Annotated in this window: 56 protein-coding genes and 1 tRNA gene (2 of these 57 cut by a window edge); 43 read left to right on the forward strand and 14 right to left on the reverse strand. The window is 70.2% G+C overall.

Annotated features, from left to right (window positions below):
* From metG to ABRP24_RS09000, 6 genes are all read left to right on the forward strand, one after another.
* On the forward strand, nt 1-774 hold the end of the coding sequence (gene metG, locus ABRP24_RS08975) for a methionine--tRNA ligase (protein ID WP_349849897.1). The gene continues 795 nt to the left of window position 1, outside the view; the window shows 774 of its 1,569 coding nt (coding positions 796-1,569); the start codon falls outside the window, past its left edge; its stop codon occupies nt 772-774.
* Entirely contained in the window at nt 771-1,703 is a 933-nt protein-coding gene (locus ABRP24_RS08980) for a TatD family hydrolase (protein ID WP_214563889.1), read from the forward strand. Before metG ends, ABRP24_RS08980 begins: the two co-directional genes overlap by 4 nt.
* Before the next feature lie 2 nt (nt 1,704-1,705).
* On the forward strand, nt 1,706-2,557 hold the full coding sequence (gene rsmA / locus ABRP24_RS08985; RefSeq protein ID WP_214525503.1) for a 16S rRNA (adenine(1518)-N(6)/adenine(1519)-N(6))-dimethyltransferase RsmA: 852 nt from the start codon (nt 1,706-1,708) through the stop codon (nt 2,555-2,557).
* 367 nt (nt 2,558-2,924) lie between these two features.
* Nucleotides 2,925-3,119 (forward strand): hypothetical protein, encoded by a 195-nt coding sequence (locus ABRP24_RS08990; protein WP_349849894.1) that lies wholly within the window; start codon nt 2,925-2,927, stop codon nt 3,117-3,119.
* Between the two features lie 186 nt (nt 3,120-3,305).
* A complete protein-coding gene (locus tag ABRP24_RS08995) occupies nt 3,306-3,458 on the forward strand; it encodes a hypothetical protein (RefSeq protein ID WP_349849892.1) in 153 nt (50 codons plus the stop codon).
* Between the two features lie 37 nt (nt 3,459-3,495).
* Entirely contained in the window at nt 3,496-4,035 is a 540-nt protein-coding gene (locus tag ABRP24_RS09000; protein WP_214522706.1) for a DUF4287 domain-containing protein, read from the forward strand.
* A 139-nt stretch (nt 4,036-4,174) separates the two neighbouring features.
* On the opposite strand, the gene ABRP24_RS09005 is transcribed toward ABRP24_RS09000, so the two are convergent.
* Nucleotides 4,175-4,915 (reverse strand): SDR family NAD(P)-dependent oxidoreductase, encoded by a 741-nt coding sequence (locus ABRP24_RS09005; protein ID WP_349849890.1) that lies wholly within the window; start codon nt 4,913-4,915, stop codon nt 4,175-4,177.
* A gap of 101 nt (nt 4,916-5,016) precedes the next feature.
* On the opposite strand from ABRP24_RS09005, the gene ABRP24_RS09010 reads away from it, so the two are divergent.
* The 5 genes from ABRP24_RS09010 (at nt 5,017) to ABRP24_RS09030 (ending at nt 10,507) form a co-directional block, all read left to right on the forward strand.
* Nucleotides 5,017-5,859: a helix-turn-helix transcriptional regulator gene (locus ABRP24_RS09010; protein WP_071246969.1), complete on the forward strand. Its 843-nt coding sequence runs from the start codon at nt 5,017-5,019 to the stop codon at nt 5,857-5,859.
* 200 nt (nt 5,860-6,059) lie between these two features.
* Complete coding sequence (locus ABRP24_RS09015) at nt 6,060-7,058, forward strand: alpha-L-glutamate ligase (protein ID WP_349849888.1); 999 nt, start codon at nt 6,060-6,062, stop codon at nt 7,056-7,058.
* 147 nt (nt 7,059-7,205) lie between these two features.
* On the forward strand, nt 7,206-8,246 hold the full coding sequence (locus ABRP24_RS09020) for an LLM class flavin-dependent oxidoreductase (RefSeq protein WP_176709290.1): 1,041 nt from the start codon (nt 7,206-7,208) through the stop codon (nt 8,244-8,246).
* Complete coding sequence (locus tag ABRP24_RS09025) at nt 8,246-9,565, forward strand: O-acetylhomoserine aminocarboxypropyltransferase/cysteine synthase family protein (protein WP_071246963.1); 1,320 nt, start codon at nt 8,246-8,248, stop codon at nt 9,563-9,565. Before ABRP24_RS09020 ends, ABRP24_RS09025 begins: the two co-directional genes overlap by 1 nt.
* 9 nt (nt 9,566-9,574) lie before the next feature.
* The gene (locus tag ABRP24_RS09030; RefSeq protein ID WP_027466065.1) at nt 9,575-10,507 is read left to right on the forward strand and encodes a 4-(cytidine 5'-diphospho)-2-C-methyl-D-erythritol kinase; all 933 of its coding nucleotides are present in this window, start codon (nt 9,575-9,577) and stop codon (nt 10,505-10,507) included.
* A 42-nt stretch (nt 10,508-10,549) separates the two neighbouring features.
* Here ABRP24_RS09030 and ABRP24_RS09035 read toward each other — a convergent pair whose 3' ends face one another.
* Nucleotides 10,550-12,202 carry a glycosyltransferase family 39 protein gene (locus ABRP24_RS09035; RefSeq protein ID WP_349849885.1) on the reverse strand — a complete coding sequence of 551 codons (1,653 nt, stop codon included), beginning with the start codon at nt 12,200-12,202 and terminating at the stop codon, nt 10,550-10,552.
* Between the two features lie 95 nt (nt 12,203-12,297).
* Here ABRP24_RS09035 and ABRP24_RS09040 point away from each other — a divergent pair, with 95 nt between their 5' ends.
* From ABRP24_RS09040 to ABRP24_RS09065, 6 genes are read left to right on the forward strand one after another with little or no spacing between them, the layout of a single operon-like run.
* The gene (locus tag ABRP24_RS09040; protein WP_349849883.1) at nt 12,298-13,356 is read left to right on the forward strand and encodes a ThiF family adenylyltransferase; all 1,059 of its coding nucleotides are present in this window, start codon (nt 12,298-12,300) and stop codon (nt 13,354-13,356) included.
* A gap of 59 nt (nt 13,357-13,415) precedes the next feature.
* Nucleotides 13,416-13,832, forward strand: coding sequence for a TOBE domain-containing protein (locus ABRP24_RS09045; RefSeq protein WP_349849881.1), 417 nt, complete (start codon nt 13,416-13,418; stop codon nt 13,830-13,832).
* Nucleotides 13,829-14,632 (forward strand): molybdate ABC transporter substrate-binding protein, encoded by an 804-nt coding sequence (modA, locus tag ABRP24_RS09050; RefSeq protein WP_349849879.1) that lies wholly within the window; start codon nt 13,829-13,831, stop codon nt 14,630-14,632. Before ABRP24_RS09045 ends, modA begins: the two co-directional genes overlap by 4 nt.
* A gap of 3 nt (nt 14,633-14,635) precedes the next feature.
* Nucleotides 14,636-15,436 carry an ABC transporter permease gene (locus ABRP24_RS09055; protein ID WP_071246956.1) on the forward strand — a complete coding sequence of 267 codons (801 nt, stop codon included), beginning with the start codon at nt 14,636-14,638 and terminating at the stop codon, nt 15,434-15,436.
* Complete coding sequence (locus ABRP24_RS09060; protein ID WP_349849876.1) at nt 15,433-16,473, forward strand: ABC transporter ATP-binding protein; 1,041 nt, start codon at nt 15,433-15,435, stop codon at nt 16,471-16,473. Before ABRP24_RS09055 ends, ABRP24_RS09060 begins: the two co-directional genes overlap by 4 nt.
* A 12-nt stretch (nt 16,474-16,485) precedes the next feature.
* A complete protein-coding gene (locus ABRP24_RS09065; RefSeq protein WP_017888287.1) occupies nt 16,486-17,586 on the forward strand; it encodes a calcium:proton antiporter in 1,101 nt (366 codons plus the stop codon).
* A 443-nt stretch (nt 17,587-18,029) separates the two neighbouring features.
* On the opposite strand, the gene ABRP24_RS09070 is transcribed toward ABRP24_RS09065, so the two are convergent.
* The 3 genes from ABRP24_RS09070 to ABRP24_RS09080 are packed head-to-tail and all read right to left on the reverse strand — an operon-like array spanning nt 18,030 to nt 20,779.
* Nucleotides 18,030-18,278: a MoaD/ThiS family protein gene (locus ABRP24_RS09070; RefSeq protein ID WP_173035058.1), complete on the reverse strand. Its 249-nt coding sequence runs from the start codon at nt 18,276-18,278 to the stop codon at nt 18,030-18,032.
* Between the two features lie 3 nt (nt 18,279-18,281).
* Complete coding sequence (moaA, locus tag ABRP24_RS09075; protein ID WP_111101320.1) at nt 18,282-19,334, reverse strand: GTP 3',8-cyclase MoaA; 1,053 nt, start codon at nt 19,332-19,334, stop codon at nt 18,282-18,284.
* A gap of 5 nt (nt 19,335-19,339) precedes the next feature.
* On the reverse strand, nt 19,340-20,779 hold the full coding sequence (locus ABRP24_RS09080) for a glycosyltransferase family 87 protein (RefSeq protein WP_301628314.1): 1,440 nt from the start codon (nt 20,777-20,779) through the stop codon (nt 19,340-19,342).
* A gap of 87 nt (nt 20,780-20,866) precedes the next feature.
* Here ABRP24_RS09080 and ABRP24_RS09085 point away from each other — a divergent pair, with 87 nt between their 5' ends.
* Genes ABRP24_RS09085 through pheA form a run of 4 tightly spaced genes read left to right on the forward strand, consistent with a single transcriptional unit; the run spans nt 20,867 to nt 24,286 of the window.
* Entirely contained in the window at nt 20,867-22,249 is a 1,383-nt protein-coding gene (locus tag ABRP24_RS09085) for a molybdopterin-dependent oxidoreductase (protein WP_301628312.1), read from the forward strand.
* Nucleotides 22,246-22,716: a hypothetical protein gene (locus ABRP24_RS09090; RefSeq protein WP_301628309.1), complete on the forward strand. Its 471-nt coding sequence runs from the start codon at nt 22,246-22,248 to the stop codon at nt 22,714-22,716. Before ABRP24_RS09085 ends, ABRP24_RS09090 begins: the two co-directional genes overlap by 4 nt.
* A 28-nt stretch (nt 22,717-22,744) precedes the next feature.
* A complete protein-coding gene (locus tag ABRP24_RS09095; protein WP_027466075.1) occupies nt 22,745-23,290 on the forward strand; it encodes a MarR family winged helix-turn-helix transcriptional regulator in 546 nt (181 codons plus the stop codon).
* 39 nt (nt 23,291-23,329) lie between these two features.
* Nucleotides 23,330-24,286, forward strand: coding sequence for a prephenate dehydratase (gene pheA, locus ABRP24_RS09100; RefSeq protein WP_071406510.1), 957 nt, complete (start codon nt 23,330-23,332; stop codon nt 24,284-24,286).
* A 138-nt stretch (nt 24,287-24,424) separates the two neighbouring features.
* On the opposite strand, the gene ABRP24_RS09105 is transcribed toward pheA, so the two are convergent.
* Nucleotides 24,425-25,495 (reverse strand): diacylglycerol kinase family protein, encoded by a 1,071-nt coding sequence (locus ABRP24_RS09105; RefSeq protein WP_173035051.1) that lies wholly within the window; start codon nt 25,493-25,495, stop codon nt 24,425-24,427.
* A gap of 55 nt (nt 25,496-25,550) precedes the next feature.
* Here ABRP24_RS09105 and serS point away from each other — a divergent pair, with 55 nt between their 5' ends.
* From serS to ABRP24_RS09155, 10 genes are all read left to right on the forward strand, one after another.
* Complete coding sequence (serS, locus tag ABRP24_RS09110; protein WP_301628307.1) at nt 25,551-26,816, forward strand: serine--tRNA ligase; 1,266 nt, start codon at nt 25,551-25,553, stop codon at nt 26,814-26,816.
* Complete coding sequence (locus ABRP24_RS09115; RefSeq protein ID WP_176709279.1) at nt 26,813-27,676, forward strand: HAD family hydrolase; 864 nt, start codon at nt 26,813-26,815, stop codon at nt 27,674-27,676. The genes serS and ABRP24_RS09115 overlap by 4 nt, the downstream gene beginning before the upstream one ends.
* 83 nt (nt 27,677-27,759) lie before the next feature.
* Nucleotides 27,760-27,844, forward strand: a tRNA-Ser gene (locus ABRP24_RS09120).
* A 1,303-nt stretch (nt 27,845-29,147) separates the two neighbouring features.
* On the forward strand, nt 29,148-30,164 hold the full coding sequence (locus ABRP24_RS09125; RefSeq protein WP_301628304.1) for a Gfo/Idh/MocA family protein: 1,017 nt from the start codon (nt 29,148-29,150) through the stop codon (nt 30,162-30,164).
* Nucleotides 30,145-31,293, forward strand: a complete 1,149-nt coding sequence (locus tag ABRP24_RS09130; RefSeq protein ID WP_349849868.1) for a DegT/DnrJ/EryC1/StrS family aminotransferase — start codon at nt 30,145-30,147, stop codon at nt 31,291-31,293. Before ABRP24_RS09125 ends, ABRP24_RS09130 begins: the two co-directional genes overlap by 20 nt.
* The gene (locus tag ABRP24_RS09135) at nt 31,290-31,799 is read left to right on the forward strand and encodes an NUDIX hydrolase (protein WP_139179084.1); all 510 of its coding nucleotides are present in this window, start codon (nt 31,290-31,292) and stop codon (nt 31,797-31,799) included. The genes ABRP24_RS09130 and ABRP24_RS09135 overlap by 4 nt, the downstream gene beginning before the upstream one ends.
* The gene (locus ABRP24_RS09140) at nt 31,796-32,977 is read left to right on the forward strand and encodes a glycosyltransferase (protein ID WP_349849866.1); all 1,182 of its coding nucleotides are present in this window, start codon (nt 31,796-31,798) and stop codon (nt 32,975-32,977) included. The genes ABRP24_RS09135 and ABRP24_RS09140 overlap by 4 nt, the downstream gene beginning before the upstream one ends.
* 101 nt (nt 32,978-33,078) lie before the next feature.
* Nucleotides 33,079-34,200 (forward strand): hypothetical protein, encoded by a 1,122-nt coding sequence (locus tag ABRP24_RS09145; protein WP_027466093.1) that lies wholly within the window; start codon nt 33,079-33,081, stop codon nt 34,198-34,200.
* Between the two features lie 253 nt (nt 34,201-34,453).
* Nucleotides 34,454-34,972: a GNAT family N-acetyltransferase gene (locus tag ABRP24_RS09150; RefSeq protein ID WP_301628298.1), complete on the forward strand. Its 519-nt coding sequence runs from the start codon at nt 34,454-34,456 to the stop codon at nt 34,970-34,972.
* A complete protein-coding gene (locus ABRP24_RS09155) occupies nt 34,969-35,532 on the forward strand; it encodes a GrpB family protein (protein WP_301628296.1) in 564 nt (187 codons plus the stop codon). The genes ABRP24_RS09150 and ABRP24_RS09155 overlap by 4 nt, the downstream gene beginning before the upstream one ends.
* A gap of 17 nt (nt 35,533-35,549) precedes the next feature.
* On the opposite strand, the gene ABRP24_RS09160 is transcribed toward ABRP24_RS09155, so the two are convergent.
* A complete protein-coding gene (locus ABRP24_RS09160) occupies nt 35,550-36,245 on the reverse strand; it encodes an SDR family oxidoreductase (RefSeq protein WP_214559253.1) in 696 nt (231 codons plus the stop codon).
* Between the two features lie 84 nt (nt 36,246-36,329).
* On the opposite strand from ABRP24_RS09160, the gene ABRP24_RS09165 reads away from it, so the two are divergent.
* Nucleotides 36,330-36,785, forward strand: a complete 456-nt coding sequence (locus ABRP24_RS09165; RefSeq protein ID WP_301628293.1) for a helix-turn-helix domain-containing protein — start codon at nt 36,330-36,332, stop codon at nt 36,783-36,785.
* 130 nt (nt 36,786-36,915) lie between these two features.
* Here the strand turns inward: ABRP24_RS09165 and ABRP24_RS09170 are convergent, their stop codons facing one another.
* Both ABRP24_RS09170 and ABRP24_RS09175 read right to left on the reverse strand, forming a co-directional pair.
* Nucleotides 36,916-37,929 (reverse strand): LacI family DNA-binding transcriptional regulator, encoded by a 1,014-nt coding sequence (locus ABRP24_RS09170; RefSeq protein ID WP_301628291.1) that lies wholly within the window; start codon nt 37,927-37,929, stop codon nt 36,916-36,918.
* Between the two features lie 76 nt (nt 37,930-38,005).
* On the reverse strand, nt 38,006-39,256 hold the full coding sequence (locus tag ABRP24_RS09175; protein WP_371836743.1) for a Gfo/Idh/MocA family protein: 1,251 nt from the start codon (nt 39,254-39,256) through the stop codon (nt 38,006-38,008).
* 201 nt (nt 39,257-39,457) lie between these two features.
* On the opposite strand from ABRP24_RS09175, the gene ABRP24_RS09180 reads away from it, so the two are divergent.
* From ABRP24_RS09180 to ABRP24_RS09200, 5 genes are all read left to right on the forward strand, one after another.
* Nucleotides 39,458-40,432 (forward strand): carbohydrate ABC transporter permease, encoded by a 975-nt coding sequence (locus ABRP24_RS09180; protein ID WP_228516654.1) that lies wholly within the window; start codon nt 39,458-39,460, stop codon nt 40,430-40,432.
* A gap of 11 nt (nt 40,433-40,443) precedes the next feature.
* Complete coding sequence (locus ABRP24_RS09185) at nt 40,444-41,385, forward strand: carbohydrate ABC transporter permease (protein WP_175475023.1); 942 nt, start codon at nt 40,444-40,446, stop codon at nt 41,383-41,385.
* Between the two features lie 26 nt (nt 41,386-41,411).
* Entirely contained in the window at nt 41,412-42,785 is a 1,374-nt protein-coding gene (locus tag ABRP24_RS09190; protein ID WP_214526761.1) for a sugar ABC transporter substrate-binding protein, read from the forward strand.
* Nucleotides 42,786-42,895: 110 nt separating this feature from the next.
* On the forward strand, nt 42,896-43,366 hold the full coding sequence (locus ABRP24_RS09195) for a BLUF domain-containing protein (RefSeq protein WP_176709271.1): 471 nt from the start codon (nt 42,896-42,898) through the stop codon (nt 43,364-43,366).
* A 71-nt stretch (nt 43,367-43,437) separates the two neighbouring features.
* On the forward strand, nt 43,438-44,046 hold the full coding sequence (locus ABRP24_RS09200; protein WP_185974218.1) for a ScbR family autoregulator-binding transcription factor: 609 nt from the start codon (nt 43,438-43,440) through the stop codon (nt 44,044-44,046).
* Between the two features lie 25 nt (nt 44,047-44,071).
* On the opposite strand, the gene ABRP24_RS09205 is transcribed toward ABRP24_RS09200, so the two are convergent.
* The 3 genes from ABRP24_RS09205 to ABRP24_RS09215 form a co-directional block, all read right to left on the reverse strand.
* Nucleotides 44,072-44,500, reverse strand: coding sequence for a BLUF domain-containing protein (locus tag ABRP24_RS09205; protein ID WP_027466101.1), 429 nt, complete (start codon nt 44,498-44,500; stop codon nt 44,072-44,074).
* Nucleotides 44,501-44,589: 89 nt separating this feature from the next.
* Nucleotides 44,590-45,744 carry an AI-2E family transporter gene (locus ABRP24_RS09210; protein ID WP_349849860.1) on the reverse strand — a complete coding sequence of 385 codons (1,155 nt, stop codon included), beginning with the start codon at nt 45,742-45,744 and terminating at the stop codon, nt 44,590-44,592.
* 10 nt (nt 45,745-45,754) lie between these two features.
* Nucleotides 45,755-46,972: an MFS transporter gene (locus tag ABRP24_RS09215; protein ID WP_301625770.1), complete on the reverse strand. Its 1,218-nt coding sequence runs from the start codon at nt 46,970-46,972 to the stop codon at nt 45,755-45,757.
* A 68-nt stretch (nt 46,973-47,040) separates the two neighbouring features.
* Here ABRP24_RS09215 and ABRP24_RS09220 point away from each other — a divergent pair, with 68 nt between their 5' ends.
* The 3 genes from ABRP24_RS09220 to ABRP24_RS09230 are packed head-to-tail and all read left to right on the forward strand — an operon-like array spanning nt 47,041 to nt 49,103.
* The gene (locus tag ABRP24_RS09220) at nt 47,041-47,787 is read left to right on the forward strand and encodes an MSMEG_4193 family putative phosphomutase (protein WP_138804073.1); all 747 of its coding nucleotides are present in this window, start codon (nt 47,041-47,043) and stop codon (nt 47,785-47,787) included.
* Between the two features lie 33 nt (nt 47,788-47,820).
* Nucleotides 47,821-48,348: a DUF3090 domain-containing protein gene (locus tag ABRP24_RS09225; protein ID WP_027466105.1), complete on the forward strand. Its 528-nt coding sequence runs from the start codon at nt 47,821-47,823 to the stop codon at nt 48,346-48,348.
* Nucleotides 48,345-49,103, forward strand: coding sequence for an SCO1664 family protein (locus tag ABRP24_RS09230; protein WP_111057592.1), 759 nt, complete (start codon nt 48,345-48,347; stop codon nt 49,101-49,103). Before ABRP24_RS09225 ends, ABRP24_RS09230 begins: the two co-directional genes overlap by 4 nt.
* Nucleotides 49,104-49,174: 71 nt before the next feature.
* On the opposite strand, the gene ABRP24_RS09235 is transcribed toward ABRP24_RS09230, so the two are convergent.
* Both ABRP24_RS09235 and ABRP24_RS09240 read right to left on the reverse strand, forming a co-directional pair.
* Nucleotides 49,175-51,193, reverse strand: coding sequence for a VWA domain-containing protein (locus tag ABRP24_RS09235; protein WP_349849857.1), 2,019 nt, complete (start codon nt 51,191-51,193; stop codon nt 49,175-49,177).
* Complete coding sequence (locus ABRP24_RS09240) at nt 51,186-52,571, reverse strand: AAA family ATPase (protein WP_027466108.1); 1,386 nt, start codon at nt 52,569-52,571, stop codon at nt 51,186-51,188. Before ABRP24_RS09240 ends, ABRP24_RS09235 begins: the two co-directional genes overlap by 8 nt.
* Before the next feature lie 210 nt (nt 52,572-52,781).
* On the opposite strand from ABRP24_RS09240, the gene ABRP24_RS09245 reads away from it, so the two are divergent.
* The 3 genes from ABRP24_RS09245 to ABRP24_RS09255 form a co-directional block, all read left to right on the forward strand.
* The gene (locus ABRP24_RS09245; protein ID WP_371836744.1) at nt 52,782-54,236 is read left to right on the forward strand and encodes an MFS transporter; all 1,455 of its coding nucleotides are present in this window, start codon (nt 52,782-52,784) and stop codon (nt 54,234-54,236) included.
* Nucleotides 54,237-54,405: 169 nt separating this feature from the next.
* Nucleotides 54,406-55,086, forward strand: a complete 681-nt coding sequence (locus ABRP24_RS09250) for a GntR family transcriptional regulator (RefSeq protein ID WP_349849855.1) — start codon at nt 54,406-54,408, stop codon at nt 55,084-55,086.
* A 201-nt stretch (nt 55,087-55,287) separates the two neighbouring features.
* Nucleotides 55,288-56,009: the 5' portion of an LCP family protein gene (locus ABRP24_RS09255; RefSeq protein WP_349849853.1), read on the forward strand. The gene runs 565 nt beyond the window's last position; 722 of the gene's 1,287 nt are visible here — the first part of the coding sequence; the start codon lies at nt 55,288-55,290; its stop codon lies off the right edge, out of view.

Genomic DNA, 56,009 nt, shown 5'->3' on the forward strand with positions numbered 1-56,009 from the left:
ATCGTCGGCAAGGACATCGCCCGCTTCCACGCCGTCATCTGGCCGGCGATGCTCATGGCCGCCGGGCTGCCGGTGCCGGAGCGCGTCTTCGGCCACGGCTGGCTGCTCGTCGGCGGCGAGAAGATGTCCAAGTCGAAGCTGACCGGCATCGCTCCGTCGGAGATCACCGACACGTTCGGGTCCGATGCCTTCCGCTACTACTTCCTGCGTGCCATCACCTTCGGGCAGGACGGCAACTTCAGCTGGGAAGACATCTCGGCGCGCTACCAGGCCGAGCTCGCGAACGGCTACGGCAACCTGGCGTCACGCCTGGTCGCCATGCTGCAGAAGTACTGCGACGGCGAGGTCCCGGAGCGCGGCGCGCTGACCGAGTCCGACCAGGCGATCGACGCCCTGGCCGTCTCGGTCACCGAGCGTGCCGACGCCGCCATCGCGGCCTTCGCCCCGCACGAGGCGATCGCCATCGTGTGGGAGCTCGTCGACGCCCTGAACGGGTACATCACCGAGCAGGCGCCGTGGGCCCTGGCGAAGGACGACGCCAACCGCGAGCGCCTCGGCACGGTCCTGACCACCGCGCTCCGCGGCCTCGGCACCGTCACCGTCCTGCTGTCCCCGGTCATGCCGAAGGCGACCGAGAAGCTCTGGGCCTCGATCGGCGCCGGCGGGTCCGTCGCCGAGCAGCGGGTCGACCGCGCGTTCGAGTGGCAGGCAGCGTCGCACGTGGTGCCGCTCGAGGGCGGGCTCTTCCCCCGGATCGAGCAGGTCTCCGCGTGACCGACGCCGAGTCGCACGTCCGGTCCCGCGGGGACGGGGGGTCCGGTGGCTCGAAGCGCGACCTGACGTACCCGCCGCTGCCGCAGGCGCTCGTCGTGCCGGTGTACGACAACCACACCCACATGGAGATCGCCGACGGTGTCGGCGACGGGGGCGACGGTCCGCTCGAGTACCGCGAGCACCTCGACCGTGCTTCGAGCGTCGGCGTGCGCGGTGTCGTGCAGGTCGGCACGGACCTCGCCACCTCGGAGTGGTCCGCGTCGATCGCCGCTCGGGAGCCCCGGGTCCTGGCGGCCGTCGCGCTGCACCCGAACGAAGCGCCCGTGCTGCAGGAACAGGGGCTGCTCGACGAGCACCTCGCCGGCATCGAACGGCTCGCCGCGCTGCCGCGGGTCCGGGCGATCGGTGAGACCGGTCTCGACTTCTTCCGCACCGGCGAGGACGGCCGCGACGCCCAGGTCCGTTCGTTCGAGGAGCACATCCGCATCGCGAAGGAGCACGACCTCGCGCTGACGATCCACGACCGCGACGCGCACGACGCCGTGGTCGAGGTCCTCGACCGCGTCGGCGCGCCGGAGCGGACCGTCTTCCACTGCTTCTCCGGGGGCCCCGACCTCGCCCGGCTCTGCGCCGAGCGCGGCTGGTACATGTCGTTCGCCGGCACCGTGACGTTCAAGAACGCCGCACTGCTGCGTGAAGCCCTGGTCGTCGCCCCGCGGCACCTGATCATGATCGAGACGGACGCGCCGTTCCTGACGCCCACCCCGTTCCGTGGTCGCCCGAACGCGCCGTACCTCATCCCGCTCACCCTGCGGTCGATGGCGGAGACGCTCGGCACGGATGCCTCGATGCTCGCGGCCCAGATCGCCTCGAACACCGAGCTCGTCTACGGCGCGTGGGACGCCGAGCCCGTGACGGTGGACGAGTAGTCGTGGGCGCACTGCTCGGCCCGGCGGAGATCCGGGAACTCGCGGCCGAACTCGACGTCACCCCGACGAAGAAGCTCGGCCAGAACTTCGTGCACGACGCCAACACCGTGCGGCGGATCGTGTCGGTCGCCGGCGTGACCCCGTCGGCACGGGTGCTCGAGATCGGCCCGGGGCTCGGGTCGTTGACGCTCGGGCTCACCGAGACCGGCGCGCCCGTCACCGCGGTCGAGATCGACAAGCGCCTGGCCGCCAAGCTCCCGTCGACGGTGTCGTCGATGCAGCCGGACGCCACGCTGACGGTCGTGCAGCAGGACGCCATGACCGTCGCCGCCACGGACCTCGACGTCGAACCGACGCACCTCGTCGCGAACCTGCCCTACAACATCTCCGTGCCCGTGCTGCTGCACCTTCTCGCGACCTTCCCGTCGATCGAGCGGTCGCTCGTGATGGTGCAGGCCGAGGTCGGGTACCGGCTCGCCGCGGGCCCCGGCAGCAAGGTCTACGGGTCGCCGAGCGTCAAGGCCGCCTGGTACGGCTCGTGGAGCACCGCCGGGTTGGTCAGCCGTCAGGTCTTCTGGCCGGTGCCGAACGTCGACAGTGTCCTGGTGGCGTTCGACCGGCACGAGCCCCCGGGGGACGAGCTCCTGCGGTCGCGGGTGTTCACGCTGGTGGACGCGGCGTTCCAGCAGCGACGCAAGATGCTGCGGCAGAGCCTGTCCGGGGTGCTCGGCGGCAGTGCGCACGCGTCCGAGGTCCTGACCGCGGCGGGTATCGACCCGACCGCCCGGGGCGAGGCGATCGGTGTGGACGACTTCGTGCGGCTCGGGCGGACGGTCCTGGCGGCTGCGGAGTAGTCCTCCTCGCGCCTGGCTCCAGCGAAATACGGAATGTTTCGTGAAGTCCATTCGATGCTCCTACGGTTGATCGCATCGACCGAGGGGACACCATGCAGCCGACCGAACCACGCCGACCGATCCGCCGCGGCCCGACCGAGGAACAGCTCACAGCGGGTCGTCGGCGCGCCCTGCTCAGCGCGGATCCTGGTCGGCCGCGGGGGCCGAGGATCTTCACCGACGCCGAGCGGCAAGCGCTGTTCGCTCGGACGCCGCGACCTGAAGGCACGTTCGAAGAACGCCGCGAGCGCCGACGGCGTGCGATCGAGTCGATCGATCCGGACTGCCGAGCCGAACCCATCGCGCGCATCCGCCAGGCACGCTGATCGTGTTCGAGCGACTCAGATCCGGTGAGTTCGACGAGCATCGGGTACTGGAGTTCGACGGATGCACCAGCAGGCCGGATGTCGTGCTCGTCGAGACGAGTTTCATCGAATGCGTGCTGCACCGTGCGGAGCCGCAGCACGTCGGGGCGTCAGCGTTCTGGGATCACCTCGACCTGGCCGACACGCGGATCCTGTAGAGCGCGTTCACCGAGTTCGAGCTCTTCGAATCTGCCCGCCACAAGGGACTGCAGGCTGCACGTCGCCATGTGGCCGCATGGCGAGACCTGCTGCGGTCGACGCAACTGCACTGGGTCGGGATCGATGACGTCAGCGATGGAGTCCCAGGGCTGATCGAGGAGTTCGGCCTGACAGCCTTGGGTGCCGTGCACGTCGCCACCGCCATCTCGTCGAAGGTGGACGGTTTCGTGACGGTCGATCCTGCGTTCGGCGTCGTGGACAAGGAGCGTCTCCCGCTGATCATCGACACGAAGGGTGCGCAGCTGGCGCGTCGCCTGCGGGCCAGCTCCCGACAGTGAGCGGTGCTGGCGGGGTCCTGAAGCCTACGATGACGGCATGACCGACGGAACGGTTCGCTCGCATGCACAGGGGATGGCGCCGGACCGCGTCCTTGCAGCGACGGGCAAGAAGCCCGACGACTGGCATGCCCTGATCGACCGAGCGGACGGAGCCACCATCGGGCACGCGGCGATCGCGTCCTGGTTGATCGGTCAGGGCGTCGAGCCGTGGTGGGCACAGGGCATCACCATCGGGTACGAACAGGCCCGCGGGCTCCGCATCCCCGGTCAGCGTGCGGACGGCACCTTCGCGGTGTCGGCCTCACGGCAGGTCCCGGGTGAACGAGAGGCCGTGCTCGATCGGATCGTCCCGGTGTTCACGGCGGCACTCGGATCCACGCCGACGTCCGAGCGACGCGGCGGCAGGCGCCCCTCGGCCCGCTGGACCTTCGCCGACCGCGAATCCGTGCTGCTCAACACCGAGGACGGTCCGAAGCCGGACACCGTCCGCATCTCGGTGCAGCGGGAACGGCTCACCGGCCCCGAGCGGATGCCCGACGCGAAGGCCGAACTGCAGCAGCTCCTCGCCACCCTCTGACGCCGCGACAGGGCACCGTGCCCCTCGCACCGTGCGAGGCGCACCACGCCTGGTGCGAGGTTCCGTGTTCGGTGCGAGCCGAAGTGCCTCGCACCGAACACGGAACCCCGCACCGTGCGAACGTGGGCCGTCGCCCGACTCAGTGCTCGCGGGACGCCATGATCTCGAGGATCTGCTGGTGGTTGCCGTTCCGCTCGGCGAAGCGCAGCGGGTGCACGTTCTGCACCAGGATCTCCGGGGCAGCGCCGGACTCGATGAGCGCCATGACCTCGTCGGCGAACGCGTCGAGCGGCATCCCACCGAAGTCGGCGCCGCCCATCAGGTCGGTCATGACGGCCGGCGGGGCGAGCTCGAGCACCTCGAGCGAGGACCCGACGAGCTGCTGACGGAGGGCCTGCGTGTAGGCGTGCACACCGGCCTTCGTCGCGCTGTACGTCGGCGACGCGGTGAGCGGGACGAACGCGAGACCGGACGTGACGGTCATCAGGGTGGCCGAGGGCTGGGCGAGCAGGTGCGGCAGGAACGCGTCGATGAGCCGGATCGTGCCGACCAGGTTCGTCTGGACGAGCTCGACGGCGTCGTGGATGTGCCCGGGGTCGCGGAGGTCCTCGTCACGCATGATCCCCGACATGGTGATGAGGGCATCGAGCGACGGGTAGGCCTCGAGCACCGAGGTGGCAGCGGCCTCGATCGACGACGCGTCGGCGACGTCGATCTGCACGGTGCCGAAGCCGTGCTCGGCGGCGAGGGAGTCGAGGAGGGCCTGGCGACGGCCGCCGATGACGACGGTGCTGCCGGCGGCCTGCAGGCGCTGAGCGAGCGCGAGACCGATGCCCGAGGTCGCGCCGGGGATGAAGACGGTGGAGTTCGTGATGTCCATGACCACCACGATGCTCCGTGGGCAGGGTCGCAACCAGAGCGCGGTCATCGGGGGATCGGCGATCCCTGGCACCCGGGCCGGAAGCGGACGATGATCGACCCATGGACCGTGCCGCGCTCGCCGACTTCCTCCGCCGTCGCCGTGAGTTGCTGCGCCCCGAGGACGTCGGCCTCGGGCAGGGGCCACGACGCCGGACCCCGGGGCTCCGCCGCGAAGAGGTCGCTGCCCTCGCCGGCATGTCCGTCGACTACTACACGCGACTCGAGCAGCAACGCGGACCGCAGCCGTCCGAGCAGATGATCGCGGCGATCGCCCGGGCCCTGCGCTGCAGCCTCGACGAGCGCGACCACCTGTTCCACCTGGCCGGGCAGAACGCCCCGACCCGGATGCACCGCGCCGACCACGTCGACCCGGCGATCCTGCGGGTGCTCGACCGGCTCGAGGACACCCCGGCGATCGTCGTCAGCCACCTGGGCGAGACCCTGGTCGAGAACCGGCTCGCGGCCGCGCTCCTCAGCAGCTCGGTCGACCTGCCCGGCAACCGGCGCTACCAGGCGTGGCGGTGGTTCGTGACCGGTGAGGAGCTCGCGAAGTACGCGCCCGAGCAGCACGAGCGGCTGGGGCGGGTGGTGGTCGCGTCGCTCCGGGCGGCCGTCGGGCTCGCGGGCCCGGGCGACCGCCGGGCGACCGAACTCATCGCCGAGCTGCAGACGCGCAGCGCCGAGTTCCGCGACCTCTGGGCCAAGCACGAGGTGGCCACGCGCTGGTCGGACAACAAGACGATCGTGCAGCCGGAGCTCGGCCGCATCACCGTCGACTGCCAGGTGCTGCACACCGACGACCAGGCGCAGGCACTGCTGCTGTTCACGGCGCCTCCAGGGTCGGAGGACGCGCAGAAGCTCGAGCTCCTCGGCGTCGTCGGACAGCAGACCTTCGCCGGCTGAAGACCTCGCACGGTGCGAGGTCGACCACCGCCGGTACCGAATGGTGCGAGGTTCCGTACGCCGTGCGACGGCGAGCAGGTCGCACCGAGTACGGAACCTCGCACCGAGCGACAAGGACCCCGTGCGACCCGCCCCCACCGAGAAGCAACGCCACGTCACACACTTGGGCGCGTGCGGTATACCGTGCCTAGGGTGGGGGCGTGAGCACTCCGCGCGTGTACGTCATCCACGAGAACCCCGAGTGGTTCCCCCCGCTCGCCGCCGCCTTCGAGGCCGAGGGCGTCCCGGTCGAGGAGATCCTGCTGACCGAGGGGCAGATCGACCTCGCGGCCGAGCCGGCACCCGGCGTCTACTGGAGCCGCATGTCCGCGAGCTCCCACACCCGCGGCCACGAGCACAGCAAGGAGTACACCCGGGCGATCCTCGGCTGGCTCGAGCGTGCCGGCCGCCAGGTCGTCGGCGGCAGTCACGTGCTCGAGCTCGAGGTGTCGAAGGTCGCGCAGCACGGTCTCCTGCAGCAGGCCGGGTTCGACGTGCCGCGCACGACCGCCGTGTTCGGCACGACGACGCTCAAGGACGCCGCCCGCACCTTCACCGACGGGCAGGACATCCCCTTCATCGCGAAGCACAACCAGGGCGGCAAGGGCCTGGGCGTCCGGCGGTTCGACTCGCTCGCCGAGTTCGACGCCTACGTCGACAGCCCCGAGTTCGAGGCCCCGGTCGACGGCATCACCCTGCTGCAGGAGTACCTGACGGCCCGCGAGCCCTTCATCACCCGCGTCGAGTTCGTCGGCGGCGAGTTCGTGTACGCGGTCCGCGTCGACACCAGCGCCGGCAGCTTCGAGCTCTGCCCCGCCGACGCGTGCGAGGTGCCGCAGGTCATCGCGGGTGCCGTCTGCGACGTGCCCGGCACCGAGACCGCCGGTGCGCCCCCGGCGTTCGCCGTGCGGACCGAGATCACCGCCGAGCACCCGCTGGTCCAGCAGCTCCGCACGTTCCTCGCCGACCAGCGCATCACCATCGCGGGCGTCGAGTTCATGGAGACGACGGACGGCCGCACCGTCGTCTACGACATCAACACGAACACGAACTACAACCCCGCGGTCGAGGAGTCCGCGCCGGCCTCCGGCCCGCGCTCCATCGCGAAGTACCTCGGTGGTCTGCTGGAGACGCAGTACGCGGCGCAGCTCACGGCCTGAGAACGCAAGAACCACCGGACTGGAGGCCCGTGGCGGGCCCGCCACGACTGCCTCCGCTGGCTCCGGCAGCGCGACCCGCACAACGCTTCGCGTCGTCAACCAGCGGCTCCCGCCCGTCCGCCTTTCCCACACCCCCAAGGAACCAACGTGCGATTCGGATACTGGACCCCGCTCTTCGGCGGCTGGCTGCGCAACGTCGACAACGAGAACATGCCGGTCACCTTCGACTACGTGAAGCGCCTGGCGCAGCGCGCCGAGCGGATCGGCTTCGACCTGACGCTCGTGCCGGAGCTCAACCTCAACGACATCAAGGGCACGGCGGCGCCCTCGCTCGAGGCGTGGTCGCTCGCGGCGGCCATCGCGGCGACGACCGAGCGCCTGGAGATCATGGCGGCGATGCGTCCCGGGTACCACCTGCCCGCGGTGACGGCGAAGCAGGCGGCGACGATCGACGACATCTCGTGCGGACGGTTCACCTTCAACGTCGTGAGCGCCTGGTGGGCGGAAGAGGCGAAGCAGTACGGCGGGATCTTCTCGGAGCACGACGACCGGTACAAGCGCACCGCGGAGTTCGTCGAGGTCATGAAGGGCCTGTGGCGCGAGACCCCGTACTCGTTCTCGGGCGAGTACTACGACATCGAGAACGCGCACCTCGAGCCGAAGCCCCGCGTGACGCCGCGCATCTACGCCGGTGGGGAGAGCGAGGCCGGCAAAGCAGCGATCACCGGGTACGCCGACGCCTACGTCACGCACGGCGGCACGGTCCAGGAGCTCCGCGCGAAGATCGACGAGATGAAGCAGCGCCGCATCGACGCCGGCCTGCCGCCGTTCGAGGCGTTCGGCATGGCCGCGTACGTGATCGTGCGCGAGACCGAGGAAGAGGCGCAGGCTGAGCTCGCCCGGATCACCGACGTGCAGCACGGCAAGGCGTACGAGTCGTACCAGGACTTCATCTCGAAGTCACAGCTCGAGCACGTGCCCTCGCTCGAGGACTACTCGGTGTCGAACCGCGGTCTGCGCCCCGGTTTCGTGGGGACGCCGTCGCAGGTGGCGGACCGCATCCGGGAGTTCGAGGACGCCGGCGTCGACACGCTCCTGCTGCAGTTCTCGCCGCAGCTCGAGGAGATGGACCGGTTCGGCGAGCAGGTCATCCCGCTCGTCCGGCAGTCGGTCGGGGCGCAGTCCTGATGGGGGCCACGCCGACCAACGCGGAGGACGGCTGGGCGTTCGAGACCCGCCAGATCCGCGCCGGCTTCAAGGCCGACCCGGGCTGGGGCGCGAACGTGCCGCCGATCGCGCAGAGTGCCGCGTACGTCTACCCGTCGGGCGAGGACGCCGCCGCGCGCTTCATGCTCGACGCCCCCGGCCACACCTACACGCGGGTGAACAACCCGTCGGCGGCAGCCCTCGAGCGCCGGATCGCCGACCTCGAGGGCGGGATCGGTGCGCTGGCGCTGGCGTCCGGGCAGGCGGCGACGTCGCTGGCCGTGCTCGGTGTCGCACGCGCCGGTGACCACGTGGTGTCGAGCGCCTCGCTGTACGGCGCGACCTACACGCTGTTCGCCTCGACCCTGCGGGACCTCGGCATCACCTTCACGTTCGTGCAGGACCCGACCGACCTGTCCGAGTGGGCGGCGGCGGTGCGTCCGGAGACGAAGGCGTTCTTCGGTGAGTCCATCCCGAACCCCCGCGGGGACGTCCTGGACTTCGCCGGGGTGGCCGGGGTCGCGCACGAGGCCGGTGTGCCGCTCATCGTCGACAACACCATCGCGACGCCGTACCTGGTGCGCCCGATCGAGCACGGCGCCGACATCGTCGTGCACTCGGCGACGAAGTACCTGGCCGGACACGGCAGCGCCATCGCCGGGCTCATCGTCGACAGCGGGAACTTCGACTGGGCGGCCCACGCCGACGCCTACCCGCAGCTGGCCACGACCGAGCAGTCCGGGTTCGCGAACACGAACTTCGCCGACAAGTTCGGGCGACGGGCGTTCATCCAGCGCACCCGCTCGAAGCTGTCCGCCGACCTCGGGCCCGCGATCGCACCGTTCAACGCGTTCCTGGTGCTCCAGGGCATCCAGACGCTGTCGCTCCGCATGGACCGGCACGTGTCGAACGCCGCCACCGTGGCGAGCTGGCTCGACGCCCACGACCAGGTCGAGCACGTGCACTACGCCGGCCTGCCGGACTCGCCGTGGCACCACCTGCAGCAGCGCTACGTGCCGAAGGGACCGTCGGCCGTGCTGTCGTTCGACCTGGCCGGCGGGGTCGCCGCGGGGCGACGGTTCGTGGCTGCGCTCGAGCTGTTCGACCACGTCTCGAACCTCGGTGACGTCCGATCGCTCGTCGTGCACCCGGCATCGACCACCCACGTGCAGATGACCTCCGCCGAGCGGGCAGCCGCCGGGGTGGGGGACGGACTCATCCGCCTGTCGATCGGCCTCGAGCACATCGACGACATCACCGCGGACCTGGCGCGGGGGTTCACGGCAGCCGCAGCGGGATAGGTTGGGCGCATGACCACGTTGGCCGCACCGACCCGCGTGCGGACGCGCGCCCCCGGCAAGATCAACGTGTTCCTGTCCGTCGGGGCGCTGCAGGACGACGGCTACCACGACGTCGCCACGGCGTACCAGGCGGTGTCCCTGTACGAGGACGTCACCGCCGAGGCCGCCGACGACTTCTCGGTCACCTTCACGGGGCCGATCGACACGAGCACCGTGCCGGTCGACGAGTCGAACCTCGCCATCCGTGCGGCCCGGCTCGTGGCCGACGCGGCCGGACACCGCGGTGGGGTGCGGCTGACCATCGACAAGCAGGTGCCCGTCGCCGGCGGCATGGGCGGTGGGTCCGCGGACGCCGCGGCGACCCTGCTCGCCGTCGACACGCTCTGGGGCACCGCGCTCGGTCGCGAGGAGCTGCTCCGGCTCGCCGCGCAGCTCGGCGCCGACGTGCCGTTCGCCTTCGCCGGCGGCACCGCCGTGGGCACCGGCCGCGGTGACGAGCTGAGCCCCGCGCTGGCCAAGGGAGAGTTCCACTGGGTCCTCGCCCTGAGCGACGACGGGCTGAGCACCCCCGCCGTCTACCGTGCGCTCGACGAGCACCGCGAGCGCTACCGAGCCGACATCTCCCCGGCGCCGTCGCACCCCGTGGTCGAGGCCAACGTGCTGCAGGCGCTGCGCGCGGGTGACCCCGACCTGCTCGCCGACTGCGTCCACAACGACCTGCAGGCACCGGCCATGCGGCTGCAGCCCCGGCTCGCGGCGACGCTGGAGCTCGGTGAGAAGTCCGGTGCCCTGGCCGGCCTGGTGTCCGGCAGCGGACCGACGGTGGCGTTCCTGGTGGGCGACCGTGATGCCGCGCTCGAACTGCAGGTCGAACTCAGCGCCGCCGGCCTCGTCGCACTCCGGGCCACCGGTCCGGTGCACGGCGCACGCGTGGTGCACTGACCCGACGCCCCGGCAAGGCCGTCGGCGGCCGGACCGCCACCGTCAGCGGCTGTACTTCCAGAGGATGACCGTCCCGGTGTGCCAGTAGCGCACGACGTGGAAGCCCTCGGCCACCAGCGTCTCGGTGACCTGCGGGCGGATGTTCCGTGACTTGCCGCCGACGAACCACACGGTGTCGATGCCGGAGATCCGCTCGGGCACCGTCGTGGCCACGTCGCCGTTGACGTTCCAGAGCTGTCCGCGTTCGGCCCCGGTCTCGGCGACGGCGAGGTCGCGCATCCCGGTGAAGGCTTCGGGGTAGGAGTCGGCGATGACCTGCGCGGTGGTGCCGGGGTGCCGCCAGACGCTGCCGAACACGACGCCCTCGTTCCGGTCGGTGCGCCGGTCCCGCTCGCGCTCGATGATCGCTGCGGCGTTCGCCCAGTGCGAGTCCTGCTTGGCGTGGGGCAGCCGGACGATCGTGCTCGTCGGGGCCGACACGAGCAGCATCCCGACGACCGCGAGCGCCAGCCACCGTCGGGGTCGGATCGCCGTGATCGCCAGGCCGATGAGCAGTGCGACGAACGGCAGGCTCAGGCTGGCGTACTTCGGGGTGTACAGGTGCTCTCCGGCCGTGGTCGCGCCGACGAGCAGTGCGGTGGGCAGGACCATCAGGGGCACGGCGACGCGGACGGCCTGCATCCGGAGCAGGTCGCGGGCGGCCGGGGCAGGGCGTCGGGCGGCGCGCACGGCGAGCACGACCCCGACGATCATCAGGACCCACCCGAGCACCGCGTACGGCCAGACGGCACCGAACCACGCGGTCGCGACGACCTGGCGCACGGTGGCCCACCCGACGCCGGTGATCCAGCCGACCTGCTTGGCCTGCCCGGCGGCGAGCACGATGAACGGCGACACCACGAGTGCGGCGCCCACGGCGGCGACGCCCCAGCGCACGAACACGGCTCGGTCGACGATCGGCGCGGCCACCGGACCGCTGCGCTCGGAGAGCACGGCGTCGCGCCGCGCGGCGCGGTCGGCGACGGCGGTCCAGAGGAGCACGACCCCGTGCGCGACGACGGCCAGGGCCAGGTAGACGTTGAACAGCACGGCGACCCCGGCGAGCATGCCGTAGACGACCCACCACCGGGTCGCGTGATGCCGGATCCGGGTGCGGCGGACCGCGGTGAGCCCCACGAGGGTCAGCGCGACGGCGAAGGTCGTGACGGTGGCGTACGGGCGCCCCTCGGTGCCGGCCCAGGCGACGCGGGGCAGGACCAGGAACACGATCCCGGAGACGACGCCGAGCCGCACGCCGCCGAGACGACGGCCGAGGGCGACGACGAGCCCGGCGGAGACCCCGATGGCCAGGGCGCTCGGGAACCGCAGCGTGAACGGCGAGTACCCGACGAGAGTGAACCAGACGTGCATCACGGCGTAGTACAGCCCGTGGACGGCGTCGACGTTCTGCAGTTCGGCCCACAGCGCCGGCCAGCTCCGCTGGGCACTCGCGACGGTCGCGGCCTCGTCGTACCAGAGCGACGGTACCCAGCTGAAGGCCGCTGCGACGACGACGCCGAGCGCACCGACGGTGATCTCGGGGGTCCGGGCGAGGGCCCGGACGGCCGCCGCGGCGAGACCCAGCGAGCGCGCGCGCACCGACCCGTCCGACGTCGTGCGTCGGACCGGGACGGTACCGGTGCGGGGGGAACTCACGCCCGCGACCGTACCGATCTGCTCTGGGGATCCGCCGCGTCCAGGCACTGAACTCTCACATGCAGGAGTTCGGTGCGACGGGCCAGAATGACGGGATGGAACCCCTCGTCGCCCCCGCCGCCGCGCTCTCCCCGGGGCGGGTGCAGCTCGGTTCGCGGACCGCCGCGCTCGCCGAGGTCGGGGTCACCGGGCTGCGACGCCTGGCCACATCACGCGTCCTCGTCGTCGGGGCGGGCGGGCTCGGGGCGCCGGTGGTCGCATACCTCGCCGGGATCGGTCGGCTCACCGTGGTCGACCCCGACGTGGTCGACGCCTCGAACCTGGCCAGGCAGACGCTCTTCACCGCCGCGGACGTCGGCTCGCCGAAGGCACGGGTCGCGGTCGCCCGAGCTCTCGCCGTCGACCCCGAACTCGACGCGGTCGCCGTGGTCGCGTCGTTCACGCCGGACCTGGTCGCCGGACACGACGTCGTGGTGGACGCCGCCGACTCGGTCGTGGTCACCCGGGCCGTCTCGGACGCCTGCGCCGCGGCCGGCGTGCCGTTCGTGTGGGGCACCGTGCTCGGTCACGACGGGCAGGTCAGCGTCTTCCGCGACGCCGGGTCCGACGGCGTCGACTTCCACGACCTGCACCCCGACGCCCTGCCCGACGAGGGATCGTGCGCCCTCGACGGCGTCGTCCCCGCACTCTGCGGCGCGGTCGGTGCGGTGATGGCGGGACAGGTCTTCGCGATGGTCACCGGCACGGGCGACCCGCTGCTCGGACGTGTCCTGACCGTCGACGCCCGCCGGTGGCGCTGGACCGAGAGCCCCGTCCGTCGGGGGTCCGCCTCGCGTCGACCGGCACCTGCTGCCGGTGCCTCCGCGGCGCCGCGCATCGCGCCGTCCGCCCTGGCCGCCAGAGTGGCGGACCCGTCGGACCCGCTGGTCGTCGTCGACGTCCGGACCGCCGAGGAACGCGCGGACGGCGTGGTCGCCGGTGCCGTCACCGACGACACCGGCGCTGACGAGGTCGTCGTCTACTGCGCACGCGGACCCCGCGCGGACGCGTGGGCGGCTCGGCAGCCGGCCGGGAGGCGCGTGGTGGTCCTCGACGGCGGCTTCGAGGCCTGGCGTCGCGAGGGCCTGCCCGTGTCGATCGAGCACCGGTCCTGACCCAGCCTGCTCACCTCCACCGCCCCTGTCGCCGTATCCGCGGATAGGATCGGTTGATCATGACGCAACTGCGGGTACGGGACGCTGCGGCCTTCCTCGGGATCAGTGACGACACCGTTCGTCGGCTCGTCGACGGCGGCACCTTCACCCGTGCCACGGACGACGCGGGGCGAGCCGTGGTCGACGGTCGCGAGGTCGCCGCCTACGCACGGGAACGCAGCTCCGAGCTGACCGACCCGGCGTCCGCGGTGAAGAGCTCGGCGCGCAACCGCTTCGTCGGGATCGTCACCGACCTGGTCGTCGACACCGTGATGGCGCAGGTCGAACTGCAGTGCGGCCCGCACCGCGTGGTGTCCCTGATGAGTGCCGAGGCCGTCCGCGACCTGGGGCTCGAGGTCGGGTCCGTCGCGGTGGCGTCCGTCAAGGCCACGATGGTCGCCGTCGAGGCACCCGCCCACCGGGAGGACCCCCGATGACCCGTCGTTCCCGCTCGTTGCTCGTACCCCTCGCCGTCCTGGCGACGCTCGGCCTGTCGGCGTGTTCCACCGCCGACGCTCCCGCGGGGTCCTCGTCGCCGTCGTCGAGCGCGGACGCCGACGTGTCGGGTTCGATCACCGTCTTCGCCGCCGCGTCCCTGCAACAGACCTTCACGACCCTGGGCAAGCAGTACGAGACCGCGCACCCCGGCGCCTCGATCCGGTTCTCGTTCGCCGGCTCCAGCGACCTCGTCACCCAGATCCAGAACGGCGCCCCCGCCGACCTGTTCGCCGCGGCGGACCAGGCGAACATGACGAAGCTGACCTCGGGTGACCTGGTGACCGGGACGCCGCGGGCCTTCGCCACGAACACGCTCGAGATCGCGGTCGCCCCGGGCAACCCGCGGGGCATCGGCGGCCTCGACGACCTGACGGCTCCGGGTGTCCAGCTCGTCACGTGCGCCGCCCCGGTGCCGTGCGGTGCCGCGACGGCGAAGGTGGAGTCCGCATCGGGCGTCGACCTCGATCCGGTCAGCGAGGAGCAGTCCGTCACCGACGTGCTCGGCAAGGTCGAGTCCGGTCAGGCCGATGCCGGACTCGTCTACGTGACCGACGTCCGCGGGGCCGGCGGCAAGGTGGACGGGGTCCCGTTCGACGAATCGAGCAAGGCCGTCAACACGTACCCGATCGGCGTGCTCCGGGAATCCCAGGACCCGGAGCTCGCGCAGGCGTTCTCGGAGTACGTCCGCTCCGCCGCCGGACAGCGCGTGCTCTCCGACGCGGGCTTCGGGAAGCCCTGACCCGTGGCTCCGCGCGCTGACGGACGGCCGCCGGTCGCGTGGTGGCTCCCGCTGCCCGCGGTGCTCGGCGGGCTGTTCGTCGTCGTGCCGGTGCTCGCGATGCTCGGCCGGGTGGACTGGTCGTCGTTCGTCGGGCTCGTGACCTCCACCGCGTCACTGACCGCGCTCGGGCTCAGCCTCGGCACGGCCCTCGCGGCCACGGGCGTCGCGTTCGTCCTCGGGTACCCGCTCGCCGTGCTGTTCGCGCGGTCGCGGTCGCGCTGGGTCGGCGTCGCCCGGGCCGTCGTGCTCCTGCCGCTCGTGCTGCCGCCGGTGGTCGGCGGTCTCGCCCTGCTCGCGGCCTTCGGTCGGCTCGGGGTGGTCGGGGCGTTCCTCGACGACCACGGCCTGCACATCGCGTTCACCACGACCGCGGTGGTCATCGCGCAGACCTTCGTCGCGATGCCGTTCCTGGTGTCCTCGGTCGAGGGGGCGCTCCGCGTCGAGGGTGACCGGTACGAGCGGGTCGCCGCGACCCTGGGCGCCGGACCCACCCGGACGTTCCTGACCGTCACGACGCCGCGGGTCCTGCCGGGGATCGTGTCCGGGCTCGTGCTGTGCTTCGCCCGGGCGCTCGGCGAGTTCGGGGCCACCCTGACCTTCGCCGGCAGCCTGCAGGGGGTCACGCGGACCCTGCCGCTCGAGGTCTACCTGCAGCGCGAGGTCGACCCGGACACCGCGGTGGCGCTGGCGGTCGTGCTCGTCGTGGTGGCGGTCGTCGTCATCGGGGCCTCGTCGTTCCGGACCCGCGGAGCCCTGGCGTGACGGCCGAGGCTGCGGTGGGAGTCCGGGCGCACGTCGTCGTCGGGCCGCGGGACGTCGACGTCGCGATCGAGGTCCGAGCGGGGGAGTGCCTGGCGGTCATCGGGCCGAACGGTGCGGGCAAGTCGACGGTGCTCGAGGCCCTGGCCGGGCTGCTGCCGATCGACTCTGGCCTCATCGAACTCGACGGGGTCCGTGCCTCGAGTCCACGGCACACCCTGCCCGCGCACCGTCGTCGGACCGGACTCGTCGCGCAGCGGCCCGATCTGTTCCCGTTCCTCGACGTCGTCGGGAACGTCGCCTTCGGGCCCCGTGCGGCCGGAGCCGGTCGCGCCGCGGCCCGGCAGCTCGCCCGCGATGCGCTCGACGCCGTCGGGGTCGCTGACCTGGCCACCCGCGACCCCGGGACACTCTCCGGCGGACAGGCACAGCGCATCGCGATCGCCCGGGCGCTCGCCACCGACCCGGCGGTGCTGCTGCTCGACGAACCGACCTCGGCGCTCGACGTCGGCGCGCAGGACGAGGTCCGCGCGGCACTCCGGACCGCCGTCGCCGGCCGGCCCGCGGTGCTCGTCACCCACGACCCGGTCGAGGTCGTCGCCCTGGCCGACCGCGTCGTCGTGCTCGAGGGCGGCCGGGTGGTCGAGCAGGGCACCCCCGCGGCCGTGCTCGGTCGTCCGACGAGTGCGTTCGCCGCGACGTTCTCCGGACTCGCGCTGGTGCGCGGGACCGCCACCGGGGGTGGGATCGCGATCGACGGCGGGGGTGAGCTGGCGTCCGGGACGCACGCCGTGCCTCCCGGCCGGCCCGCCCTGGCTGCCTTCCACCCGACGGCCGCCGTGCTGACGCGGGACGGTGCCGGAGCCACGCGCACCGTCTCGTCGCTCGAGCCGCGCGACGGACTGGTGCGGGTGCGGGCCGGTGACCTGGTGGCGGACCTGACGCTCGCGCGGCTGACCGCGCTCGGGATCGCCCCCGGCGACGCGGTGCGGATCGACGTCCCCGCAGCCGAGGTGGCGGTCTACGCGCCCCGCGGTTGAGACAATGGTCGGATGACCTCCTGGTTCCCCAAGGTGTGGCCCGTGGCCACGCCGATCCTGGCGGCCGTCGTGCTCGCATTCTCGTACGGCCGCTACGGGCTCGGCACCGCCGTGGTGGTCGTCGTCGCCGTCGTGCTCGCCGTCACGGTCCTGGCTGCCGTCCACCACGCCGAGGTCGTCGCACACCGGGTCGGGGAACCCTTCGGCTCGCTCGTGCTGGCCGTCGCCGTGACGATCATCGAGGTCGCGCTCATCATCTCGCTGTCGAGCTCGGGCGGTGCACAGGCCGAGACCCTGGCGCGCGACACGGTGTTCTCGGCGGTGATGATCACGATGAACGGGCTGGTCGGCCTCGCGATCCTGATCGGGACCCTGCGGCACAACACCGTGCGCTTCAACCAGGAGGGCGCGAGCGCCGCGACCATGACGGTGGCCGCGCTCGCCGTGCTGACCCTGGTGCTGCCGACGTTCACCACCGGCACCGACGACGCCTCCTTCACGGGGACGCAGCTGGTGTTCGTCGCGATCGCGTCACTGGTGCTCTACGGGCTGTTCGTCGTCACGCAGACCGTGGCGCACCGCGACTTCTTCCTGCCGGTCAACCGTGCCGGCGGGGTGCTCGTCGAGTCCGAGGACGCCCACGCCGCCCGCCCGTCCGGACGCACCACGATGGTGTCGCTCGGGCTGCTCGTCGTCGCGCTCGTCGCCGTGGTCGGGCTCGCCAAGGTGGAGTCGCCCGCGATCGAGGCCGGGGTCGCCGCCGTCGGGTTCCCGCCGTCGTTCGTCGGTGTCGTGATCGCGCTGCTCATCCTGCTGCCGGAGGGCATCGCCGCGTCGAAGGCCGCCGCACGGAACCGGATCCAGACGAGCCTGAACCTGGCGATGGGGTCCGCGATGGCGTCGATCGGTCTGACGATCCCCTCGATCGCGGTCGCCTCGCTGTTCATGCCGGGGACGCTGCTGCTCGGGCTCGGGCCGTCGCAGATCGTGTTGCTCGCGCTGACGATCGTCGCGGCGGTGCTCACCGTGCTGCCCGGTCGTGCCACGCGGCTGCAGGGTGGGGTGCACCTGGTGATCTTCGCCGCGTTCATCGTGCTGTCCGTCTCGCCGTAGGGCTGGGCGGGGCGGGCGCGGGGTCGGGCGGGTCGTTCCGGGCGTACCTGGTCGAATCGGGCGTACCTGGTCGGAAGTTCCGACACGGTATGCCCGGAAACGCCAGGTATAGCGCGCGTTCTGGGAAGGAACGGGCGGGGTGCGCGGGGACGGGGTCGGGGTCGGGCGTACCGGGTCGTTCCGGGCGTACATGGTCGAATCGGGCGTACTTGGTCGGAAGTTCCGACACGGTATGCCCGAAAGCACCAGGTATCGCGGGCGTTCTGGGAAGGAACGGGCGCGGGGGGCGCGGGCGAGGGGTCGGGTCGGGCGTGCCGGGTCGTTCCGGGTGTACCTGGTCGAATCGGGCGTACCTGGTCGGAAGTTCGCACCAGGTACGCCCGGAAGCACCAGGTATCGCGGGCGTTCTGGGAAGGAACGGGCGTACCGCTCAGCCGCCGAACTCAGCCGCCAGCGAAGGGCGGCATGACGTCGACGACCTCGACACCGTCGAGCGACGTCGCCCGGTCACGCGTGGTCACGCCGTCGACCAGGTACGAGCAGCGCTCCTGCAACGCACTCCAGCGCGCAGGGTCCGCCATGTCAGCCGCGTCGATCGCGCCGAGGGCGGCCTCGATGGTGGGGCCCGTCGTGGTCAGGGAGTCGACGCCCACGGCAGCGCGGGCAGCGGCGAAGAACCGGATCGTGGTCATGCCTCAGCCGCCGATCGCACTCATGCCACGCGTCGGGTGCACGAGCTCGTCGCTGTCGTCACCGTGGTCGCGCGGTTTCGCCCACATCGCGAGCCGCCAGAGCTCGGCGACCTCGTCGTCGTCCGCCCCGGAGCGCATCGGTCCGAGCACGTCGGTCTCCTCGTCGGAGAACAGGCAGCTGCGCACGTGCCCGTCGGCGGTCAGCCGGGTGCGGGTGCAGTCGGCGCAGAACGACTCGGTGATGCTCGCGATGATGCCGACGGTGCCGAGGGGCTCGCCGGTCACGGCGTCGTGCACGCGGTACCGCTCCGCCGGGGCACCGTCGCGCGGGGCGTCGTCCGGGGTGAGCACGAACGACGTCGCCAGCAGCGCGCGGGTCTCGGCGGCGGTGATCATCGAGGTGCGGTCCCAGGCGTGGTCGGGGTCCAGGGGCATCTGCTCGATGAACCGCAGCTCGTAGCCACGCTCCAGGCACCAGCGGAGGAGTTCCGGGGCGGCCTCGTCGTTGATCCCGCGCAGCAGCACCGCGTTCACCTTGATGTCGAGTCCGGCGTCGTGCGCGGCCGACAGTCCGGCGATCACCTTGTCGAGGAACGGGCGGCGGGTCACGGTGGTGAAGACGTCAGGGTCGACGGTGTCGAGCGACACGTTCACACGCCGCAGCCCGGCGTCGTACAGGCCCTGGGCGCGGTGGGCGAGGCCGATCGCGTTCGTGGTGAGCGACAGCTCCGGTGCGTCGGGCAGCGCGGCGCACCGGGCGATCACGTCGACCAGGTCGTGCCGGAGCATCGGCTCCCCGCCGGTGAACCGGACCTTGCGGACGCCGAACCGCGACGAGCCGATCCGGACCAGGCGCTCGATCTCAGTCGCCGTCATCAGGGCCTCGTCGGGGGCGAACGGCAGCCCGGCCGCGGGCATGCAGTAGGTGCAGCGCAGGTTGCAGCGCTCGGTCAGCGACACCCGGAGGTCGACGGCGCGACGCCCGAAGCGGTCGACGAGCCCGGCGGGAGCCGGGTCCACGGAGCCGGTCGTGCCGAGCAGGATCGCGGGTGCCATGGTCGTCAGCGTACGTGTTCCACGCGCCGGAACGACAGCCGCTCCCACCACCGTCGCCACTCCGACCGCTCCGTGCGCAGGAGCGTGACGACCACGATGACCACCACGGCCGCGAGCAACCACCACCGGTAGGCGTCCGCCGACGGCCACACCCCGCGCAGCGCGATGGCGAGGCCGATCGACAACCACTCCCACCGCCCGGACAGCACCACGAACGGGATGAGCAGCAGCGCGTACCAGGGGTAGCGCGGCGTCACGGCGAGGAACGTCACGCCGATCATCAGGACCTCGCCCGACCACGGCCGCGCCGGGTCGGACAACCGCCACGCCACGAACGCCGCCAGCAGCACCAGGAGCCCCACCACCAGGGTCGCAGCGTCGCCCTTGACCACGAGCGACACCAGCGCGAACCGGGAGCCGTCCTCGTAGCCCTCCTCGTTCAGGTAGCCGGGCAGGTACCCGAGCACGTCGAGCCCGGTCGTCAGCACGTAGGGCACGTAGAGCAGCCCGAACACCGCGATGCCGATCGGGATCGCCCACCAGGCCCGACCGCGGCCGAGCAACGGCGGGTACACGATCGCCGGGATGAGCTTCGTCGCGGTCGCGGCCCCGAGCGCGATGCCGCCCCAGATCGGCCGGCCGAAGGCGACGAGCACGACACCGGCCGTGGCGAGGGCGGCACCGACGACGTCGACGTGCGAGTTGGTGACCGCCTCGGACGCGACGAGCGGCGACCAGGCCCAGAGCGCCGCCCACCAGGTCGGACGGCCGAGGCGGCGGAGCACCAGGACGAGCCCGACGGTCACACCGAGCGACACGAGCAGCCCGGCGACCTGGAACGGCAGGTACTGCGCGGTCGCCGGCACGAAGAACCGCACCGCGGCGAACCACAGCTGCGCCATCGGCGGGTAGATCGTCGTGACGTCCGGCCGGTTGATCGCGGTGCAGTGCCCGTCGGCGCCGTCGCCGAGCCCACGGAACCGGGGCTTCAGCGGATCGCACGTGCCGTCCACCTTGTCGGGGAACAACCAGTCGGGTCGGAGACCGGACAGTGCCGCGGACTGGGGGGTGTGCGCGTACGGTGAGACTCCGGCATGCTGGACGATGCCGTCCCACGCGTACCGGGCGGAGTCGGTGCTCGTGTTCGGCGGTCCGACCAGCGCGGCGATGCCGATCACCACCGCTCCGCCGATGACCATGGTGGTCATCCACCGGACGGGCACGAAACGCACCGCGAGCACGGCGATCACGAAGACGGTCCAAGCGATCAGCGTCCACGCAACGAATGCAGAACGATGGCCCGATCGGAGGAACCCCAGATGCGTGACGCCGACGGCGATGACGCCCGACAGGGCGAGTACTCCCACGACGGCCAGCACCGTGCCGATCCGGACGGCGGTGCCGTCGGCCAGGGACGGTCGGAAGGCACGCAGTCGGTCGCTCATGGTCCGTCGAGGCTATCCGGCCTCCAGCGCCTGCTGCACGACGGACGAGCAGCTCTGGCGTCCCCCAACCGCAACGCCCGCTCGGCGGTGGTGCTCGGGCGTCTGCTCGGCATCGCGTTCCTGATCTGCTTCGGCACCGGGATCTACAGCCACCTGCTGCAGGAACCGCTCGGCTGGATGCGGTTCCCGACCCGTCCGACGCAGCTGTACCAGTTCACGCAGGGCCTGCACATCACGACCGGGATCGCGATCATCCCGCTGCTGCTCGCCAAGCTCAACACCGTCATGCCCGCCCTGGTGCAGGTGCCGCCGGTGCGCGGCGTGCTGCACCTGCTCGAGCGGCTGTCGATCGCGGTGCTCGTGTCCGCGTCGATCATCCAGGTCGTCACCGGCCTGCTCAACACGTACCAGTGGTACCCGTGGCCGTTCCCGTTCCGCCAGGTGCACAACGCGATGGCCTACGTGATCATCGGGTCGCTGGCCATCCACATCGCCGCCAAGCTGCCGGTCATCGCCCGCTACTGGCGGAAGCGCGACTCCTACGACGCGCACGGCCGGTTCATCGCGGACCCCGCGTCCGGCAGTGAGCTGCTCCCACCCGGCCTGGAGGCTCGTGGTGCGTCCGCCCCGCACGCTGCGGTCGCCGAGACCACCGGGTCCACCGCCCCCGGCCTGCTGGGCCGCGTGTTCCGCTGGATCGACGGCGTCGACGCCGCCCCCGCCGGCGCCGAGTCCCGGCCCACCGGACCGGACGCGGCGCCGGAGACCCGCGAGGTGTCCGAGGAGCCGAGTCCCGGCCAGCCGACGGCCGACGTGGGGGAGCCGAGCCGGGCCTCCAGGCCGACGCCGGACGCAGCCACCGGACGACGCCAGCGCATCGCCCGACGCGCGTTCTTCGCCGGCGTGACGGCGGCGACCGTCGGTGTCGTCGCGCTCACGGCGGGGCAGTCCTCGAAGCTCGCGGAACCATTCAACGTGTTCGGCGCCCGTGGCCGCGGCATCGGCGCGAACGGACTGCCGGTGAACCGGACCGCGCGTGCGGCCGGTGTGCTCGCCAGCGCGACCGCCGCCGACTGGACGCTCACCGTCGTCGGCCACGACGTGAGCCGGACGTTCGTCCGGGCGGAACTCGTCGCACTCGGCACCGCGCAGGTCGACCTGCCGATCTCGTGCGTCGAGGGGTGGAGCCAGATGGCGACCTGGAGGGGCGTGCGGATGCGCGACCTGCTCGACGCCGTGCAGGCGCCGCAGGGGTCGCACGTGCGGGTGACGAGCCTGGAACGGCACGGCGGCTACCGGATCATGGACATGGGACCGGAGTACGCCGAGGACCCGACGACGCTCATCGCCCTCGAGCTGAACGGTGCGACGCTCGACCTGGACCACGGGTTCCCGGCGCGGATCATCGCTCCCGGGCGGCCCGGTGTGCTGCAGACCAAGTGGATCGAGAAGATCGAGGTGCTCCGGTGAAGGCCGCGCGGATCGTGCTCGTGGTGATCGGCGTGCTGGTCATCGCGTTCGGGGCGTACGTGCTCGTGACGTCCGTCAAGCCGAACCGCATCGGCGGGCTCGGGGTGTGGCTGCTCGCGGCCGTGGTGCTGCACGACGCGGTCCTGTCCCCGTTCGTGGTCGGTGCCGGGCTGCTACTGCGTCGGGCCGGACGCTCGCTGCGGGCCTGGGTGCTCGTCGTCGTGCAGGCGGCGATCGTGCTCGGCAGCGTGCTCGCCCTGGTGGTCCTGCCGGAGATCGCCGCCAAGGACCACGGGCAGAAGAACCCCACCGTGCTGCCGTTCGACTACGGCACGCGGCTGCTGCTCGTCGAGGGGGCGCTGCTCGTCGTCGTGGTGGTGGTGCTCGCGGTCGGAGTGGTGCGGTCGCGTCGCGCTGGCGGTTCGTCCGGTTCGTCCGGTTCGTCCGCCGTGTGCAGCACTGGTTAAAGGGACAACCTTTCGGTATGATCAGGTCATGACCGACGAGACCCCGTGGCTCACCCGCGAGCAGCTGCGCGCGTGGATGAAGCTCGTCGCGGTCATGGAACTCCTGCCGGCGGCGCTCGACCAGCAGCTGCAGCGCGACGCCGACCTGACGCACTTCGACTACATGGTCATCGCGATGCTCTCCGAGACCGACACCCGGACCCTGCGGATGTCGGCGCTCGCCTCGGCCACGAACGCCTCGTTGCCGCGGCTGTCGCACGTGGTGTCACGCCTCGAGAAGCGCGGACTCGTCACCCGGTGCCCGTCGACCTCCGACCGCCGCGCCACCGACGTCCGCCTGACCGACGCCGGGTACGCCACCATCGTCGAGGCAGCTCCGGACCACGTCCGCACCGCCCGCCGGGTGGTCATCGACGCGCTCTCCGACGAGCAGGTCGCGCAGCTCGACGGCATCGCGGCGTCGCTCCTGACGCGGCTCGACCCCGAGGGGCGCTTCGCAGCGCTGACCTACCCGCGCGAGGACGACGACACCGCGATCTGCGAGCAGCGGCTGACGGGTGCGGCGACGGACTGAGGCTGCCTGGCCGCCGCGTCCCTGCAATAGGCTCGCCGCATGACCGACCCCGCCGCGCCGTCCGACACGTACTCCTACCTCGGACCCGCCGGCACGTTCACCGAGGCGGCCCTGAAGCTCGTCGAGGCCGCCGCCGGCAAGCCCTGGCGGAGCGTCAACAACGTCGGTGAGGCCCTGGACGACGTCATGTCCGGCCGGTCGATCGGTGCCGTCATCGCGATCGAGAACAGCGTCGACGGCGGGGTCAGCGCCACGCAGGACGCCCTGGCTCGGATCCCCGGCGTGCGGATCGTGGGGGAATACCTGGTCCCGGTCGACTTCGTGCTCGTCGCCCGACCCGGCACGACGCTGGCCGACGTCCGCACCGTGAACGCGCACCCGGTCGCCTACGCGCAGACGCACAACTGGCTCGAGGCGAACCTGCCCGGCCACGGGCACATCCCGGCGTCGTCGAACGTCGCCGCGGCCCTCGCCCTGCTCGAGGCGAACCCCACCGCCGACGCCGCCGTCGCGCCGCCCGGAATCACGGACCACCACGACGTCGTCGTGCTCGCATCGTCCATCGGGGACAACGCCTCGGCGGTCACCCGGTTCGTGCTCGTGTCGAAGACCCTCGCCCTGCCCGAGCCGACCGGCGCCGACAAGACCAGCGTCATCGTCGAGCTGCCCGCCGACCACCCCGGCGCCCTGGTCGACATGCTCGAGCAGTTCGCGACGCGGGGCATCAACATGGGGCTGCTGTCGTCCCGCCCGATCGGTGACGAGCTCGGCCGCTACCGGTTCGTCATCGACCTCGACGGGCACGTGCGCGACGAGCGGGTCGCGGACGCGCTGCTCGGCCTGCGTCGCTTCAGCCCGCGCGTGACGTTCCTCGGGTCGTACCCGCGCGCCGACGGTGCCCGCCCCGAGGTGCCCGCGCGCTACTCGGACGCCGCGTTCGTCGAGGCGCGGGATTGGTTGCGCGCGATCGTGTCGGGCGAGCCCGGGGCGCGGTAGCTCGGCGCTCCGCGGCGCCGTGACGCCGTGTGGTGCGAGGTTCCGTAGTCGGTGAGAGCCCGCGGCCCTCGCACGGACGACGGAACCTCGCACGGAGCGACGGAGCGACGGAGCGACGGAGCGAGCGACCGGGTCGGCTCAGGGCACCTGGCGCGAGCCGTGGCGGTCGTCCGCCGGGTCCGGCACGCGCACGGAGAGCCCCATCGGGTCGATGCGCGAACGGAAGGCGATGACCTCCCCCACCGGGTCGCCGTCGATCTCGAACTCGTCGGGCCGCTCGAGCCGTGCCGTGAACTCCTGCCCGCGCAGGTAGCGCAGGGGGCGCTCCTCGCGTGAACGCGACACGATCTTCTTGCCGACGGCGGTCTTGCCCAGGTTCGACCGGCGGAACGCCCGCAGGATCCCGTTCTCCCAGAACACCCGGGCACCGATCCGCACCCAGCCGAAGAACCCGCGGGGACGCATCACAGCGATGTCGAACACCCCGTCGTCGATCTCGGCGTCGGGCAGCAGGATCGCGCCGGCCTGGAGCATCCCGCAGTTGCCGACGATGAGCGAGTGCGCCCGGAGCGAGTGGTTGCCGTCGTCGTCGAGCTGGTAGCGGAACTCGAACGCGTTCGCGTCGCGCACCGAGCGGAACAGCGAGTCGACGTAGGCGAGCCAGCCGACCTTCTTCTTCAGCTCGGGGCGGGTGTTCACGAGCATCCGGGCGTCGAGCCCGAGGCCCGCCATCACCAGGAAGCCGAAGCGTTCGCGCTCGCCGCCGGGGCGCTCGACCTTGAGCATGCCGAAGTCGATCTTGCGGTCGTCGCCGTGGAAGATCGTCCGGACGCTCGCGGCCAGGTCGTCGAGGGGGAGCTTCATGTTGCGCGCGAGCAGGTTGCCGGTGCCGCTCGGCAGCAGCGCGAGGGTCGAACCAGACTCGTGCACGACCTCGGCGACCGCACGGACCGTGCCGTCACCGCCGGCCGCCGCGACGACGTCGGCACCGGCCTCGATCGCCGCGCGGGCCATGCCGCCGCCCGGGTCTTCCTCCGAGGTCTCGAACCACAGGGTCTCGGCCCAGCCGGCCTGCTGCTGGTGTTCCGCGACCGTGCGCTGGAGGGTCGGCAGGTGGACCTTGACCGGGTTGTAGACCACCGCGGCCGTCCGCTGCTCGGTGGGGAGGGCGTCCTGGTCCGCGGGCGCGGTCTCCGAAGGGGTCGACATACGTCCACGCTACCGATCGAGGCTGCGTGCGGTTGCCCCCGTCTAGGATGGGGCGGTGATCGATCCACAGCTGCTTCGCGACAACCCGGACGTCATCAAGGCTTCACAGCAGGCGCGTGGTGCCTCCGTGGCCGTCGTCGACGAAGCCGTCGCCGCCGATTCCGCCCGCCGCAGTGCGATCACCTCGTTCGAGTCGCTCCGCGCCGAGCAGAACGCGTTCGGCAAGACCGTCGCCAAGGCCCCGAAGGACGAGAAGGCCGCGCTCGTGCAGCAGGCCCAGGCCCTCGCCGCACAGGTGAAGGAGGCGCAGGCCACCGTCACCGCGGCCGAGGACTCCTTCAGCACCGTCGTCCGCGGCATCCCGAACGTCGTGCTCCCCGGTGTGCCCGAGGGCGGCGAGGACGACTTCGTCACGCTCCGCACCGTCGGCACCAAGCCCGAGTTCGACTTCGAGCCGAAGGACCACGCCGACCTCGGCGAGCACCTCGGCATCATCGACATCCCGCGTGGCGTGAAGGTCTCCGGCTCGCGCTTCTACTTCCTGCGCGGCATGGGCGCCCGGCTCGAGATCGCGCTGATGTCGCTCGGCCTCGACCGTGCGATCGCCGCCGGCTTCGAGCCGCTCATCACCCCGACGCTCGTCCGACCCGAGACGATGGCCGGCACCGGCTTCCTCGGTGAGCACGCGGCCGAGGTCTACCGGCTCGAAGCCGACGACCTGTACCTGACCGGCACGAGCGAGGTCGCCCTCGCCGGGTTCCACGCCGACGAGATCCTGCCGCTCGAGGAAGGACAGGCCCACCGCTACGCCGGCTGGTCGACCTGCTACCGCCGCGAGGCCGGTTCGGCGGGCAAGGACAACCGCGGCATCCTCCGCGTGCACCAGTTCAACAAGCTCGAGATGTTCGCCTACGTCCACCCGGACCAGGCCGAGGCCGAGCACGAGCGCCTCGTCTCGCACCAGGAGCAGATGCTCCAGGACCTCGGGCTCCACTACCGCGTGATCGACGTCGCCGCCGGCGACCTCGGCACGAGCGCGGCGAAGAAATACGACATCGAGGCCTGGGTCCCGACCCAGGGCACGTTCCGCGAGCTCACCTCGACGTCGAACTGCACGACGTTCCAGGCCCGCCGTCTCGACATCCGGTACCGCACCGAGAGCGGCAAGACCGCTCCGGTCGCCACCCTGAACGGCACCCTCGCCACCACCCGCTGGATCGTCGCGATCCTCGAGACGCACCAGCAGGCCGACGGTTCCGTCGTCGTGCCCGAGGTCCTGCGCCCCTACCTCGGTGGCGTCGAGGTGATCGAGCCCCGATGAGCACCCAGGGACGGTTCGTGGACGGCACCTCGCAGGGCGCGGGCAGCGACGCGCCCGCCCGCACCAAGCGCTGGCTGGTCGCGCTCGACATCGACGGCACCACCATGCGTGAGGACGGTGTCATCACGCAGGCGGTGGTCGCCGCCGTCCGTGACGCCGAGGCCGCCGGCCACGAGGTCATGCTCTCGACCGGCCGCAGCGAGGGCATGACCGTGCCCCTGCTCGAGACCCTCGGCATCCGGCCGAAGTACCTGGTGTGCGCCAACGGTGCGCTCATCCTTGCCCGCCGCGCCGACGGCTCCTACGTGCGCGAACACGTCGAGCGGTTCGACCCGTCCGAGGTGCTGCAGACCATCCACGGAGCGCTCGAGAACGCGGCCTTCGGCGTCGAGGACGAGACCGGTCACTTCCTGCTGTCCGGCAACTTCCCCGACGACACCATGACCGTCGAGGGCGAGCACGTGCCGTTCGAGCAGCTGCTCGGCGTCGAGGCCACCCGCGTCGTCGTCATCTCGCCCGGCCACGACACCGAGGACTTCCTGCAGATCGTCGAGCAGATGGGCCTGCACAAGGTCTCGTACTCCGTCGGCTGGACGTCGTGGCTCGACATCGCTCCCGAGGGCGTGACGAAGGCCACCGCCATGGAGCGCGTGCGCGAGTGGCTCGACATCCCGCGATCGCGCGTCTTCGCCGCGGGCGACGGCCGCAACGACATCGACATGCTCCGCTGGGCCTCGACCTCCGGTCGCGGGGTCGTCATGGGCCAGGCCCCCGACGACGTCGTCGACGCCGGCAACGAGCTCACCGGTGGCATCACCGACGACGGCCTGGCAGCGGCGCTCGACTCCCTGCCCCGCTAGTCCGCGCTCGCGCGCACCCCTGCCTGGAGGCCCGGGTAGACTTCCCGGGACGCGATCACGTCTCGCCACGTGGTCGCGTCACTGGAGGGTTGTCCGAGCGGCCGATGGAGCCTGTCTTGAAAACAGGTGGGCAGAGATGTCTCGTGGGTTCGAATCCCACACCCTCCGCGATGGCCGTTCGGAGTCCGAACAGCCCAAGAACGTGCTAGCGATCCACCACTGTTCGCGGCTGCGCTGCGATTGCTTGCACCTTGGTCCATGGACTCTCGGTAGGAGCTCCTGCCAACGTCTTCCTCCAACGATGAGCAGCTGCCCGTGCTGACTCATCGATGCGCAGCGAGTCCAGTCGAGCGCGGACTCCCCGCCAATCGGGTCGGACGGTGCCCGCATCGTGTGCCGCCCACGACGTCTCACCGCTGGTCTCGATGATTTGAGCAAGCCCGAGGCGCCGGAGGGCGTGCGCATTCGCCAACCGCTCGGGGCTTCCCCCAGGCAGGACAACCCCGGTGAGGCCGAACTGAAGGAGCAGCAAAGTTGTGCCGTGGCCGCCGTGAAAGACCACGCTGTCGCACGAAGCAAGTACCTCGTCGGAGGCCAGCTCCAAGCAATCGACACCGATCGCACGTAACGTCCGCGCCAGCCGCGTCGGGGGCGTTCGCCCCCACGCCACGGACAGTGACGGGCCGAGATCAGCGAAAGCGCCAAGAAAGGCGTCCACGTCGTCGGACTCGGGAACGACGCCGTAGAAGAGCGTTCGATGGCCGTCTGGCGACGTTGGACCAGAAGGCGTCTGTCGACCCGTCAACGGTCCGAGGTACGTGACCTTCCCCCTGAAGCCCTTCGGTACCTGATCGATCTGCGGCACACTCGGAACACCAACGCCGCCTACTGCCAAGAGTTCACGGCCGTCGACGAGTCGCCCTGCGCCTAGTGAATCCGCCATGTCTGTCCAGATCTGCTCGGACGCTCGCCCGGCGTACCGGTGCCCGGGAAGATGCAGCGATTGGAGCACGGACGTCACGGGTATGCCGAACCGCGCCGCGGCCGATCCCACTGATGGGCGACCGTCGTGCACCGCGAGGTTTGCGTTGAACGCTCGCAGCGTGCTCGCGTCCCATTCGACTGACAAGGAAAAGTACGCCGGGTCGGTCCAGCGGTCCCAATAACCGGCCGAGATGAGACCCTCTGGGTACACGACGGGATGCACACCGGACCGTGCGACGAGATCGACGTGCTTCTGAGTCGAGACCGCCATCGCGCACGAATGGCCGGCTTCGTTTGCTTCACGCGCGATATGCAGAAGTCGGCCGACGTGCCCGTTCCCGCCACCCCAAGGGAAGAATAACACCCGCAAGGGAATCCCTCCGTTCCTCGATTCGTCGAGAACTGATTCGATGCGAACCGGAGCTCATGCTAGCGTGCCCTGATGGGGGTACGTTGTGGTACCTTCACTGACCACGAGGGGGACTCAATGGCGAGTATGAAAAAAATTGCGGTGATCGGGGTTGGTGAGCAGGCCTGGACGAATCTCGTGCCCAGCCTCGCGACCATACCGAACGTGCGTATCGATTGGGTCTGTGACACCGACCTGGTCGCGCGCTCCCGAGCTGCGGAGAAGTTGAAAGCAGTTGAATTCGGATCAGTTGAAGAGCTCCTCGGCTCAGTTACACCGGATGCACTGATCGTCGCGTCGACTCCGACAGTGCACCAGCGTGTTCTGGAAATGGCTATCCCGCGCGGGATCCCGACGTTCGTCGAGAAGCCTCCTACGTTGACGACGAGTGGCCTTCAACAACTCCTGCGGCTGAATCGCACGTCGGGCACGCCTACCCGGGTGGGGCTCAACTTCAGCTACTCCGAGCCAGTGCAGATAGCGCTCCAAGCCATGCAGGACGCGGCCTTTGGCAACCTGGCGTACATGCGTATCAACCATCTGAACAACAAACCTGACCAGCCGCTTTGGTTGCAGAACAATCACCGCCGGGATTTTCTTCTATCACAAGTTATCCATGCGTTGGGTGTCGTCTTCGAGGCTGGTGCGCCTGCGAGTGATGACGAGCATTTCACTGCGTACGACAGTCAGGTTGGGGTACTCATGTCACTCAACAAACAGTTCGTGAGCCGACGATCTGGAAACCCCTTCACCTTTGAATTGGTCGCCTCGTCGTCCGCTCCGTTCTTCGATTGGAGTCTCCAAGCAATCTCTGACAACGGTTCGATGATCACGATCAACTCGCTGCTGGAGATCGAGATATCGACTCAAGGAGTCACTCATCCTCTCGGGGTCGGCCCGAAGTGGTGGCGAAGCAGCTGGCGACCGAGTCCGGTGTCGACCGGTCACAGGCGCAATGGCTTCACTCTGCAGTTCGAATCTTTTCTGAACGACAAAACCTCGCATGCTCAAATGGCTCCGACTTTGGCTGCCTGTTTGCCGATGTACGAGTTGATGGACAGGATGGAGGCGGCGAATGTCCTTGAAGCTGCTTGAGAACCGGAACATCGACATCGATGAGCGAGACGTGTCGGCAGTCGTGGCGGCCGTACAGTCAGGAGCGCTCTCGGGAACCTCGCCCCTGGTTCGAGTCTATGAGACCGAGCTCGCTGAGTACTTCGGATCGGCGTTCGCGCTTGCTGTCTCGAGCGGTACGGCGGCATTGCAAGTCCTGCTCTATGCGTACGGCATCGGCCCGGGTGACGAGGTGATTCTTCCACCGACTGCTCCGGTGATGACGGTGCTTCCGATCATCGCTTCGGGGGCGTGCCCGGTGTTCGTGGACATCGCTGCGACGACGTTCGGCCTAGACCTGCGGGGCCTCGAGCTCGCGCGTTCCGCCCGCACTCGGCTGATTGTCACGGTGCCGATGTGGGGATATCCGACGAACGTCGAAGAGGTGCAAAGCCTTGCTTCTGACTGGGCGATTCCAGTGATCGAAGACGCTTCGCACGCGCACGGGACCGTTGAGGGGAACGGGCGACTGGCCGGCCGCACCAGCCATGCCAGTTTCTTCAGCACTCAGGAGCGAAAAATGGTGTCCACCGGAGAAGGAGGCTTCATCCTTACAGACGACGTCGACCTCGCGCGTCGTGTCCGGGAGATCCGTGACTTCGGGAAGATCGACCCTGCCCATCCGTCTCTTGCGGCTCTGGCGGGGACCTACGGGCACGCATTCGGGCTGAACTTCAGAACATCAGCGATCGCGGCGGCTCTGGGAAGGCAGCAATTGCTGAAGCTCGACCGCAAGATAGCGGCAAGGACGGCGAACGCGGCACGTCTCGCTGAGGCAGTTCGTCGTTTGCGCCACGACTACCGACCACGGCCTGTCGAGTCGGGAACGCCGAATCACTACTCGTTGGTGGTCGAGGGGCCCCGTGGTTCCGACGCCACGGGCGTTGGCCGTGTCCTGCACAGTCGAGGCATCGTGTCAGACATCTTCCGATTCGGAGGCGTACCGCTGAACCGCATGCCGCTCTTCGCGGAGTACAGATCCGCTGACACGCCGAATGCGGAACGAGCTCTGACCGAGTTTGTGACCCTCCCAACCCATGAGGGGTTGACCGAGTCGGACCTCGGCCGGATCGAGCGCGCGATTGAGGAGACGATGGGAACGTCAGCGTGAGCGTGATTGAGGGAATGTACGACTACCAGCGTCACGACACTGCTTCCGGATACGTGACCACGCCGGACCAGGTGCGGCTGTTGCTCGTCGCCCACCGCAAGCTGCGGCGGTGGTTACCTCCGGGAGGGCACGTCGAGGACGGCGAACTTGCACACGACGCAGTCCTCCGTGAGGTTCTTGAGGAGACCGGGGTCGAAGCAATTCACCCCGCAGTCCAGTGGGACCTGCAACTCGGAGGTGTTATTGACGTGCAACTACCCGCACCGATCGCGGTATCCGCGCAGTTCATCGGACACGGCGACTCTCGAATCGGGAAACCGCATATTCACATTGATCACATCTTTCGGTTGTCCGTGAGAGAAGGCGCGGGTTTGACGACCACCGTCGACCTTGCAGAGGTGGAAGCGTGCGGCTGGTTCACGCGCGCCGAGATCCTCGAGCAGATGGACGTCTTCGATGCCACCAGGGCATTCGCGAAGAGATTCATGGACGAGGAAGCGGGATGACGCGCACCGAGGTGTCGGTCGTCATCCCGACCTTCAACCGATCGAGGGAACTCTCCCAGACACTCGAGGCACTCGACAGGCAGACGTCGTCTTCGTTCGAGGTCGTCGTGGCTGACGATGGTTCAAAACACCCCGTTGTTGATGAAGTCGAGGGGACGTTCTCGTTCCCGATGACGCACGTTCGGCAGGAGCGTGACGGATTTCGACTGGCGGCGGCACGGAACCTGGGGGCGAGCGCAGCGAGCGGCGCGCTCCTCGTGTTCCTTGACTGCGGGACGTTGCCCGGACCGCGGTTGGTGGAGACATACCTTGCAGCAGCAGAGCGAGCATCGTCGGTTGACTTCGTTGCGATGGGGCCAACGTACGGGTATGACGTCGCGCCGCCGTACGCCTCCTACGTCGCAAGGGTCTTCTGCGACGCTGGCGCCGACTTCCAGCCGCATCGCTTCTTCGGTATCCCCGGCGTTGCGGACTACCGAGAGCTGGCCCTCGCAGCCGCAGTTCACCCTGCCGAAATCATGATGCCGTGGCGCTTGTTCTGGGGCCGTAACGTAGCGGTGGCTGCGACCGCCTTCTCCAATGTCGGCGGATTTGACGAGAACTTCAGGAGCTATGGAGTCGAGGACATCGATCTCGGATACCGTCTTCTTGCCTCCGGATGTCAGGTCAGGTGGGAACGGGCGGCCTGGGCTTTGGAGATTCCTGAAGTCGCTGATCTGAGCTCGACGCAAAAGGCGGCCGAGAACGATAGCAATCTCCGGGCGATGCAACGGAAGTACGACGATGTGTGGGTGGAGTTCTACCGCGCAGTCCGTCCCTCGGCCCGGAGCGAGCAAGTCGAAGGCGAGCTCCTCGAAGCGGAGCTTCGACGGATGACGCCGTGCGCTCCGTTACGACGCACGGAGCCCGGCCCGGAGCGGATTGTCTACTTCGGTGTCCCGGAGATTCCGATTGGCGCTGACGACGTGGTCCTCGACCCATGCGTCCACCGCAGCCGTTCGGAGCACGACCCCGGTCTCGTCTCGTCTCTCGGCATGGCGACTCTCTTCAACGAAGGTCAATTCGATCGGGCAGTCATAACGCAGCGGTTCAGACCACTCCTTGCCAATTGGTCTGAATTCGTGACCGCGGAGGCCTCACGACTCGCTCATCGAGTCGATCGGACAGGTAGCCGATGAGGCGCGGAGAGGGGGAACAAGGTCACGAGCAGACACCTGCGCCAAGCCCATCGGGTCGCCCGGGATCTCGGCCCTACGAACTGGTTCTGCTCTTCAACGCGATGTTCGGAGGGCTCACGGCCGTCGGACTCCCACTCGCCTTGAACAGTGCAGGCCTCTCGAAGGCCGCCATAGCCGTGTTCTTCGTGTCCAATGCGTTCGTGGCAGTGTTCTACAACACTGTGCTCGTCCCGAGGATCCGCCGGGCGGGGTACCCGCGGCTGGCGTTGATCGGAACGCTCTGCTGTGTGCCGGTCGGGACTCTCCTCGTGGCGCGCTCGGCGGACCAGCCTGAGGTCCTCTACACCGGCGGAGTGCTCATGCTCTGCGTGAGTGCGGTCGTGCCCCAGATCTTCGGGCGAGCTGGAACTGCCCTGGGTGGAGAGATCACGACGACGATGGTCCTGCGGTTCAGGCGAGTGCTCATCGCGGGCTACATCGCCGGTCTCCTCCTGTACAGCGTCTGTGTAGCGCTGCACCTGGACCCTCTTCTCGTAGCGGCACTCGTCGCGAGCCTGTGCCTGACCGGACCGGTGTCCTCAGTGTTTCGAGGCAAGGTGGCTCCGTCGCCTAGGGCTTTGGGGGAGGCGACGCGCTCACCGCTTCGGCGTCCGCCAGCATTGGTGGTCTGCGCCGCGCTGGTCGTTGTCGCTCTACTCAAGTCGGTGGACACTCTTCGAGGGCTCTACCTTCCTTTGGTTGCGGCTTCCGGTGGTATCGAGCCGTCACTGATCTCGGCGAGTTTCATGGTCGGGTCACTGCTGGAGTTTGCGATGCTGCCGATTCTCGGCATGCTTATGCGACGGCAGGGATCTGCTCTCGCCTCCGTCGTCGTCGCTAGCGTTTCCATCGCTGTGTTCGTCCTGATGGCCTCATCGACCGGCATCTGGGCACTCTTCATCGTGCAAGCTCTCTACTCATTCGTCGGAGCCGGATTCCAGAGTGTCGGCCTGTTGCTGCTCTCTGACGTTCGAGGGTCGGATGCGGGGGCTGGGGCGAGCGCGTACATGGCGGTGACGCAGGTGGGGACGGTTCTCGGCGCATTGTTGCCGCTCGTGGTGCCGGGGTACTCCCCGGCAATCTTCTGGCTAGCTGCGGCGATGTCGTTTGGAGCGGCCGCACTCGGCTGGGTGGTGCACTCGAGATCTGGCGCATCGAGGTCGGTCTTCGGCAGTGTGAGCTGAATCAAGAGTGAGGAGACCTCGATCACCTGGGGGATCCACGATGCCTTCAAGAACTCACCTGGAGGCGGACCGATCGGAGGTCGTCGAGCACGTAAGCGGGCTCAGAGGACCGCCGTGCCACAGAGCCCTTGCCGCTACCGTGATGTAACGCACACCTCGCTGTCGTCCGGATGCAGTCCCCACAGGGGATGACGCCGACTGGCGGGATCTCTCTGCACAGACCGATTGGTGAACCTCCGCGATGGACACACGGTTGCGCCCACTCCGCCTCGACGACGCGGCCGTCCTGGCTGCGGTCATCACCGAGAACGCCGAGTTCCTGCGTCCGTGGGAACCGGCCCGAGCGCCGTCGTACTACACGGAGTCCGGGCAGCGGGACGTCATCACGCAGGCCCTCGCCGCGCAGCGGGCCGGCAACGCGGTGCCGTTCGTCATCGAGTCGACCGACGGGGAACTCCTCGGTCGGATCACGCTGAGCGGCGTCACGCGCGGCGCCCTGCAGTCGTGCGCGATGGGGTACTGGATCCGCGCCGATCGCACGCGCCAGGGCCACGCATCCCGCGCCGTCCGCGCCGCTGCGGCCCACGCGTTCGACGTGCTCCGCCTGCACCGCGTGCAGGCCGAGACGCTGCCCGAGAACGTCGGCTCGCAGCGCGCACTCGAGTCTGCCGGCTTCACCCGCTACGGCTTCGCGCCGGAGTACATCAAGATCGACGGGGTCTGGCGCGACCACGTCATGTTCCAGCTCCTCGCGCCGACGCCGGCCCCGTGATCGAGGTCGTCGAGTACCGACCTGCCTGGCCCGAGCAGTTCCGGCAGCTGCACGATGCGTACGCCGCCGCACTCGACGACGCCGACGTGCCGTTCCGGAGCATCGAGCACGTGGGCAGCACGTCCGTGCCGGGCCTGGCGGCGAAGCCCGTGCTCGACGTCGACGTCGTGGTGGACACCGATGACGTGCCGGCCGCGGTGGCGGCGATGGCGACGATCGGGTTCGCGCCGCGTGGTGACCTGGGGGTTCCGGGGCGGCAGGCGTTCCGGGCTCCGGAGCGCTTCGCCCCGACGAACACCTACGTCGTCGCAGCCGGGTCGCTCGCGCTGCGGAACCACCTGGCCGTCCGCGACGTGCTGCGTGCCGACCCGGCGCTCCGCGACGAGTACGCTGCCGTGAAACGCCGGGCAGCCACCGAGGCCGAGGACATCGACGACTACATCGAGCGGAAGAGCGAGGTGCTGGGCCGGATCCTGCGCGCCGGCGGCTTGACCGACGACGAGCGCGCCGCCATCACCGCCACGAACCGTCGGATCACCGACCGCGGCGCGGACGGCTGATCCGACGGGAGCGAGCCTCAGGCGCTGGCGAGCATCGGGTAGAGCGCGGTGAGCGGGGCGCTCAGGCCGGCCCGGACGTCACGGCTGACCTGGTCGGCGAGGACCTCGTGCTCGCCGGCCTCGACCGCGTCCCAGATCGAACGGACGATGTCGGCGGGGTCGGACTTCTCGACGTCGAGGTCGGCGATCATGCCGGTGTCGGTGTAGCCGAGGTGGGCGCCGACTACCTGGGTGCCCTGGGGTGCGAGCTCGAGGCGCAGGGAGTTCGTGATCGACCAGAACGCGGCCTTCGACGCCGAGTACGCGCCGGCGAGGGCGACCCAGCTCAGGGCGGAGTGCACGTCGATCAGCGCACCGTTGGCGATCGAGGGGGCGAAGGCCTTGGCGACGCGGAGTGCACCGAAGACGTTGGTGGCGAAGATGCGCTCGACCTCCTCGACGGAGACGTCGACGAGCGGGTCGGAGCCGGAGATCCCGGCGTTGTTCACGACGATGGTCACGTCGGCCGCGGCGCGAGCCGCGGCGTCGACGCTCTCCTGGCTCGTGACGTCGAGGGCGAGCGGGACGATGCGCTCGTCGTCCCAGGTGCGCGGGTTGCGGGCGGTCGCGTAGACCTTGGTGGCGCCACGCTCCAGGGCCTGGCGGACGAACTCGGCGCCGAGGCCGCCGTTCGCTCCGGTGACGAGGACGACGGCGTTGGTGAGGTCGGTCATGAGTGCTCCAGACAAGAGAAGTTGAGTACGGAAACCGAACCTAGCACGTTGTGTCCGGAAATCGAACCCAGCTAGGATGAACACATGCTCGGCATCCTCGGCGGCGACGAGCGCTGCCCCATCGCACGCTCCCTCGACGTCCTCGGCGAGAAGTGGACGCTCATGATCGTCCGCGACGCTGTCGGCGGCTCGACCCGCTTCAGTCAGTTCCAGCAGAGCCTCGGCATCCCGCGCGAGGTCCTGACCGCACGGCTGGCGTCACTCGTCGACGGGGGAGTGCTCGAGCGCACGACCTACAAGCCCGAGGGTGCCCGTGCCCGCGAGGAGTACGTCCTGACCGACGCCGGCCGCGACCTGTCGCTCGTGCTGCTCGCCCTCGGCGGCTGGGCCGACCGGCACCGCCCGTCCGAGCGGGCGTCGGACCTGCGCTTCGTCGACGCCGAGACCGGCGGGGCGGTCGAGGCCGCCGCCGTGACGGTGGGCGCGCAGCAGCGCATCCCGACCGCGCGCCTGCGCGCCGTCATGGAGCCAGCGTCCTGAACGCGACCAGCTGACGGCCAGGAGGCCCGTGGCGGCCCCGCGCCGCGCCTCCCCACCGGCACGGCCGGCCCGCCGCTGGCGCGTCGGTCCGGAACCGGCGGCGTGGGCCCCCAAACCGTCGGTGGGTGCGTCAGCGACGCACGTCGCACCCGCAACTCGCGCCGAGGACCAACTCGGCGGGGACCAGGTCGCGGTGCCACTGGTTGTCGGCGTCGAGGCCGAGCACGCGATCGACCGCGGCGACCGCCATCGTCTCGATCGGCTGCCGGACCGTGGTGAGCTGCGGGTTCGTGTAGTCCGCCTCGGCCGCGCCGTCGAACGACACGATCGCGACGTCCTCGGGAACTCGCAGACCGAGTTCCCACAGTGCGCGCATCACGCCGATCGCCTGCATGTCGGAGCTGACGAAGACGGCTCGGGGGCCGGTCTCGTCGACGAACATGCGGAGGCCGGCTTCGTAGCCTCCGCGCCGGGTGAAGTCGGTGCGGACGATGGGCCCGTCCGGCAGGCCGGCCTGGCGCAGGGCGCGCATCCAGCCCTGCTCGCGGAGCTCCATCGAGCCGGTGTGCCCCATCACGAGGCCGATCGAGCGGTAGCCGTGCTCGACCAGGTGCTGCGTGCCGTCGAGGGCGCCGCGCAGGGCGTCGACGCCGATGCTGGCGTACTCGGGGACCTCGAAGAACGTGTTGAGCAGGACCATCGGCAGACCGGGGTCGGTGACGGTCGACAGGTCCGGGTGGGTCATGATGCTCGTCACGATGATGCCGTCGACCTGGCGGGCGGACAGGCTGCGGAGTCGTTCGCGTTCCTGGGCGGCGTCGCCGTCGCTGTTGGCGAGCAAGACGTCGTAGCCGCGTGCAGCGGCGGCGTGGGTGACGGCGACAGCGAGCTCGGACCAGAACGGGTTGTCGAGTTCGGGCACGATCAGGCCGAGCATCTTCGACGAACCGGTGCGCAGGGCCTGGGCGCTCGCGTTCGGGCGGTAGCCGAGGACCCGGATGGCCTCGCGCACCCGGGCGGCGGTGGCGGCGGCGACGGGGCGCGGTCCGTCGTGCACGACGTAGCTGACGACGGAGGTGCTGACCCCGGCGTAGCGGGCGACGTCCGCACGGGTGACCGCCCTGGGGTTCGTCGGGACGGTCACGGGTGCCACCTTCGTCGGGTCCGGGAGCGTCGTTCGGGTGCCGGCCCTCGACGGACCGGCACCCGAACGACACGTGTTACTCGGACGCGATCGTAGCCGACGACGTGCTGCCTGCCGTCGTCGGTGCGCTCGCCGTCTCCGGGGCGTCACCGAAGTCCGGCACCTTGAGGCGGGCGCCGCCCTGCAGCGCGGACTGGTGGGCGATGATGCCCGGCAGGGTGAAGCGTGCGGCGGTCCAGGCGTTCACGGGCGGCAGGGTCCGGTCGACGACGGCGCGGACGAAGTCGTCGGCGAGGAACTGGTGGCTGCCCTCGTGTCCGGTCGGCACACCGTCGTACTCGGCGGGCAGGCGGTCGGTGTCGTGCACCTCGGCGTAGCCGGAGACGAACGCGTCGCGCAGGGACGGGTCGACGTCGGCCAGGCGCGGGTCGTCGAGGGACATCGTCGCCTGGGTGTCGATCTTGTCGCTGATGTCGTACGAGTCCTCCTTGTCCTGCCAGACGCTGGTCTTCGCGAGCTGCTCGAAGCTGGCCTCGGTGCCGAAGTAGCGGAACCGTGACTCGCGGATGTGCGACGGGTAGCCGACGCGACGCATCTCGTTGATGCGCATGACGCCGCCGTTGTCGAGCTCGAACAGGGCGGTGGCGTTCGAGAAGTCGTTGTCGAACTGGCTGACGTCCTTGTCGAAGACGCCGTCACCGCGGTCGTCCTTCACGCCGATGCAGCTGACACTGACCGCGTGCCCGGGGATCGCGCCGAGGACCCCACCGACCGAGTGCGTCGGGTAGAGCATGGGCGGGTAGCTGGCGGTGCGCTTCCACTCGTCGCCGCCGCTGTACTGGTACGCGGCGTAGAAGCCGAGGTCCATGTCGTGCACGTAGTCACCCTCGGCGTAGAACACCCGGCCGAAGGCGCCGGCGGCGACCTGCTTGCGGGCGAACACGGTCGCGGGGTTGTAGTAGCTCGTCTCGCCCATCATGTAGGTCAGGCCGGTCTCGCGGACCGCCTGGATGATGTCGCGGATCTCGTCGACGGAGATCGCCATCGGCACGGCGGAGTACACGTGCTTGCCGGCGTGCAGGGCCTTGACCACGAGCGGACCGTGGGTCCAGCGCTGCGTGAAGATCGCGACGGCGTCGACGTCCGAGGCGAGGACGGCGTCGAAGTCCGGGAACGTGCCGTCGAGGTGCTGCGTCTCGACGAGTTCGGACGCGCGCTCGCCGACGAGGTCGGTGACGTAGACCCGGTCGACGTCGGGGTGGAGCTTGAACAGCTTGGCGAACTGGGGGGCGAACTGGCCCGCGCCGACCATTCCGACAGAGATCATCAGTGACCTTTCCAGGGTGTGGGATGCGTCGCCGAGCGGGTCGCTCCGATGCGATCGAGCGCCATCCTGACACACGTTGTCTACACGTGACAACCCCCGTCCACAGCACGGAATCGTACTCTTGCCAGCAGTGGTCCCCACGTGTAGATTCCCGGCTCACGGACTGCTGCACGTCAGTCCACCGCAGACGAAGGAGTCGCGATGGCAACCGAGAGCCCTGTGTCGTCACCCTTGACGACCGCCAGCACGAGACGGAGGAGTCGGTCCGCCGACCTCGCCCGTGCCCGCACCACCGCACCACGGCGCCGCCCCAGGAACGACCTGTGGCTCGCGCTCGTCTTCATCGCCCCGGCAGCCGTCGGGTTCGCGGTGTTCCTCGCCTGGCCGACCGTGCGGGGCATCTACCTGAGCTTCACCTCGTACAACCTGCTCACCGAGCCCGAGTTCACCGGCCTGCAGAACTACGCCCGCCTGGTGCAGGACTCGATCTTCTGGCACTCGATGGTGGTGACCGTCGAGTACGTGCTCATCAACATCGTCATCCAGACCGTCGTCGCGCTGTTCATCGCCGTGATGATGCACCGCCTGACCAAGTCGACCTTCGTGCGCGGCATCGTGCTCGCGCCGTACCTGGTGTCGAACGTCGTCGCCGCCCTCGTCTGGCTCTGGATCCTCGACACCCAGCTCGGCATCGGCAACGAGATGCTCGCCGCACTCGGGCTCGACCGCATCCCGTTCCTGCAGAGCGACGTCTGGGGCATCCCCTCGATCGCGCTCATCAACGTCTGGCGGCACGTCGGCTACACGGCGCTGCTCATCTTCGCCGGCCTGCAGTCGCTGCCCGAGACCGTGTACGAGGCCGGACGCATCGACGGTGCCAGCGAGTGGAAGATGTTCTGGCGCATCACGGTGCCGCTGCTCCGCCCGATCCTGTCCCTGGTGCTGATCATCACCGTGATCGGGTCGTTCCAGGTGTTCGACACCGTCGCCGTCACCACGCAGGGCGGCCCCGCGAACGCCACGAACGTCGTGCAGAACTACATCTACAACCTGGCGTTCGGCCGGTTCCAGTTCGGCTACGCGTCCGCGGTCTCGGTCGCGCTCCTCATCGTCCTCAGCATCATCACGATCATCCAGTACCGACTCACCCGCTCGGGTGAGTCCGACCTGGACTGAACGGAAGCGCCATGACCACGACACTCACCCGTTCCGTCACCACGTCCCGCCCGCCGCGGATGGGGGCCGGCCACCGTCGTCGCCCGTCGCTCGGCCGCGTGCTCGCCTGGGTCGCGATGATCCTCGTCATCGTCGTCACCCTGTTCCCGTTCTACTGGATCCTGCGCACCGCGCTGTCGTCGAACACCGCGATCAACTCCGACCCCACCTCGCTGCTGCCCGTCGGGTTCAGCCTGGGCGGGTTCGAGCGGGTCTTCGGCCTGCAGTCCACCGAAGAGGCATTGGCCCAGGGCGGGTCCGGCGCCGCGCTGAACTTCTGGCGGTACCTGCTCAACTCGATCCTGGTGTCGACGCTCGTCACCGTCGGCCAGGTGTTCTTCTCGGCAGCGGCCGCCTACGCCTTTGCCCGGCTGCGCTGGCCCGGTCGCGACAAGGTGTTCGGGGTGTTCCTGGCCGGCCTGATGGTCCCCGCGATCTTCACGCTGCTGCCGAACTTCACGCTCATCAAGCAGCTCGGGCTCGTTGACAACCTGCTCGGCATCGCCCTGCCGACGATGTTCATGACTCCGTTCGCAGTGTTCTTCCTGCGGCAGTTCTTCCTCGGTATCTCGAAGGAGGTCGAAGAGGCGGCGCTGATCGACGGCGCCGGCAAGGTCCGCGTGTTCTTCCGGCTGGTCATCCCGATGGCGGCGGCCCCGATCGCCACCCTCGCCGTGCTGACGTACATCACGAGCTGGAACGACTACTTCTGGCCGCTCATGGTGTCGTACACCGACAACTCACGGGTGCTGACCGTCGCGCTCGGCGTCTTCAAGTCGCAGACCCCGCAGTCCGGTACCGACTGGGCCGGGCTCATGGCCGCGACCCTGGTGGCGGCGCTCCCGATGATCCTGCTGTTCGGCGTCTTCGCCAAGCGGATCGTCAACTCCATCGGCTTCTCCGGGATCAAGTGACCCGGCTGTCGGACAGGACGAACACCATGACGAACCAACTGACCCGCCGCACGCTCTTCGCCGGCGGCGCCTCTGCACTGGCCCTCGGCGCGCTCGCCGCCTGCTCGTCGCCCGGTCGCCGCACGACGAACCGGTCGGGTGCGCGGACCGTGAGCTACTGGCTCTGGGACGCCAACCAGCAGCCTGCGTACCAGGCCGTCGCCGACGCGTTCCACCGCGCGAACCCGGACATCACCGTGAAGATCACCCAGCTCGGGTGGAACGACTACTGGACCAAGCTCACCGCGGGCTTCATCGCCGGCACCGCGCCCGACGTCTTCACCGACCACCTGACGAAGTTCCCGCAGTACGCCGACCTCGACGTGCTCTACAAGCTCGACGAACTCGACGCCACGAAGGGCATCCGTGACGACGACTACCAGTCCGGGCTCGCCGAACTGTGGAAGGGCCAGGACGGCCACCGCTACGGCTCCCCGAAGGACTGGGACACCGTCGCGATGTTCTACGACAAGAAGGCGATGGCGAAGGCCGGGGTCTCCGCCGAAGAACTCGGGTCGCTCGCGTGGAACCCGGACGACGGCGGCACGTTCGAGCGGATGCTCGCGCGGCTGACGGTGGACTCGAAGGGCCGACGCGGCGACGAGGACGGCTTCGACAAGGACGACGTCGCCGTCTACGGCATCTCGTCGAACGGCTCGGGCGGCGACGGCTTCGGACAGACCCAGTGGTCGCCGTTCACCGGATCGGTCGACTGGTTCTACACGAACGAGAACCCCTGGGGCGACAAGTTCCGCTACGACGAGCGGATCGTGCAGGACACGCTCGCCTGGTACTACCGGCTGGCCGAGAAGGGCTACATGGCGAAGTACGGGGTGTTCTCCACCACGACCGGGCCCGAGGTCCAGCTCGGCGCCGGCAAGTGCGCGCTGTCCTTCAACGGCTCGTGGATGATCGGCTCGTACCTCGGCATGGAGGACCTCGACGTCGCGGTCGCCCCGACCCCGATCGGCCCGTCGGGCCACCGTGCGTCGATGTTCAACGGGCTCGGCGACTCGATCACGAAGCAGGCGAAGGACCCCGAGGCCGCGGCGAAGTGGGTGGCGTTCCTGGGCAGCGACGAGGCGCAGCGGATCGTCGGTGAGAGCGGGATCGTGTTCCCCGCTCGTCCCGCGGGCACCGAGGCCGCGGTGGCGTCGTTCCGGAAGCGCGGGCTCGACGTCTCGGCGTTCACCCGGCAGGTCGAGGAGGACACCACGTTCCTGTTCCCGGTCACGAAGAACCCCGCCGATGTGCAGGCCCTGCTGCAGCCCGCCTTCGACGACGTCTACGCGAACGGCAAGCCGATCTCGACGCTGACCGGGGTCAACGAACAGGTCAACAACCTGCTCGCCCTCACCTGATCGAAACCCGACACCCGACACCCCGCCCGTCGTCCGCATGCCGCACCCTCCGGTGCGGTGTGCGGACGACTCGTTGACCGTGCCGCCGACCACGATCCAGACTGCAGGGGATGACTTCGCTCACCTCCCTCGTCTACATGTCCGTCGCCGTCGACGACCTGACCGACGACCAGCTGGTCGCCATGCTGCGTGAGGCGCGGCTCCGCAACCACGCGCTCGGCATCTCCGGGCTCCTGCTCGCCAAGGGCGGCCGCTTCATGCAGGTGCTCGAGGGTCCGGTCTGGAGCGTCGAGGACCGCTTCGCCGCGATCGAGCGCGACCCGCGGCACACCGGAGTGAAGTCGCTGTCGCGTGAGTCCATCAGCACGCGTCGGTTCGACGGCTGGGCGATGGCGTTCGGCAGCCCGACCGGGGACGAGCTCCGTGACGAGCCCGGGTTCAGCACCTTCCTCAGCGACCGCACCGGTCTGCCGACCGGGGTGGCGGGCACGCCCGCCGACTGGCTGCTCCGCTGGTTCCGTGGCCGCGACCTGCAGGACCTGCCCGAGGAGCGCATCACGCTCGGCCGGCATGCGGCCTGAGACGCACCACCCCTCGGACTGGAGGCGCGGTGCCAGCTGGCACCGTCCCTCCAGGCTGTGAGACTGGTCACGTGGAACGACGTGAGCAGATCCTGGTGGCCGCGGCGGAGGAGTTCGACCGCGTCGGCTTCGCCGGCGCGACCATCGCGGGCATCGCCCGCACGGCGGGCGTCTCGCAGGGCACGCTGCACTTCCACTTCCCGACGAAGCTCGCCCTCGCGCTCGGTGTCATCGGCGAGCAGAACGCCCGCACCTTCGACGTCGTCAGCCACACCGACAGCTCGCCGGTCGCCGCCCTGATCGGAGCGTCGCACGGCATCGCCGACCTGCTCCGGACCGACCCGATCGTGCGGGCGGGCATCCGGCTGTCGCTGGAGCGCGGCGAGTTCCAGACCGCGACGCTGAGCTTCTACGAGCAGTGGATCGGCGGGATCGTCGACGTGTTCCGGTTGGCGATCGCGAGCGGGGAACTCCGGACGGACCTGACCGCGGAGCAGCTCGGATCGACGGTGGTGCCGTACTTCACCGGCGTGCAGCTCGTGTCCGACGTCCGGACGCGGCGCACCGACCTGATGCCGGCGGTGGCGACGATGTGGCGCGTGGTGATCGCGGCGACGGCGGACCCGAAGCACCGCGACCGGCTGCTCGCCGTCGTCGAGGACGCGTTCGGCGGAGGCTGATCCGGCGACGGCGTCCTGGGTCGGGTCAGAGGTCGTGCAGCTCGCGGTCGCGGAACCACTTCAGCAGCCAGGCCGCACTGGTCCGGTCGAACGAGCGCGGGAAGTCCATCGTTCCGGACAGGAAGGGACTGAAGCCCTCCTCGGAACGGAGGTCCGAGTCGTCGAGCGCGCGGTAGGCCATCGACCAGCCGTCGAACCGTCGGCGCTCGATGTCCTCGCGCACGAGTGACTTGACCTCACCGTGACGGCGGTCCTTCGCGATCACGTCGTACCGGTCCTGCACGCTCCACGCCGGACCCTCGAGCAGCTGCATGAACCGGCCGCCCTTGGCGAGCAGGAGCCCGGAGACCCCGAGCGCCTCGTTGCGCAGCCGTGACTCCGCGAGCAGCACCGCCATGGCCTGGTCGTCGAAGGGGACGACGGCACGGCTCATGTAGACGATGGAGACGAGCACTCCTCCATCCTGCTGGGTGGAAGGCCGCTGCGCGAAGCGGATGTCCGCAACGCGCCCCGCGGATCGGCGCCGCAGATCGCCTCCGCGGATCAGCCCTGCGGCAGCTCGTGCGCGGTGACGTCCTCGTTGCGCTTCTTCCGCCACGGTCGTGCCGGGGTGTTCGGGCCGTCCCACACCAGGATCGCGCCCCAGGCGGCGGCGATCAGCGGCACCGAGATGATCGCGCCGGTGATGCCGGCGAGGACGGTGCCGGCGGTCAGCCCGATCAGGATGACGAGGCCGTGCAGCTTGAGGGTGCGCCCCATCAGGACCGGCTGCAGCAGGTTGCCCTCGAGCTGGTTCACCAGCACCACGATGCCGATCACGATGAGCGCCTGCACCGGGCCGAGGGCCACGAGCGCGACCAGGGCGGCGAGGACGCCGGCGGCGGTGGCACCGACGATCGGGATGAACGCGGTGATGAAGACGATGACGGCCAGCGGCAGGGCGAGCGGGACGCCGACGATGGCGATGCCGACTCCGATGCCGATCGCGTCGACCGCCGCGACCGTGGCCGTGCCGCGGACGTACCCGCCGAGGGTCGAGACGACCCGGTCGCCGACGCGGCGTGCACGGGCGTAGCGCTCACCGGTGAAGGGGCGGAGCAGGAACTCCCAGATGCTCGGGCCGTCCTTCAGGAAGAAGAACAGCACGACGATCATCAGGACGAGCCCGGTCAGGAAGTTCGCGGTGGCCGACGCACCCGCGAGCGCACCGGAGCCGAACTGCGCGCTGGTGACGAAGTCGGACGCCGACGCGACAGCGTCGTCGATCTGCTTGTCGGAGATCGAGAACGGCAGGTTCTTCGCGAACGTCTGCAGCTGCTGGAACCCGTCGACGGCGGACTTCTGCAGCTGTGCCCACTGGTTCTCGACCGCGACGACGATGAGCCAGCCGATCAGCCCGAGGATCGCGAGGACGCCGATGAGCACCGCGAGGGTGGCCAGCACCGACGGCACCCGGTGCCTGCGGAGCCACGACACCACGGGGTGCATGGCCGACGCGATGATGAGCGCGAGGAGCACGGGGATCGTGACGACGCTCAGGACGTTGCTCGCCCAGACGATGCCGGCGACGACCACCACGACGATGATCAGCTGCAGGCAGCGGGTCGCGAGGTGCCCGGCGGAGTCGGACCACGCGGCCTGGACCCTGGACGGAGCGGCTGGGGTGATCGGGCGTGGAGCGTCGCGGAAGAACGGCATGCCCGAGACGCTACCGACCGGACGGCCGACGCGCCGGTTCCGCCGGTTCGATCGTCCGCCCGGTGTCCCGTCCCCGCGTCGCCGGGGCGACCACGAACGCGGCGACCAGCAGGACCAGGGGCACGAGCATCGCCGTCTGCAGGCCGAGGTGCTCCCCGACGAACCCGAGCAGCGGCGGCCCCACCAGGAACGCGATGTACCCGGCCGTGGCCACCACCGACACCCGGCGGTCGCCGTCGGTGGGGTGATCGCCCGCGGCGGAGATCGACAGCGGGAACCCGAGGGCGATGCCGAGCCCCCAGACACCGGCGGCGGCCGCGGTGACGACCGGACTCGGTGACAGCACGACGAGCAGGACCCCCACCGCACCGACCGCGGCACAGACCCGGACGACCGGGGCGCGACCGAACCGGGCGACGAGCGGGGTGCCGGCCGCACGACCGATGAGCATGGCGAGGGCGAACCCGGTGAACACGAGGGACCCGACCGACTCCGGGGCGTCGTGGTCGGTGGTCATCAACAACGGGAGCCAGTCGCTCGCGGCACCCTCGGCGAAGGCCATCGCCAGGGTGATCACGGCGATCATGGCGAGCTGCACGGTGAGGACGGAGCGGCGGGCTCCCCGACGGGTGCCACGGGCAACGGCAGGCGCATCGGTCGGTGCGTCACGGGGCACCGGCCGCAGGTTCAGCGCAGCGAACACCGCCAGCGCGGCCATCACCGCGGCGCCGACGAGCAGGTGCACCCGGACCGGGGTCCCCGCCGCCGTCATGGCGATGCCGACGACCCCACCGACCACGCTGCCGAGGCTGAAGCAGGCGTGCAGCACCGGCACGACCGGTCGCCCGATCTGCCGTTCGACCGCGGCGGCCTCGACGTTCAGCCCGATCTCGGCGACGCCCGCCCCGAAGCCGATCAGGAACAGCCCGACCCAGACCCCGGCGGCGACCTGCGCCGGGGCGAGCAGCGCGACGAGCACCATGCCGACGACGGGCAGGGCGCCCCCGAGCAGGATGAGCGGGCGGTTCCCGGTCCGTCGCACCAGGGCTCCGGCGCCGAGGATCCCGATCATCGAGCCGATCGACAGCCCGAGCAGGACGAGGCCCATCGCCTCGATCGAGGCACCGAGTTCGTCGCGGATCGCGGGCGTCCGGGTGATCCACGTCGCGATCCCGAACCCGGTCACCGTCGACGTGGCGAAGAGTGCGAGTCGATGCCGCCCGGCCATGCCCCCATCTGATCGGTCCCCGGGCGGCCCGTCAAGGGTGACCGCGTCCCGCGCCTAGGATCGGGCGCATGGCGACCGTCCTCCTCGTCCGTCACGGACGCACCACCGCGAACGCCACCGGCGTCCTGGCCGGACGCACCGCCGGCGTGCGACTCGACGCCGTCGGCCGCACCCAGGCCGAGCGGACCGCGGAGCGCATCGCCGCGGTGCCCGTCGTCGCCGTGGTGTCGAGTCCGCTCGAGCGCTGCCGGCAGACCGCCCGCGCGATCCTGGACCGGCAGACGGACGGGCAGACGGACCGGCAGACCGGTGCACCCGCCTCGCTGATCGAGCGGGCCATCACCGAGGCCGACTACGGGCAGTGGCAGGGCCGGAAGCTCGCCGACCTGGCGAAGGAGCCCCTCTGGCGCACGGTGCAGGCGAACCCGAGCGCCGTCGTGTTCCCCGGTGGTGAGTCCATGCAGACGATGCAGTCCCGGGCCGTCGCGGCCGTTCGGCGCATCGACGCCGAGGTCGAGGCGGAGCACGGACCCGGCGCCGTCTGGGTCGCGGTGAGCCACGGCGACATCATCAAGAGCGTCCTCGCCGACGCGTTCGGCATGCACCTGGACCTGTTCCAGCGCATCGGCGTCGGCCCGGCCTCGGTGTCCGTCGTGCGCTACGGCGAGCACCGCCCCGAGGTCGTCGCGACGAACACCGAGTCCGGTGACCTGTCCTGGCTGCGCACCGCCCCGGCACCCAGCGGGGACGCCGCGGTCGGCGGCGGCGCGGGCAACCCGGCACCCGACGCGCCCGCGGGTCCTGCCCGACCCTGAACGGCCGGAGCCGAGCGCTCCTACAATGCGGGTATGCCCACCATCGTCCACGGCTTCGACTGGCCGGACCGCCTCGTCGTCGGCACCATCGGCCGTCCGGGTGAGCGCGCCTTCTACATCCAGGCCCGCTCCGGTCGGCGCGTCACCAGCGTCGCGCTCGAGAAGGAGCAGACCGCCGTGCTCGCCGACAAGATCGACGAGCTCCTCGACGAGGTCGCGACCGTCGACGACAACCGCTTCAGTGTGCCGCCGTCGGTGCCTGCCGAGCTCCGCGACCCGGAGCCGCTCGACCAGCCCGTCGAGGCCGAGTTCCGCGCCGGAGCCCTGAGCCTGGGCTTCGACCCGGCCACCGCGCAGGTCGTCATCGAGGCATACCCGATCGACGACGAGGTCGAGATCGTGTCCGAGGAGAGCGAGGACGGCATCGAGATCGAGGCCGTCGTCGAGATCCCCGAGCCCGCCGAGCTGTTCCAGGTGAAGATCCCGGTCGGCACCGCCCGGGCCTTCGTCGAGCGCACGCGCGAGGTCGTCGCCGCCGGTCGTCCGCCCGGCGACGCATGAGCGACGGCTCGCTCTCCGTCCGGGCGCGCATCCGCGAGGCGTCCAACGCCACCTTCCTCGCCGAACTCGACGGTGCGACCGTCGTCTACAAGCCCATCGAGGGCGAGCGCCCGCTGTGGGACTTCCCGGACGGCACGCTCGCCGGCCGCGAGATCGCCGCGCACCTGGTCTCCGAGGCGTTCGGCTGGGGGGTCGTGCCGCCCACGTGGATGGGTGACGGTCCGTTCGGGCCCGGCATGGTGCAGCGCTGGCAGGACGTCGACCCCGAGCAGGACGCCGTCGACCTGGTGACGCCGGAGCTCGCCGAGGCAGCGGATTCGCCCTGGCTGCCCGTGCTCGAGGCCATCGACGAACACGACCAGCCCGTCACGCTCGTGCACGAGGACTCCGAGGCCCTGCGCCGGATGGCCGTCTTCGACGTCGTCGTGAACAACGCCGACCGCAAGGGCGGGCACGTGCTGGCGATGCCCGACGGCCACCGCTTCGGCGTCGACCACGGGCTCACCTTCCACGTCGAGCACAAGCTCCGGACGGTCCTGTGGGGCTGGATCGGGGAGCCCCTCGGGCCGGACGAGCTCGAGGGCCTCGACCGCGTGTCCGAGGCCCTGCGCGGTGGTCTCGGCGACGAGCTCGCCGAGCACCTGACGGACGAGGAGATCGACACGCTCCGGGCGCGCTGCGCGGCCCTGCGTGCCGTCGGGATCTTCCCGCCGCCACCCGGTCACGGCCCCGCCGTGCCCTGGCCACTGTTCTAGACGCGATCGGTCGACAGCCTGGAGGAACGTGACGGGCCCGCCACGGGCCTCCAGGCTGTACGTGGCTGGCTTCAGAGCCCCCAGTCGTCGCGGAAGAGCGCGCCGCCGGCCCCGCGACGCGAGCCGAGGTACGAGCCGACCACAGCGACCCCGAGGTCGTCGTTCTCCGGTGCCACGACGCTGCCGTCCACGCGCTTCGCCATCGCGTCGATGAACCGGGCGAGCCCCGGGTCCTCGCCGAGCCGGAAGAACGTCGTCTGGGCGCCGAGGCGTCCGGCGTTCTCGAGCTCCCGCACGGTCAGCGCGATCGTCACCGGGTCGGGCGGGTAGTCGAACCAGACCTGCCCGTTCGGCTCGAGGTGCGACGTCGGCTCGCCGTCGGTGACGATGAGGAGCACCGGTTGGGCCGTGGGGTGCTTGCGGAAGTGCCGGTTGGCGAGCAGCAGGGCGTGGTGCAGGTTCGTGCCCTTGTCCCACATCGCGTCGAGACCGACGAGCTGTTCGACGTCCATCACCTCGGCCTCGCGACCGAAGGCGATGAGCTGCAGGTCGTCGCCGCGGAACCGGGTCGACACCAGGGTGTGCAGCGCGAGGGCGGTGCGCTTCATCGGCACCCAGCGGTCCTCCATCGCCATCGAGAACGACGTGTCGACGAGCAGCGCGACGCAGGCCTGGGTGCGTGCCTCGGTCTCCTGCACCTCGACGTCCTCGATGCTCAGGCGCACGCCCGCACCCTGTCGACCGCTGGCCGCCGTCCGCACCACGGCGTTCGTGATCGTGCGGGGGATGTCCCACGGCTCGGTGTCGCCGAACGCCCACTGCCGCGACGCCCCCGAGGGTTCGCCCGCGGCGCCCGAGCGACGGAGGTCCCGCGCGCCCTGGCGACCGGACATCCGCTGGGCGACGTCCTTGAGCAGGCTCTTGCCGAGCTGCCGCATCGCCTTCGGGGTGAGCCGGAGCTGCCCGTCGGCTCCGCGGCGCATCGCCCCGGAGTTCCGGAGCGCCTGCTCGAGGCGCTGCAGGGTCTTCGCGTCGACCGCCGCCTCGTCGCCGAGCTGCCGGGACAGCGCGTCGAGGTCCAGGTCGTCGAGCTCCGAGCCCGGCCCGGACTGGGCGAGCTGGTCGGCGAGGGCGTCGAGGTCCGCGATGTCCTGGAACACCCCGGTGCCGTCGCCCAGCCCGAGGCCCTGTTCGCCCTCCATGCGCTCGGATCCGCCCCAGTCCTCGCCGGGACGCAGCGCGCGCAGGGTGTCGTCGAGCTGGGACAACTGCCCCATCAGGTCGGGGGAGCCGAAGGCCTGCTGGGCGAGGGCGTCGAGTTCGTCCCGCTGCTCCTGGGTCATCGAGTTCCGCATGCGCTGTGCCGCGGCCGCGCGGGCTGCCAGGTCGTCGAGCAGCTCGTCGACGTTCGCAGGGTTCGACGGGAAGTACTCCCCGTGCTGGTCCATGAAGTCGTCGAACTGCTGCCGGGTGTCCTCGCCGCGGGCGTGCGCCTCGAGCAGGGCGTTGAGGTCCTGCATCATCGCGCTGACCGCGGCCCGGTCCTGGTCGGTGGCATCCTCGAGCGCCTGCTTCATGCCGGCGAAGCGCTGGTCGAGCACCTCGCGGCCGAGCAGGTCCTTGATCTCGTCGTACTCCTGGCGCGCGGTCGGGCTCGTCCAGTCGTAGTCGCCGAGTTCCTGCACCGCGGCGGCGGGGGAGGGCGACAGGCTGTCGAGCTGCAGTTCGGCCAGGGCCCGGTCGCCGTCGTCGAGGTCGACGTTGCGGGCGAGCTCCCCGCGCTCGGCGAGCAGCGCCTGGTCAAGGAGCTCGCGCACCTGCTGCAGGGTGCCGTCGAGGTTGTTCCTGCTCGTCAGCTCGCGGCGGCGCTCGGCCACCCGTCGGGCCAGGTCGTCGAGGCCGCGCTGCGTCCGGCCGCCGCGTCGCAGGAACTCCCGCATCGCGCGCTCGGGCGACGTGCCGCCCATCACGTCCTGCCCGATGGCGTCGAGCGCCTCCGCTAGGTCGACCGGAGCGGCGAGCGGGTCCGGTCCGTCGGTGTACCGGCCGTACCGGGTGTCGCGCGTCAGGCGCCGGTTCTGCCTAGCCATAGACGGCTTCGCCCCCGCCGGACTCCTTGCTGATGCGCCGGGCCAGGAACAGCCCCTCGAGGGCGAGCTCGATCGCGCCGGCGCGTTCGCCGTCGTTCGTGGCACCCATCCGGTCGCACACCTGGTCGTACAGGTCGGACTCACCGATCGACGGCAGGCCTTCGAGGAACGCCCGGGCGCTGACCTGCTCGCCCGTGGTCACCATCGTGCCGCCGTCGAGCGCGTCCACGAGCACCGCGAAGTCGAGGCCTTTGAACCGGGAGCGCACGGTCTCGGCGGTCGCGGTGCGGAGCAGGTGCTCGAGGACCTCGTCGGCCCGGTCCTCTTCGCCGTTCTCGAACTCGATCTTGCCGCCGAGGACGTCCACCGCGGTCTCGAGGTCGATCGGCCGCGCGACCGCCTCGTCCTCGCCCTGGCGTGCTGCGCGGTGCACCGCGGCGGCGGACACCGTCTCGGCACCGGCGATCGCGAACCGGGCGCTCACACCGCTGCGCTGGTCGACGGCGCTCGAACCACGCAGTGCCCGGGTGAACCGGGCCAGGATCTCGATCAGGGCGTCGGGGACCTCGGCCGTCAGCTGGGCCTCCTGCCGGATGACGGCGATCTCGTCGTCGAGCTCGATCGGGTAGTGCGTGCGGATCTCGGCGCCGAAGCGGTCCTTCAGCGGTGTGATGATCCGGCCGCGGTTCGTGTAGTCCTCGGGGTTCGCGCTCGCCACGACGAGCACGTCGAGCGGCAGACGCAGCACGTAGCCGCGGATCTGGACGTCGCGCTCCTCCATCACGTTGAGCATCGCGACCTGGATGCGTTCGGCCAGGTCGGGCAGCTCGTTGATCGCGACGATGCCACGGTGCCCGCGGGGGACGAGCCCGAAGTGGATGGTCTCCGGGTCGCCCAGGCTGCGGCCCTCGGCGACCTTCATCGGGTCGACGTCGCCGATCAGGTCGGCGACGCTCGTGTCCGGTGTCGCGAGCTTCTCGACGTAGCGGTCGTCGCGGTGCCGCCAGCTGATCGGCAGGGCGTCGCCGAGGTCGTCGGCACGCCGGATGCTCGCGGTGGTGATCGGTTCGTACGGGTGCTCGCCGAGTTCGGAGCCGGTGATGACCGGTGTCCACTCGTCGAGCAGGCCCTGCAGGGTGCGGAGCAGCCGGGTCTTGCCCTGGCCGCGCTCGCCGAGCAGGACGACGTCGTGGCCGGCGATCAGGGCGCGTTCGAGCTGGGGGATGACGGTGGTCTCGAAGCCGTGCAGGCCGGGCCACGGATCGGTGCCCTGGCGCAGGGCGGTGAGCAGGTTGTCGCGGATCTCGGCGCGGACCGTCTTCTGGACGTGACCAGAGGTGCGGAGCTCGCCGACCGTGCGGATGTCAGGTCGGGTCACGTTCTGGACGTTACGCCTTGTCGGACGGGAGGCCCGTGGCGGGGCCCGCCACGGGCCTCCCGACCGTCCGCTTGTGGGTTTCCATCGCACTTGCGATCATTGAGATCCCGGCGACGGAGCCGGATTCGAAGTAGGGGGATCCGGCTCCGCCCCCGGTTGCTCGTTCCGCATCTGAACCACATCGGCGATCTCGGCGTACGGTCCCATTTCGTGAGCAGCGCGAACGCAACCATCAAGAGCCTGGTGCCCGCCAGGATGGACCGCTTGCCGTGGACCCGGTTCCACTGGAGCGTCGTCGTCGGACTCGGCGTGTCCTGGATCCTCGACGGTCTCGAGATCCAGATCGTCTCGAACGCGGGCTTCCAGGCGGACCTGAACCTGTCCACGCAGCAGGTGACGTCCCTCGGCACGATCTACCTGGTCGGCCAGGTCGTCGGTGCCCTCGTGTTCGGGCGCATGTCCGACCGGTTGGGGCGCCGCAAGCTGTTCATCCTGACGCTCGCGATCTACCTGGTCGGTTCGGGCATCGCGGGCCTCGCGCAGGACTTCTGGTTCCTGGCGGCCTTCCGGTTCGTCGCGGGGTTGGGCATCGGCGGTGAGTACGCGGCGATCAACTCGGCGATCGACGAACTCATCCCGGCGAAGTACCGCGGGCACGTCGACATCGCCATCAACGGCACGTACTGGGGCGGTGCCGCACTCGGCGCGTTCGCGAACATCTACCTGCTCGACACGTCCTACTTCGCCGAGAACATCGGCTGGCGCATCGGCTTCTTCCTCGGCCCGGTGCTCGGCATCGCGATCATCTTCCTGCGACGGCACATCCCGGAGAGTCCGCGGTGGCTGATGACGCACGGGCGCGAGGAAGAGGCCGAGGCCACCGTCTCCCGCATCGAGGAGTCGGTGGAGAAGGCGACCGGCAAGCCCCTGCCGGAGGTCGACCAGTCGAAGGCGATGACCGTCACGCCGACCGACCGCGTCGGGTTCCTCGCCATCGCGCGCGTGCTGCTGAAGCAGTACCCGACCCGCACGCTCGTCGGCGCGACGATGATGATCACGCAGGCGTTCCTGTACAACGCGATCTTCTTCACCTACGCCCTGGTCCTGACGAACTTCTTCGGACTGAAGACGGCGGAGACGGCGGTCTACTTCTTCCCGTTCGCGATCGGCAACCTGCTCGGCCCGATCATCCTGGGGCGCTTCTTCGACACCTGGGGTCGTCGCCAGATGATCTTCCTGACGTACCTGGTGTCCGGCCTCGTGCTCGCCACGTCGGCGTTCCTGTTCCGGGCCGACGCGATCTCGGCGACGGTGCAGGTCGCGTTCTGGTGCGTCTCGTTCTTCTTCGCCTCGGCCGGGGCGTCGAGCGCCTACCTGACCGTCAGCGAGATCTTCCCGCTCGAGCTGCGGTCGCAGGCCATCTCGTACTTCTTCGCCCTGGCGCAGATCTTCGGTGCGGTCGCTCCGGCCATCTACGGCGCCTTCATCGGTGACGGGTCGTCGCGGGAGCCGCTGTTCTGGGGGTACTTGCTCGGGTCCGCGGTGATGATCGGCGGCGGCGTGGTGGCCCTGATATTCGGGGTCGACGCCGCGCGGAAGGGGCTCGAGGACGTCACCCAACCGCTCTCGGTGCTCACCGGGGACGCGAAGTCCGACCGGAGGTGAACCCGGCGGCGGCGGTCTGACATTCTGTATTCAGAGTGTTTAGCGCCGCCGTCGCAGCGCTGTCACTGTGCGTGCATGGCACTCCTCCACAGCACGACACCGGCGACCACGATCCACGGCAGCGACCGCCCTCGCCTCGGGGGTGCCGCCCGTGCGTGAACCTGGGGTGATGGAGCACACTCCCGCCCGAGCCGGGGCCGACGGCCTCGATCCCCACGGCCTGCGCCGAAGTCTGCTGCGCGACGCGGTGTTCCTGCGACTGCTCGACAACGTCCTGCGGGGGGAGTACCGCCGTGGGCAGCGGCTGCGGCTCGACACCCTCGCATCGGACATGCGGGTGTCGCGCACGCCGGTGCGCGAAGCCCTCGTGACCCTCGAGTCCCTGCAGCTGGCCAGCGTGCAGCGGTACGTCGGTGTCGTGATCGCGCAGTGGTCGGTCGACCAGATGATCGAGCGACTGCGGATCGCCCAGGCCCTGCTCGTCGATCCGCCGTCGAACTCCGTGGGGTACCACGACCGGTTCGACAAGGCGTGGCTGCGCGAGTGCTGGACCGAAGCCGGTGCCTTCGTCGAACTCGGGGCCTGGTACCTGCGGCGGCGCGGGTCGTCGGTCAGCGGTGACTGGTTGCTGTCGCAGCGCATCGTGCTCGACATGTTCTTCACCGACGACGTCGCCCTGGCGAACGGGATCGACGCCGTTGTGGACCGGCGACGACGGGTCGAGATCGTCGAACGGGCCGCGGACGCCGCGGAGCGAGACGCCCTCGACGACTGCGCCGCGGCGCTCCTCGACCTGTCGTCGGCCCTGATCGCGCTGCCGGACCGCTTCCGGGTGGTCGTGCCGGCCTGAACCGGCGGCGGCTGCGGATCCGCTCAGGTCCGTGTCCGCCGCCGTGGTCCGCAGGTCCCGCCGCCGCGCAGTGCGCGGTCGCGGCGCCCCTCGCACTGGATCGTCAGGCAACGTCGTGGCAGCCTTGACCGGTTGCCGTCCCCGGCGTGTCCACCGACGACAGGAGTGCCCGTGAACGACGTCCGCGATCGATCCCACCGCTTGAACCGAGCACCCGGGATCGCACGGCACGGACGACTGCGGCGCTCGAGCCCCCTCGCGACCGCTGCCAAGACGGTGTCCGCCGTCGTCGCAGTGGCCCTGGTGAGCTCGGTCTCGGTGACGGCGATCGCGGCGAAGCAGGTCACGGACGACCTCGGTGACGGTGTCGAGATCCAGGGCCAGCCCGCACCGCAGGCGCAGGGCGGCGCGAAGCCGCTCAGCGCCTTCACGGGCGGGTTCAACATGCTCGTCGTCGGCACCGACAACGACCCCGACCAGAGCGCGGCGTTCGGGGAGCGCGACGCGACCCTCAACGACGTCAACATCCTGCTGCACGTCTCGGCCGACCACACCAACGCGACCGCGGTGAGCATCCCGCGCGACCTCGTCACGCCGATCCCGGCCTGCAAGAAGACCGACGGCACGGGCACGGCCCCGGCGATGGCCGCGCAGCCGATCAACACCTCGTTCGGCGAGGGTGGCCTGAACTGCGTCACGCAGACGGTCGCCGGGCTGACCGGACTCGACATCCAGTACTCGGCCGCGGTGTCCTTCAAGGGTGTCATCGAGATGTCGAACGCGATCGGCGGCGTGCCCGTCTGCGTCGCCCAGCCGATCACCGACTCGTACACCGGGTTGAACCTGCCCGCCGGTACCTCGACCCTGCAGGGTGACGAGGCCCTGGCGTTCCTGCGCACCCGGCACGGGGTCGGCGACGGGTC

This window comes from Curtobacterium sp. WHRI 8282 (genome assembly GCF_040223925.2).
In the GTDB taxonomy this organism is placed as follows: domain Bacteria; phylum Actinomycetota; class Actinomycetes; order Actinomycetales; family Microbacteriaceae; genus Curtobacterium; species Curtobacterium flaccumfaciens.

What these genes read in the sequence shown, in the direction of transcription:
- ABRP24_RS09000 (WP_214522706.1), top strand. Translation starts at nt 3,496, where the DNA reads ATGACCGACGGAACGGTTCGCTCGCATGCACAGGGGATGGCGCCGGAC.
- ABRP24_RS09005 (WP_349849890.1), bottom strand. Translation starts at nt 4,915, where the DNA reads ATGGACATCACGAACTCCACCGTCTTCATCCCCGGCGCGACCTCGGGC.
- ABRP24_RS09010 (WP_071246969.1), top strand. Translation starts at nt 5,017, where the DNA reads ATGGACCGTGCCGCGCTCGCCGACTTCCTCCGCCGTCGCCGTGAGTTG.
- ABRP24_RS09025 (WP_071246963.1), top strand. Translation starts at nt 8,246, where the DNA reads ATGGGGGCCACGCCGACCAACGCGGAGGACGGCTGGGCGTTCGAGACC.
- ABRP24_RS09030 (WP_027466065.1), top strand. Translation starts at nt 9,575, where the DNA reads ATGACCACGTTGGCCGCACCGACCCGCGTGCGGACGCGCGCCCCCGGC.
- ABRP24_RS09040 (WP_349849883.1), top strand. Translation starts at nt 12,298, where the DNA reads ATGGAACCCCTCGTCGCCCCCGCCGCCGCGCTCTCCCCGGGGCGGGTG.
- ABRP24_RS09045 (WP_349849881.1), top strand. Translation starts at nt 13,416, where the DNA reads ATGACGCAACTGCGGGTACGGGACGCTGCGGCCTTCCTCGGGATCAGT.
- modA (WP_349849879.1), top strand. Translation starts at nt 13,829, where the DNA reads ATGACCCGTCGTTCCCGCTCGTTGCTCGTACCCCTCGCCGTCCTGGCG.
- ABRP24_RS09065 (WP_017888287.1), top strand. Translation starts at nt 16,486, where the DNA reads ATGACCTCCTGGTTCCCCAAGGTGTGGCCCGTGGCCACGCCGATCCTG.
- ABRP24_RS09070 (WP_173035058.1), bottom strand. Translation starts at nt 18,278, where the DNA reads ATGACCACGATCCGGTTCTTCGCCGCTGCCCGCGCTGCCGTGGGCGTC.
- moaA (WP_111101320.1), bottom strand. Translation starts at nt 19,334, where the DNA reads ATGGCACCCGCGATCCTGCTCGGCACGACCGGCTCCGTGGACCCGGCT.
- ABRP24_RS09080 (WP_301628314.1), bottom strand. Translation starts at nt 20,779, where the DNA reads ATGAGCGACCGACTGCGTGCCTTCCGACCGTCCCTGGCCGACGGCACC.
- ABRP24_RS09095 (WP_027466075.1), top strand. Translation starts at nt 22,745, where the DNA reads ATGACCGACGAGACCCCGTGGCTCACCCGCGAGCAGCTGCGCGCGTGG.
- pheA (WP_071406510.1), top strand. Translation starts at nt 23,330, where the DNA reads ATGACCGACCCCGCCGCGCCGTCCGACACGTACTCCTACCTCGGACCC.
- ABRP24_RS09105 (WP_173035051.1), bottom strand. Translation starts at nt 25,495, where the DNA reads ATGTCGACCCCTTCGGAGACCGCGCCCGCGGACCAGGACGCCCTCCCC.
- ABRP24_RS09115 (WP_176709279.1), top strand. Translation starts at nt 26,813, where the DNA reads ATGAGCACCCAGGGACGGTTCGTGGACGGCACCTCGCAGGGCGCGGGC.
- ABRP24_RS09125 (WP_301628304.1), top strand. Translation starts at nt 29,148, where the DNA reads ATGGCGAGTATGAAAAAAATTGCGGTGATCGGGGTTGGTGAGCAGGCC.
- ABRP24_RS09130 (WP_349849868.1), top strand. Translation starts at nt 30,145, where the DNA reads ATGTCCTTGAAGCTGCTTGAGAACCGGAACATCGACATCGATGAGCGA.
- ABRP24_RS09140 (WP_349849866.1), top strand. Translation starts at nt 31,796, where the DNA reads ATGACGCGCACCGAGGTGTCGGTCGTCATCCCGACCTTCAACCGATCG.
- ABRP24_RS09145 (WP_027466093.1), top strand. Translation starts at nt 33,079, where the DNA reads ATGTTCGGAGGGCTCACGGCCGTCGGACTCCCACTCGCCTTGAACAGT.
- ABRP24_RS09160 (WP_214559253.1), bottom strand. Translation starts at nt 36,245, where the DNA reads ATGACCGACCTCACCAACGCCGTCGTCCTCGTCACCGGAGCGAACGGC.
- ABRP24_RS09165 (WP_301628293.1), top strand. Translation starts at nt 36,330, where the DNA reads ATGCTCGGCATCCTCGGCGGCGACGAGCGCTGCCCCATCGCACGCTCC.
- ABRP24_RS09175 (WP_371836743.1), bottom strand. Translation starts at nt 39,256, where the DNA reads ATGATCTCTGTCGGAATGGTCGGCGCGGGCCAGTTCGCCCCCCAGTTC.
- ABRP24_RS09180 (WP_228516654.1), top strand. Translation starts at nt 39,458, where the DNA reads ATGGCAACCGAGAGCCCTGTGTCGTCACCCTTGACGACCGCCAGCACG.
- ABRP24_RS09185 (WP_175475023.1), top strand. Translation starts at nt 40,444, where the DNA reads ATGACCACGACACTCACCCGTTCCGTCACCACGTCCCGCCCGCCGCGG.
- ABRP24_RS09190 (WP_214526761.1), top strand. Translation starts at nt 41,412, where the DNA reads ATGACGAACCAACTGACCCGCCGCACGCTCTTCGCCGGCGGCGCCTCT.
- ABRP24_RS09195 (WP_176709271.1), top strand. Translation starts at nt 42,896, where the DNA reads ATGACTTCGCTCACCTCCCTCGTCTACATGTCCGTCGCCGTCGACGAC.
- ABRP24_RS09210 (WP_349849860.1), bottom strand. Translation starts at nt 45,744, where the DNA reads ATGCCGTTCTTCCGCGACGCTCCACGCCCGATCACCCCAGCCGCTCCG.
- ABRP24_RS09215 (WP_301625770.1), bottom strand. Translation starts at nt 46,972, where the DNA reads ATGGCCGGGCGGCATCGACTCGCACTCTTCGCCACGTCGACGGTGACC.
- ABRP24_RS09220 (WP_138804073.1), top strand. Translation starts at nt 47,041, where the DNA reads ATGGCGACCGTCCTCCTCGTCCGTCACGGACGCACCACCGCGAACGCC.
- ABRP24_RS09225 (WP_027466105.1), top strand. Translation starts at nt 47,821, where the DNA reads ATGCCCACCATCGTCCACGGCTTCGACTGGCCGGACCGCCTCGTCGTC.
- ABRP24_RS09230 (WP_111057592.1), top strand. Translation starts at nt 48,345, where the DNA reads ATGAGCGACGGCTCGCTCTCCGTCCGGGCGCGCATCCGCGAGGCGTCC.
- ABRP24_RS09235 (WP_349849857.1), bottom strand. Translation starts at nt 51,193, where the DNA reads ATGGCTAGGCAGAACCGGCGCCTGACGCGCGACACCCGGTACGGCCGG.
- ABRP24_RS09250 (WP_349849855.1), top strand. Translation starts at nt 54,406, where the DNA reads ATGGAGCACACTCCCGCCCGAGCCGGGGCCGACGGCCTCGATCCCCAC.